This window comes from Eubacterium ramulus, from assembly GCF_045002895.1.
Classification (GTDB): domain Bacteria; phylum Bacillota; class Clostridia; order Lachnospirales; family Lachnospiraceae; genus Eubacterium_I; species Eubacterium_I ramulus.
Genome location: NZ_CP173382.1, coordinates 3,088,185 through 3,145,855, shown reverse-complemented (window position 1 = coordinate 3,145,855; position 57,671 = coordinate 3,088,185). Strand labels below are relative to the sequence as shown.

Below are 57,671 nucleotides of genomic sequence, written 5' to 3'. Positions count from 1 at the left end.
GTAATGGATCATGTTCAGGGTACCTACATAGAGATGAGCCAGCCAGTCCATCATTACATCATATTTTTTCATTACTTCATCATAATCAAGATACTCGGATGTGATTGGTGCATATTCCGGAGCTACCTGATCGTGAGTTTTCTCATCCATACCACCGTTGATTGCGTAAAGCAGGCATTTTGCAAGGTTTGCACGGGCACCGAAGAACTGGATCTCTTTTCCTGTCTCTGTGGCAGATACACAGCAGCAGATGGAGTAATCATCGCCCCATACCGGACGCATTACATCGTCGTTCTCATACTGGATGGAACTTGTCTCAACAGAAATATGAGCTGCATATTTCTTGAAGTTCTCCGGTAAGTGAGAAGAATATAATACCGTAAGGTTCGGTTCCGGAGCCGGTCCCATGTTTTCAAGTGTATGCAGGAAACGATAATCTGTCTTTGTAACCTGGTGGCGGCCATCCATGCCGATACCTGCTACTTCCAGTGTAGCCCAAACCGGATCACCGGAGAACAGCTGGTTGTAGGACTCGATTCTTGCAAATTTTACCATACGGAATTTCATTGTCATATGGTCAATGAGTTCCTGTGCTTCTTCCTCTGTCAGAATGCCGTTTTTCAGATCTCTCTCGATGTAAATATCAAGGAAGGTAGATACACGTCCAACACTCATGGCTGCACCATTCTGTGTCTTAACAGCTGCAAGGTATCCGAAGTATACCCACTGAACTGCCTCTTTCGCATTTTTAGCCGGCTGTGAAATATCATAGCCATAGATAGCAGCCATTTCTTTCATGCCTTTTAACGCACGGATCTGCTCTGCGATCTCTTCTCTTAACTGGAAGTCACCACGACGCATACCCTGACGGTTGGTTGCATCAAAATCTTTTTTCTTGAACTCGATCAGTTTGTCGATACCATACAGAGCTACCCTGCGGTAATCGCCAACGATACGTCCACGTCCATAAGTATCCGGAAGACCTGTTAAAATTTTGTTGTGTCTTGCAACTTTCATCTCCGGTGTATAAATATCAAATACTGCCTGATTGTGAGTTTTGTGGTATTTTGTAAAAATCTCATGAATTTTTTCACTTGGCTCATATCCGTACATTCTGCAGGATTCTTCAGCCATCTTAATTCCACCGTACGGCATGAATGCACGTTTCAGCGGTTTATCTGTCTGCAGACCAACAACCTGCTCCAGATCTTTTAATTCTTCATCAATGTATCCCGGACCATAAGCTGTCAGGGAAGTAACAATTTCTGTCTCCATGTCCAGAACGCCGTTTTTTGCACGCTCTGCTTTCTGCAACTCCTGCAGTTTGCCCCACAGACGGTTTGTTGCATCTGTCGGTTCAGCCAGAAACTCCTCATCTCCATCATACTGTGTGTAGTTGTTCTGGATAAAGTCGCGGACATTTACTTCTTCTTTCCACAAACGTCCTTCAAAACCATTCCACTGTTCAAATTCCTTCATGATCGTCCTCACTTTCTGGTTAGTAACTATTAATCAATTCCACGGCAGTAGAATAGCAGAATTGTATGCAGAACACAACACCTTTTTGTTAATTTTTTATCACTATCATCTTTTGTTTCAAGAAAAAAACAGCCCGAATCTACTTAAAAAAGTAAATTCAGGCTGAATTCCCTATATTTTCCTATCCCTATTGTGGTTCTACCAGTTTACCTTCTGGTTTTTCTTGTTATTTTTTTATCAATGCTTCAAAGTCGTCCTAAAAATTCTCGTCGATGTAGTCTGCGATTGCCTCACCAGCCATACGTCCGGAGTTAATAGCAAATCCCATGGTGTTTCCGCACAGTGTAAAGTTATAACTATCACCATAGATGGTATTTGCATCAGATCCTGCACTGTAAAGTCCCGGAATCGGTTTCAGATTTGCATCCATTACTTCGCCGTATTTATTGATTCTGACACCGCCGACTGTTCCATAAGCAGCAATGTAATATTTACCTACCAGGTAGCCTCCCTTACCTGTGATCGGATGGAGATACTCATGTTTTTTGTGGAACTGAGCATCGTATCCCTCATCACACATATCGTTGTAATCGTCCAGAGTCTCCTCCAGTTTGTCAGCGTCAATACCAAGTTTCTCAGCCAGCTCTTCGATGGAATCTGCGCGGATGAATCCGTCATATCCTTCTTCCTCCGCACGGTCAAACTCAGCATCAACTGCCAGGAATGCATCTTCCGGATGAACGATATCAAAGATATCCGGGCCATTTTTCTTGTAGTTTTTCAGGATTTTAGCATCCATGATGCAGTATCCGTAATTTCCAGGCTGAAGTGCAAGCGCATTACCTGTGTAAGTTGTGTTACCCATCATGCCCTCGTTCATGAAACGGTCACCGTTCTGGTTGATCAGAAGGTTTGGCTGACGAAGAACTGCGTCTAACAGGAACCAGTTCATATTGTCTTTTAACTGATAGATCATCTCGATATTTGCACCAAATTTCTGTGCACCGGCATCCCACATCATGTTCAGACCGTCACCGGTTGTACCCGGAACATTGAACGGGAAGTAGTTTTCCCAGAGGTCATAGCCAAAGTTTTCTTTGATCATCTCTTTGTTTGTACCAAATCCACCGGTTGCAACAACGACTGCTTTACCGCGAGCTTCAATCTCTTCACCGTTTTTATCAACTGCTTTTACACCAACGCATTTGCCGTCTTCCATGATCAGGCCGGTTGCCGGTGTCTCAAGGTAGATTTCAGCACCAAGTTCTTTTGCTTTCTCTGTCATTGCACGAACCATCGGTCCTGCTGCACGAGGTCCGATCACACCATTCTCCGGTTTTACAATATGCCATGTTGCCTCAGACTCTCTGAAGTAACGGAATGCGCCTGCGAACTCAACACCCATATCCTCCAGCCACTCGATGGTGTCTGCGGATTTATTGAAGTATGTCTGAACCAGATCGCTGTCTACACGGTAATGTGTATACTCCATATGTTTGTTCAGTGCTTCGTCTACTGTGATATCGCAGAATGCTTTTTTCTGGTATTTTGTACCGATACCAAGCGGTCCCATACCCATGTTTGCTGCTCCACCGGTTGTGTTGGATTTTTCAAATACGATTGCTTTCAGATCGTTCTCGCCTGCTGTGATTGCTGCCGCAAGGCCTGCAGGGCCGGCTGCTACTACAATTACATCTGCTTCCATTGTTTTCATAATGAAATACCTCCATAAAATTGTGTTATTGTGAATTCCTTAAAAGGAAAAGTTTCTCTTTGTCCGATGACAGCCTGAACGCTGTCTGTATAAAACATTCTGTGCTTAGTGACGTTTTTTAAATTTACCGCATTTTATCAGACGGGTCGGCAGCTTCGGCAGACGGCCATTTGTCTGGATAATTGCATCATTCTCACATGCGGAAATACATTTTCCGCACTTGGTACATTCAAATTCATCGATCATGTGGATATAGCCGCTCTTGCCCTCAATGGCATCAGCCGGACAGACATCCGCACATTCCTCACATCCTTCACAAAGATCCGGATCAATGTAAATGCTCATAAATGCGGAACATACATTGTTTGCACATTTTTTCTTCTTGATATGATCTTCATACTCACCTGCAAAATATTTCAGGGAACCCATTGCAAAATCAGATGCAGTCTGTCCCATGGTACACGGAGTAGAAAATGTCATGGCTTCTCCGATTTCTTCCATCATATCTGTAAATTCTTTTTTGCCCTGTCCTTCTGTAATTTCTTTTACCATAGTATGAAGCTGGATCAGACCCTCACGGCAAAACGTACATTTTCCACAGCTCTGTTTGCGCTCTGCCAAAAGCACCTCTTCAGTTTCATGGATCATACAGCATTTGGAACTGTAAACCGTGATCACACCGTTTCCGATCTGGGTATCTGCTTCAATCACCAGATCCATAGCGGATGCGTCGTACAGTTTTGTACCGATGGCGATGGCTTTCACATCTGCATCTCCTACCAGTTCAGCCACTTTTGTACCAAAGGATACTTTCTGAAGTTCACCCATTTTGCCGTCTTTGCACACTGCCATATAAGTACACGGCTCGTAGCTGTCTGTGAAAATATCAGCCAGTGCAGCCATAGTTAAAATGTGATGGAATGCACCGCCGCGGCTTGCTCTGCGATTGACGATCCCTGTCTGGATCCGGATGCCGTATCCGGCAGCCTCTGTCTCAAGTCCTTTTGCATACTCAACTTCTTTCTCCGGAAGGTACAGATACATTTCTTCTGCATTTACTGCCAGCGCTGCGATTGCCATACCTTCCATTACTTTTTCCGGATCAGCTTTCAATACTTCCAGCTGAACCCCTGCGATATCCGCATTATTTAAACCTGCAACCACACGGATCGGATTCGTCTGAAATTCTCGTTCTGCATTTACCTGATTCCATTTTTCTGTCACAACACTGCGCTCTACACCGAATTCCAGTAATCCGGAAGCCGCAGTTTTTGCCAGAATATCTTCAACACTCATGTTTTTTGCATTTTCTAAAGCACTCATCTGTCTTACGCCTCCTTCTGATTCGAATATTCGGTCCACAGTCTGGACGGATGGATCTGAAGTCTTAAGTCACACTGCAGACAGCGGCTTGCCTCGCCGCAGATATCCGCATCACAGATACCATGGTCTACCTCGCTGAAGTTGTCCTGTCTCTCTGCTGCCGGTGTTACCTGCGTCTTGGTACGTCCAAGGTAACCAAAACCTTCTATTTTGCCAATCTTCGGATCTGCATGCTGCTCCGGAGCAAGTGTCTCGCTGATGTCTCCGTCGCCACCAAGATATTTATCAATTTCAACCGCCGCATCCCGGCCGGATGCAATGGCAAGGATTACGGATTTTGTTCCATATACAACGTCGCCGGCTGCAAATACACCTTCGGTCTCAGTTGCAAGGGAGTTTTCTTTTACAACAATGCTATTTGCTCTGCCCAGGGCCAGACCTGCTTCTTCTGTCAGATCCGGGCGCTGACCGGTTGCAAAAATAACCGTGTCTGCATCAATGTGATGCTCGCTGCCTTCCTCTTTTTCGATGATGGCTCTGCGGTTCTCATCGAAGGTAAACGATTTTACATTCATAAAGTCTACGCCGGTAACAGCATCGGTTCCTGTGATACGCTCAAAAGTCTGCGCCGGATGCACGAATATGCCTTCTTCTTTTGCCTGCTCGATTTCTTCATCATCAGCAGTCATGGCTTCTCTTGCCTCCAGACAGGCCAGATGGATTTCCTCTGCGCCCAGACGTTTTGCGGTTCTCGCACAGTCGAAAGCTACGTTTCCACCTCCGAGAACAATGATACGCTTGCCCATTCCGGTCTCCTGACCAAGGCTTGCATTACGCAGGAAATCAATATTTAACAGAACACCCGGAAGCTCGCTGCCTTCCATCGGAAGACGGACACCTTTGTGTGCACCGATGGTCATTAAGACCGCATCGTACTCACTCAGTAATTCAACCGGTTTGTCTACTTTTGTATTTGTCTCGATGACTACGCCCTGCTCCTCGATTACGTTTGCTTCCTGTGCAACGATCTCACGCGGAAGCCGGTAGGACGGGATTCCATAAGACATCATACCACCAACGGTCGGAAGTGCTTCTTTTACGGTAACGGCGTGTCCCTGTTTTCTCAGGTAATATGCTGCGGTCAGACCTGCCGGTCCTCCACCTACGACGCATACTTTCTTGCCGGTATCGGGAAGCTGTTTTCCTTTTCCCTTCCAGTAACGGCCGGTGTCATGCTCTGCGGCATAACGTTTGATGTCACGGATGGACATTGCCTCACTGACTTCTTTTCGTTTGCACTCCAGCTCACATACATGACTGCAGACATGTCCCAGTGCGTTCGGGAACGGTACTTTCTCACGGATGACCGCTACGGCTGCATCATAATCGCCTTCTTTTACAAAACGGATGTAACGTGGGATATCCGTATGAGCCGGACAGGCGGTACGACACGGCACCAATGCCTCTTCTTTTTTCAGGTTCGTTGTCAGAAGCTGTAATTTATCACGGATGGAACCGGTCGGACAGACTTCTGCACAGGCCGTACAGAAACGACAGTCTTCATCTTTCAGCAATTTGCCATGTAAGGTTCCTACATATGTCTCAAGATCTTTTTTGTTGTACTGCAATACGCCTACGCCTCTCAGTTTGTTGCAGGCACGTACACAGCGTCCGCACAGTACGCAGCGGTTCATGTCATGAATGAGCAGCGGATTGCCCTCTTCCATCTTGATACCTTTGATACGGGTACGCATACGTGCGTTGTTTGCACCGATATACTGGATCAGTGTCTGAAGCTCGCAGTTACCGTATTTCGGACACGTGGAACAATCTTCCGGATGTCCGGCAAGCAGTAATTCCAGAGCCAGGGTACGCAGTTTGTTGATCCGCTCACTTGTGGTATGTACTACCATTCCGTCCTGTGCACGCAGGGTACAGGATGTGGTCACGCCTTCCTGACCTTCGACTTCTACAATACACATGCGGCAGGAACCATTCTCCGGCAGATCCGGATGGTGGCAGAGGTGCGGAATATAAATTCCGGCTTCCAGCGCACATTCCAATACATTTTTATTCTCCGGCACTTCCAGGCGGGTGCCGTCAATCGTAATGACTGCCATGTTTTTTCTCCCTTCTGTTCTTCATTCAACCTTTGTCGCTTTGATGTTCATCTCACATCCGATATATTTTTGACGTGCACGGTACTATTATGGTACACTGTCACTATAATCACTGATAAAATTATAACATGAGGATTTCAAAAAAGCTTCAAACAGCTGTTGAAAATCCTCACACCTTTTTGATTTATTTTCAACAAATGTCGAATGGGCAGACTGCCCTTTCTTTTTAGGGAGATTCTTATGATCACATTAAAAACACTACTTGACCAGCTGCAGGATATTTGTCGCTGTATGGTTAGAAATGACTATGATACAACACGTTTTATCAGCCGCATCGATATCCTTCGGCAGAATACGGTTCTGTGTCCGGACACCCTGTATCTGTGCCCGGATGACATTCCGGAAAATCTGCTAAAACCAGATGCTTTTTCGGCACCGGCTCCAGAGCAGTCACCGGTACTTCTGATAGACGCTGTCCTCTGGGAGACCTACGCAAAGACATCTGCTGCAGAGTATTTACCAACAACCGGAGATTTTTTGCATACAACGAATAAAGCCACCGCTTTGCAGGACAGATTTTCTGTCATCCCGGTAGAAAACATGCCTGCACCGGAAGATACTTTTCTGTTGTTGAACCAGCGGCTGACCTTTGAACTGCGATTGCAGCAGGAAATCAATGATCTGTATCATCTGCTTTACAGCGGTCATGGTCTGGACGATCTGATCCTCCGGGCAGAATCTTTTCTCCACCGTCCCATGTCTGTGCTGGACGCCAGTTACAGCATGATCGCGGTCTCCCCGCTGATGCACCAGCTTCCGTTTGGTATGGAAAAAAGTGAGGAAGGAAGCATATTTTTAAGTTCCCAGGAAGTGGAAAGTCTGCGCCGCCTGCAGATTGAACATCAGATTTACAAAAATAATCAGGCATTTTTTATCCAGACGGAAGACCACCCGGATACGAACTGGATTTTCTGTGGCATCCGCATCCAGCATGTCATGACCGGCTATGTAGCACTCTGTCTGCCGGATAAAGCGGAGGCCAGTGAACATGAGCTGCGACTGATCACCGCTTTTTCCGATATCTGTGCGATTGAAATGCAGAAGCATGAATTCTTCGTGCAGAAAACAGGCTTACAGTATGAAACGTTTCTCACGGAACTACTGGAAGGACGGTTCAACGATGTAAACATCATAGAAGCCCGGCTGAAACTGCTGAATCGCCGTTTCGGAAAATTCTTCTGTCTGGCGATCCTCTACTGTCCGGAACCGCACAACAGCGACCTGTTCAACAAACGTCAGATGGCGTCACTGCGGCAGGTTTATCCGAATGCCATGTCCGTGGTATACAAAAATAACATCATCCTGCTGATCAATCAGGATACGCCGGTACAGCTGAGTCCTGAACTGACGGATCCACTGGAGCAGTTTGCGGAGCGCAATCACCTGAAAGTCAGCTTAAGTCAGCCCTTTGCAGATATCCTGAAAATCCGGATTTTTTACCATCAGGCACTCCACACCCTGGAGCTGTCGGACCTGCAGGCACCGGATCAGACACTGTTTTACAGCACCGATGCCCTGCCGGAATATCTGTTTTCCAAATGTAATTACCAGGAGCTGGAAGTTGGGATCCATTATCATATTTTCCAGCTGCAGGATTATGATAAAACATACCATACGGATTTTGTAGAAACGCTGCGGGCCTATCTGGATCATGACCGGAATGCTGCAAAAACGGCAGAATATCTGCATATTCACCGGAGCACTTTCTTCTATCGGGTAAAAAAAATAGAAGAGCTGCTGGAAATTTCCATTTCTGACAGTCATCTTCTATTTCTGTATGAATTATCCTTCAAAATCTGGGATTATTTGTGCCGCTGACGGGTGTTACCACTCCAGCAGTTTGGAAAGCCGCAGTAACGTCAGACGGTTTCTGACGTATGGGCTGCTCTGCAGCGTCAGTTCTACTTTTTCTTTGTCGATTCCAAGGTTAGATATCTCATGTACGCAGCCTGCATCATGCAATTTTGCATACATATCGTCAGCATCCGGGAGGTCATCGATGAGATCTTCGATCTCCGGAAGCTGTTCTTCCAGTTCTTCCAGATCGATATCCTCCAGTGGATTCGGCGTATTCTCTGTCAGAATTCCTTCCAACAGACCTTTTTTACCAAATGTATGTTCCAACAGACTCATTTCAAGTCCTTTGGCTGTTTCCGATTTTACAGTTACATTTTTATGTCGGATGGCATATCCGAGCTTTTTATAATAATCCGTCACGATCAGAAGACCGAGGCCTACCTGCTCACCATGCAGCGCATTGGTTTTCTCATTCAGCACATTCAGATCCCACAGATGAGATACCATATGTTCTGCTCCTGATACCGGGCGCGGACTTTCCACCATCTGCATGCACAAACCTGACAGAAGCAGGGCATACATCAGCTTTTCGATGGCATCTTTGTCTCCAAAACGGATATCTTCCAGTACCCGGCTGACATCGCGCAGTGCCTTTTCCAACAGATCGCATACTTCCTCACAGATGTACTCACCGGTAACGAGATGTGCGATCTTCCAGTCAAGAATGGATATATACTTTCCCAGAAAATCGGATACACCGGAAGCGGTAAGCCGCGACGGTGCTGCACTGAAAATATCGGTATCTGCCAGGATCCAGCGCGGAGACACACCGGCAACGGTCCTCTTCAGCCCATCCCAGGTCAGTGCCGCCACATTGGCTGCATAACCGTCCACACTTGCTGCGGTTGGTATAGAAACAAACGGGATATCGTACTCGGTCGCCGCATAGCGGGTCAGATCATGGATCGTTCCACCGCCGATCGCCACCAGCACATCCACAGAGACACTGCTCAGTCCTCTGTCACAATAATCCAGCTGTTTCATCACTTTGTTTACACCACGGTTGTCTGCCTGAAGTCCTTCCGGATTCAGTTCAATGACCGGATAATCTTTAAATTCTTCCTCTAAAAACGGTTCCGCCGCCGTCCGCGTATTGCTGTCACATATAAATACCGGATTCTGAAACTCTTCCAGAATCTCTTCCAGTTGGCTTACTGCTCCGGACTCGATGACGATCTTCTCCACATCGATGTTATGTTCCATTCCGCAGGCGCACGGCTCTCTTAACTGCCCAAGGTCTACGTCCATCTATCTATCTCCTTCACTTTTCTGCACTGATAGTTTTCCCACAAAACAGTAGTTTGGGTGAACTATGTTTTTTCACAATTATCTCTTATTTTCTCACATCTTGCGTTAGAACACAATATCTATTTTTGATTTTTCAAAAATCCCATCAAATTGCAATCCATGTAATCAAGTTTTGGGTGTTTTGACACCAAAATCATATGAAACAAAAAATACCGACAAATCAATGTCGGCATTTCATGTTTATAATTGTATACTTGCAAAAAGGATATCCTCTTCCGTCAAAAGCCTCATTTCAGTTTCCCGACAGGTAAACAAAAAGATCTGATTTTCCTGTTCCGCCAGCCACCGCAGCGTCTGACGCAGCCGTTCTTCATCATAGTTTGCAAAGGTCTCGTCCAAAAGAAATGGCAGCGGTTCTTCCTTCATCAGCATATGCCCCGCCGCCATCCGATAAGAAAAATACGCCTGCTGCATCGTTCCCTGACTGTATGCCTCCGGGGTACGCTTCTGCAGCTGCTCTGCCAATACGATACCTTGTCCATCCGTCACCTGCAGCTGCTCATGTACATTTCCCGTAATCTGCGCCAGAATCTCTGACATTTCTTTATCTAATGTATGTTCCAACGTCTTTGACATCCGGGCGGCAAGGCTGGACATGGTTTCCGCTGCCAGTTCCAATGCGTCCCTGTCTTCACGGGCATGCTGCTCATCCAACGTCTCCTGCTGCAATTCAGCCACCTGTTCTGTCAGATTTTCCAGTTCCACTTCTTTCTCCTGTATCTGGCTTTGCAGCTGATCCCCGGAACCTTCCTGCCGGGCCGCCTGAAGCTGGAGTGATTTTTTCTGATCCTTCAGTTTCTGCAGCTGTTCTTCCAGAGTAGATTTCTGCTGACAAACACGCTGTAACTGCTGATCCGGGGCAGCTTTCCTTCCCTCCCGCTCCACGGACTGTAAATTCGCCCGGTCATTTGCCCGGCTATCTTGCTCCCTGTGATTCTGCACAGAGTCATTTACGCTTTGTCTGTGTTTCTGTCCAGAGTCAGCCGTTTTCTTCTCTCTGCTTTTACGATAGGCTGACACAAGCCCGGCCAGGATCAGAATGATACAGATAATATTCAAAGCCGGTGCTATCTTCTGAAATCCATCCATGGCAGACCTTAAAACAGGGGCCAGAATCAGACCCGCCACACCGATCAGCAAAAGCGGTGAAAATCCTGCGTTTTTACCGGATTTCTGCTGAAGTGCGTCCGTTTTCTCCTGCTCCCGTCGAAACTGCTCCCGCTTCCATTGTTCCCGTTCAGCCTGCTCCCGTTTCCATTGTTCCCGTTCAGCCTGCTCCCATTCCAACTGTTCCTGTGCTACCGCGCTCTTCAGCTCCTGTTCCCGCCGGCAGACCGTCTGATAAGCTGTCTGTACCGGTTCCATCTGCTGCTGTAGCGCTCTTACCTGCTCCTGCACCGTACCCTGCTGCGTACTCTGCTTTTCCTGCTGCGCTTTCAGCCCGGCGATATCACGTTCCAGCACCTGTTGGTTTACTTCCAGCTGATGGATATGCGACAGCCGTTGCTGTTCCAGTTCTTTCCGGGTCTTCTCCGCATTTTTTCGTTTCTGCTCCAGTTCCTGCAATGCCTTCGACAACTGAAAATCCCCACTTCCGGTCTGTGCCAGATTGCTGCGTTCATCCTCTAAAAGTACACCAAGTTCCCTCCCCGGAAGCAGCTGTTCCTGCCCGATACAGCAGGTATTTTCATAGGCTGCTGCACTGACATTACCAAGCAGCATGTCCAGATCTCCGTATTCCACAGAAAGTTCCTCACCGTCCCGGATGTTCACCAGCCGCGCACGTTTTTCCTTATAATAAAAATTCCGTTCCAGCAGAAACTGCTGCCCGGTCTCAAACATCATGGAACCGTAAAAATAGGCCGGAGTATCCCATGGTTCATACCGGTTATAAGTATCCAGCGTCTTTCTCACCCTTGTTTTTTCCAGGCCAAACAGCATCGCCTTCAGAAACTGCATCAGGGTGCTTTTGCCGGATTCATTGGCTCCGTAAATAACATTGATCTGTGGTGCAAACTGATACTTCTGATTTTCCAGTTTTCCAAACTTTCCTATGTTCGCCTCTCTGATAATCATCCTATGTCTCCTGTCCTTCCCCCATGGCATTCAGCATGGCCTGCACACCATAATACAATGCTTTCCTTCCGGATGCCGCATCCGGATACGCCTCCAGTGTCTCGATATACTGCGCCAGAAGTGTTCCATCGTATCGCTGTTTCAGCTGGTCAAACGGATAATCCGGCTCGGTCTCATCCACGACACGCACCACCCGGTTCAACTGCGCCAGTTCCTGCACCGGCAGGACAATATCCGCATCCCGGTATCCACGCAAAACCAGATGGGAAATCTGATAGGGCGCACGTTTTGCCAGCTCCTGCTGCGCCAGTCCCACCATCGCATAAGCGGACATCTCCGGTGTCACCGGAAGTTCCTGCCGGATATATTCACACTTTTTGATCGGATAAAAAGAAACCCGGCAGCCGGCCTCCGTCAATTCCCCTATCCAGAAACCGTGGGGGCCGAAATCATTACAGTCTGTCGGCTCCAGGGAACCAGCCATTACCACCCGGTTCGGGATCAGCTGCGCCGCCTTGTGGATATGTCCAAAAGCTGCATAATCATATCCTGCTGTCAGTTCATTTGCCCGGAACGGATGATGCCGGTCATCGCCGCCGTGTCCCAGCAGAATCTGAAACTCTGAATCCATCTGCCGCTGATGTTTTCCATACACCGCTCTGTCATCTTCCTTATCCCAGAAGCTGCAGCCCCATACCGTCGTATGGATCCGCTCCAGATGCACCGGTGTGAGATCTTTATTTAAAATAAAATGCACATTATCCGGCCACGCAAAGGTGCGGTAATAAGACTTCGGATGCAGATAATCATGGTTTCCCGCGATCAGTACAATCTCTGTGTCCGGTATCGCAGCAAATCCCGCTGCCACTTCTTTTAATTCACGCTTTAATGGCTGTCTGTGAAACAGATCACCGGCGATCAGCAGCAGATCTGCCTGTTGTCTGCGAGCCTCCTCCAGCACCATATGAAAACTGTTCCAGATATCCTTGCCCCGTTTCTCACTCCAGGGCATTCCCGCATCCGGGGTAACTCCCAAATGCACATCTGCAATATGTATGAACCTCATAATTTCCTCCATAATACAATCTTTTTTCTCACCGCCGGAAAAAGCGGGAGACCTCTCTTATCTGATATATTAACACAAGCACCAATAGGTACTCAAATACTTCTCTGTATTGTCGTAATGTCTTTACCCTCATTTTAATCAACTTTATAATGGCATTGAAGATTATCTACAATATCAACAATTGATTATCAAGCAATGTTCGCTAGCGAAACATAGAACTTTCTTAATTTGGTAAATCGGACATTCACAATCCGCTTTCGTTACTTTCGTATTCTGTGGTAAAGCGGACATTCGCAATCCGCGTTCGCTACTTGCTCCACCGGTTCTGATCCATAAATTCAAACTAGATAATCCGGAAAGCATCTCGCAGATATTTGAAATAAGCTATGAAGCTGCCAGTTATGCTCACGATTATTACAAAAAATGGCTAAGATTTGGTGGTAATGATTATACCGATTATGAATCTCAGCTTCTTCAACTCTTTGACCAGGCAAGTTAGATAACAGGGAGGTGGTTGCTTTGAATGTAAAAAATAAAACGTATTAAAAAGCTGTTGGCGCAGCAATCTAATACGTTTTATCAGTGGGTATGCTATTCGCATTTCTCAATCAAAATGAGTATAGAATATCCTTTCCGCAGGCGCAATTCGCAAATTATACAAAAAAGAATTGCTTAACACATGGTTCCTCCGATTGGAGGGGAAAGGATTTTTAACAAGAGCTAGCAAGAATTCTCCTCGTATTATATAGTAGTAGTTTTTATAGACCCTCTCCAAGGTCTTTACAACTATTAGGTCATAGTCCATTCTTTACCTCTTCTGTAGGTTCGGCTATGATATATAAGATGCTGTGGATTGGTTTATTTCTCCTACCACTTGATGGTTTTAGGAAGGCTCCAACCACAGTCTCTTTGTTCATTTGTTAATCAGTTAGATACCGCATGACGGTTTATTTAGAACGAGGTTACAATCGCAAGGAGCACCCTGTGGTTTTAAAACAGCATTCATACATTTAAAGGAGATTTATTATGATTTACATAGGAATTGATGTTGCAAAGGATAAGCATGATTGCTTTATCACAAACTCTGATAGCGAAGTGTTGTTTAAAGCATTTACCATCGCCAACAACTTAGATGGTTTTAATGATCTCTATCAAAAGATTGAATCCGTTATGGATGATGTGACAAAAGTAAAAGTAGGACTGGAAGCCACTGGACACTATAGTTACAATCTCCTTGGATATCTCATTGATAAAGGTCTGCCCACCTATGTTATCAATCCGTTACATACAAATCTGTACAGAAAAAGTCTAAGCCTTAGACAGACGAAAACGGATAAAGTAGATGCCCGCACGATTGCTTCCATGCTCATGTCTGATGTGAACTTAAAGTCCTACTCAGACACATTTTACCACAACGAAGAGTTAAAGTCATTAACTCGTTATCGTTTTGATAAAGTAAAAGAACGTGCCAAGCTGAAAACTTCCGTTTCAAGACTGGTCTGTATCTTATTCCCTGAATTAGAAAAACTTGTACCAACACTTCATATAGCATCTGTTTATGCATTGCTTTCTGAATTTCCCAGTGCTAAACATGTAGCCACTGCACACCTTACCAGACTTACAAATCTTCTTTCCGAATCTTCCAAAGGTCGATATGGTAAAGATACTGCTATTACTTTCAGAGATGCTGCAAGAGCTTCTATCGGCTCAAATATGCCAGCCAAATCCCTTGAATTGAAGCACACCATCAAACTTATTCAGGAACTTGATTCAGAGATTGATGAAATCGAAAATGAGATTAAAATCATCATGGATGAAATCAACTCTCCAATTCTTAGCATTCCCGGAATCAACTATCGCATGGGAGCTATGATTATTGCCGAGATCGGTGATTTCAATCGTTTTGATTCTCCTGATAAGATCTTAGCTTATGCCGGCTTTTCACCATCAACATATCAATCCGAACAACTGGATGGTGCCTACGCACATATGGAAAAACGTGGCTCCAGATACCTGCGATACGCTTTGTATAATGCCACCAAATATGTCTGCCACTGGGATCCAACATTTGCAGCCTATCTTGCTAAAAAACGAGCGGAAGGTAAGCATTACAATGTTGCCATATCACACGCTGTAAAAAAATTGGTTCGAGTGATTTATCATCTTGAAAAAACAAAGCAGCAATACATAAAAGTAGCTTAAATCTTTCTAATTCAATACTCTTTTTTTGAGCACCTATCACGATGCTCTTTTTGTCATGCAGTTTTCAAGGTTCAAGGAACTCTAATTGAGTTCCAAATATATCTAAAATACATTTCTGTACTTTATTCAAAAAATATCATTTTAAGGCTTGACTTTTAATAGTTAGTCTTCCTCTACAGGTGGGAGATGAATTGCAAAATAAATACAGCAAATACAGGCAGAACACTTGTTCTGTTTAAAGGGATATAGTATAATATAATCAGTCGAAACGATGGAAAGCGAGGCTGATCATATGGAAAAAATAACTCATAACATAGCTTACCGTTTTCGTATATATCCAAACCGAGAACAGGAAGTCCTGCTCGCAAAAACATTTGGCTGCTGTCGTTTTTTATATAATCAGATGTTGAATGATAAGATACGGGAATATGAAGCATCGAAAAAAATGCTGCGAAATACACCGGCGATGTATAAAAAAGCATATCCATTTTTGAAAGAAGTGGATTCCCTGGCACTTGCAAATGTGCAGCTGCATCTGGAAAAGGCATATAAGAATTTTTTCAGGGATCCGAAGATTGGCTTTCCAAAATTCAAATCAAAGCACAGAAGCAGAAAGAGCTATACGACAAATGTGGTCAATGGAAATATTCAGGTAGAAGATCATCGGATAAAACTTCCAAAATTGAAATGGATCCGTATGAAAAAACATCGGGACATTCCGGCAGAATATTGCCTGAAATCCGTAACAATAAGTATGGAACCGTCCGGAAAGTATTATGCAAGCCTTTTATATGAAAAAACTGACTGTGAAAACCAAGCAGAAGAATTTGATTATGAAAATGCAAAGATACTTGGGATTGACTATGCAATGCATGGGATGGCTGTGTTTTCTGAAGATATACAGAAGGAAAATGAAGGATATTTCAGAAAAAGTGAGGAGCGGCTGGCAAGAGAACAGAGAAAGTTATCCCATTGCGTGAAAGGAAGTAATAATTATTACCGACAGAAAAAACGTGTTGCATTATGTCATGAAAAAATCCGAAACCAGAGGAAAGATTTTCTGCATAAACTGAGTCATGAAATAGCAGAGGCATATGATGTTGTTGCAGTAGAAGATATTGACATGAAAGCAATGAGCCAGTGTATGCATTTTGGAAAAAATATCATGGATAACGGTTACGGAAAGTTTCGGGAATTGCTGGAATATAAGCTGACATGGAGAGGAAAGAAATTGGTACGTGTAGACCGTTTTTTCCCTTCCAGTAAAAAATGCTGTAAATGTGGCAATATAAAGAAAGAACTGAAACTTTCGGACAGAGTATATCTTTGTACATGTGGAAATCGGATAGACCGGGATCTGAATGCGGCAATCAATATACGTGAAGAAGCACGTCGTATGTTGTTAGCAGGATAGATGGGAAGTGTCTGTATCCAGACAATGAAAATATCCCATAACTGGGTAAAAATGAATCGCGGGGCACGCGAGGATAGCTTGTAGATACTTGGCTCAGTAGAGCCATTGAGCAAGAAGCCCCCACTTCAAAATCTGTGATTTAAGTGGTGGGAGCATGTCACTATGATTAGTAGCACAAGTAAATGTATGCGTAATGACCAGCTGTTCATGCGTAACGAGTACGATGGTCGTGGAAAATGGAATATTCCACTAGTAAAAAAAACAGGCACTCAATGTCAATAATCTGTCACTGATCGCTTGTTCAGACACTAAATCAAATGATTCCGCTGTAAATACACAGAATGGTGTTCATTTTTTCGTTGATGATTACAGATTTAACGGAATTTATAACAATCCTGAAAAATCTCTGGCAAAATACTCTCAATATGCTTTTCTTCTAACACCAGATTTTTCTACTTATGCAGATATGAGCTTATGGCGGCAGATGGAAAGCGTTGCAAAAAACAGATGGTGCGGTGCTTATTGGCAGAGTAAAGGATTAACCGTTATTCCTACAATCAGCTGGAGTACACCAAGCAGCTATGACTTCTGCTTCGATGGTGTTGAAGATAACTCTATTGTTGCTATTGGAATGATTGGTTGCAAGCAGAACCGGCTTAACTTCATGCGTGGATACTATGCCATGTTAGAAAAAATTCATCTAGAAACTATTATTTGTTTTGGAACACCCTTTCCAGAAATGCAAGGAAATATTGTCACTGTAGACTACCGTTCCTCTCGAAAGGTGGTGCGTTAATATGGGCGGACGTGGAACTTTCGCTGTGGGAAATAAAGTCCCTTATAGTTATGAAACAGTTGGAACAATTGATGGAGTTAAAGTATTACAGGGAACTTCCGGAAAACATGGATTACCTGAAGAAGCTCATTCGAGCGTTGCCTATATCAAGCTCAAGCCAGATGGAACATTCCATGAAATGCGTTTTTATAATGAACATCACTATTTAATTACGGAAATCGCATATCATCCTGAGCCAAATTTGAATAATGGTAATCGTACCGAAAATATTCTCCATGTTCATGAATATCCTCAACAGGATAATTTTCGGATACGCCCTGCTCATCGAATTACAAAGCAAGAATACGAAAAATACAAAAAATTCTTTAAGGGGGTGCCTAAAATTGAAAAATGGTGATGTTCGTGAATTTGTTGACCACATTCATTACGGTGATGAACTATGGTTTCTCTATGACGGAAAAAAATACTTTCTGGAAGGATGGACGAATAACGGCAATCTTGATCTTTGCTTATACGAAATGGCAGACAATGGAGAACAGCATACCTGGAAAGGGAATACAACACATTATCCAGTTGAAGCATTCTTAGAGGCTAAAATCTGGAACGGAAAATCTTTCTGGGATGTCGAGCAGGATATGGAATGGGCAGATGACTAAACAAAGGAAGTGCCGAGAGCGATTAAACTTTCAGCACTTCTTCTTTTTATTTTTATAGAGTCCCGTTTCATAATTTATGCCGGAACACACACAATCACACGGAAAATGTCTTACTGTTCCACCTGTTTCGCCAGGAACAGTGCCGCAGCTTGTGCCAGTTTTCCCTGCAGTTCCCCGACACTGTCCTTATCTGCGCCGTTGCACAATGCCACCGCGCCGATGGCATCCCCTTCACAGATGATGGTTGCCAGTGCCTGGGTCTGATATTGCATGGCATCGTCAAGGGTCAGTTTCTTGCAATTTTTCTCCTGTGCATCCGCCACCTGACAACCTCTTGCTTCAATAAACTGCTCCATTTCCGGGCTGATCGGTTTTCCATCATAATTCTTTTTGCCGTTTCCCTCCGCTGCGATGATGTGGTCACGGTCCATGACACATACAAGGCTCCCTGCTGCTTCCGCCATGCTTGTGGCATACTGAGCGGCAAATGTACTCAGCTCCCCGATGGGGGAATATTTTTTCAATACAATGGCTCCGTTCTGTTCCGTAAAAATCTCCAGCGGATCTCCCTCCCGGATGCGCAGCGTTCTGCGGATTTCCTTTGGCACTACCACGCGCCCCAGATCATCGATCCTGCGCACGATTCCTGTCGCTTTCATATCGTAAAAACCTCCTGTTTCCTCTTCTCAATTACCAGATTTTTGTTGTACATCTAGTATGTGGAAGCAAAAGGTTGATTATACCATAAATTTTTTCACATAATTCCGCTAAGATATCGCATTTTCTTTCATCCTGTTTATGGCACTATCTTACAGCACTTACCTTACGCCTGCTTATTGTAAAGCGGACATTCGCAATCCGCTTCGCTACTTGCTCATGAACGCAGTTCCGCATGGGTGCGGTGTACATGCCGCCGCACGAAGTAGAAGCAGATCACCTGCATCACGATCGTAAGGATCCAGGATGCCGGATAAGAGATAAACAAGATCGCCAATGACCTGTGCTGTGGGAAAATACCATAAATCCAGACAATACGGGTACCTACCGTTCCGATCACGGACAGAATCATCGGTACTGCTGAATGTCCCATTCCACGCAATGCTCCCGGAAACAGATCCATAAGACCACATAAAAAATAAGTAACTGTGGTATACAAAAGGATTTCCATCGCACACTGGATAACCGCAGGATCCGTAGTATAAATCTGCAGGATTTCCGGACCAAAAACATACACACCAACGCCCAGTGCCAGCGATACGCTGACGGACAAAATAATGCAGTCACGTAGCACCCTGTCCATCCGTTTCAGTTTTCCCACACCATAATTCTGACTCGTAAAGCTCATACATGCCTGTGTCACAGAGTTTACGGATACATATAAAAATCCAAACAGATTATTTGCGGCTGTATACCCGGCCATGGCTGTGGAGCCAAAAGAGTTCACCGAGGACTGCAGCAATACATTTGACAAGTTGATGACTGTACTCTGGATACCTGCCGGGATACCAACCTGAAAAATCTGTATCATGTATGCTTTTTTGATCTTCAATTTCGAAAAACGCAGCTGATAACTGCTGTCTGATTTGTACAGACAGCGCAGAACCAGCACACAGGAGATCATTTGGGAAATCACCGTTGCAATACCGACACCTGCCACACCAAGATCAAATTTAATGACCAGCACCAGATTCAACACTGCATTGGTGGAGCCTGAGATCAACAAAAAGATTAACGGCCGTTTCGTATCACCCACTGCGCGCAGGATCGCAGCACCATAATTGTACAGCATAAAAAATGGCATGCCGCAGAAGTAAATCCGCATGTACAGTGTGGATAACCGAATGACATCATCCGGTGTCCCCATCAGTTCCAACGCGCCTCTTGCAAAAAGCACTCCAATAAAAGCCATTGCAATACCACTGATCAGAGCCAGTGTAATGGCAGTATGTACGGTCTCTGACATCTCCTCATCACGGCCGGCAGCATAAAACCTTGCCCCCAGTACATTTGCTCCCAGAGAAATCCCGATAAATAAATTCGTAAACACTGCGATCAGCGCAGTGGTCGAGCCTACTGCTGCCAGTGCCTGGCTCCCACTGAACCGTCCAACAACAATAATGTCAACCGCATTGAACATCAACTGCAGGACGCCTGACAGCATCAGAGGCAGTGCAAAGGAAATCAGTTTGTCCATGATGGAACCATTGCACATATCAATCTCATATTTATTCTTCTTCAATTTTTATTCTCTTCTTTCTAAACCTTTATAAACCTTAATCATTATACTTCCAGATCTGACCGGATCGCCCAGCGCATTTTTGTGGAGCGGGCGCGTCCGTTCTGTGCACACTCCTGTGCGGACGGCCGGATAACATCTTTTGCATAATCTGTATAAATGCCGGACTTATATCCATCCTTCAAAGCTTTTTTCACCAGACGATCCTCTCCGGAATGAAAAGTCAGAATCGCCACTCTGCCGCCTGGTTTTAACGCACCCGGAAGTTTCTCCATGAATTCATACAACACTTCAAATTCACGGTTTACATCGATACGAAGTGCCTGGAACACACGCTGACAGGTCTTTTTCACGGTATCTTTCCGCTCCTTCTCCGGCAGAAATTCCAGCGTATTTTCAATCACCTGACGCAGTTTTGTCGTAGTATCGATCCGATTGCCCCGGCGGATTTCTTTCACAATAGCCTCCGCAATTTCCTCGCAATACGGTTCATCCGAATTCTCATCCAGCATTCCGGCCAGTTCTTCAACAGAAATAGTATCAAGACGTTCCGCTGCACTGATACCTTTCTCCTGGTTCAGACGCAGATCCAGTGGTCCATCCACTTTATAAGAGAATCCCCGTTTTGGATTGTCGATCTGCATGGAGGAAACGCCCAGGTCTGCCAGAATAAAATCAAAACCTCCCACTTCCTTTGCGATCTCGTCAATCGTACAGAAATTCTGCAGCTTTACTGTCAGCATATCTTCTCCGAATCCCTGTTCCGCCAGACGCTTTCTCGTCTTGGCAGACTCCTCCGGATCCACATCTGTGGCATACATATGTCCTTCACCCTGTAAGCATTGCAGCATAGCTTTTGTATGACCGCCATAACCTAATGTAGCATCAAATCCCACCTGTCCCGGTTTAATCTCCAGAAAATCCAGAATTTCTTTTACCATAATGGAGATGTGCATACCAGCCGGCGTATTCCCCTTACGGATCACATGTTCAACGGTGTCCTGATATTTTTCCGGCTGAAGTTCTTTATATTTTTCCTCGAATTTTTTCGGATATTTTCCTTTGTAACGCACACGCCGTTTGTGCGGTGTCTGTGCCCCATTTTCCGTATGTTCCATAGAAAACCTCCTCTTTCACTATTTTTTCTCCAGTATCTGTTAAGCAAGAATACCGAGGCATTCTTGAATTTGTGTCAATCATTTTTATTATACCCAAGACAAATCAGCAAATCAAGGGCAGCCTGTGCACTAAAAATGGCAGTAAAAGGATTTCACTTCCTTTCACTGCCATTTTTTTTTTCTGCATTTTAAGCAGAATGTAGACTTACAGAAGTTTTACTGTGCAAAAGTCTCCAGGATCACATCCGTTGCTGACGCACCGCCTGGTCTGATCACAGATTTTTCCGCTTTTTCTGTAATGTATGCTTCTACATCCTGCGCATTGGAATAATCCTTACTGTTTCCGATCATCTGATTCATCAGCTTCGTCTGCAGATTTGAATACCAGTAACTGTAATACTTGCTAATATCATATGCAGTCAGCCCGTAGCTGTCTGTGGTATCTGCGCTGTCTGACTGCGCATTATTTTTTTCTTCCATCTGCGCTTTCAGATCTTCAAAGGTATAATCCTCTGTCACCTTCCATTCAACCGCCAGATGCTTGATGGCATAATTTTCCGTCAGATCCTGCGAGATGATCGTCTCCAGCTGCTCTGCCGGCACCTTTCCGTCGATCTCCTGTTCCCAGAAATCCGGCTGGTTCACCTGTTCTGTGGTATAGCGCATCAGAATGTCATTTTTATGGTTTTCTGCCAGCAGGACATACTCTTCCACAGAAACTGCGTCGCCATCTATATAGCAGACAACATCGGTATCTGCCTGTGTATTCTCCGCCCCGGCTGAGACTTCCACCGAAACGTTTGTCTGATCATTCTGATCTGTGTTCTGTGTTCCACATCCTCCGACAAAAGCCATTGCGGCAATGAGAATCCCCATTGCCGCAAAGCCTGCCGGAATCATTTTCTTTCTTCCGAACATATAAAACTCCTGTTTGTTACTGCCAGATTTTTTTATTATGCGGTAATTACTTTTCCACCTTCTACACGGTAAGTTACTCCGTAATAAGCAGCATACCCGTTGTAATTGAAGTTGATCTTGCCGCCTTCTACATACCACCAGCCGTACTCGTTGAGTGCGAGTCCTGTGTAGTTGAAGTTGATCTTGCCACCTTCGACTCTCCACCAGCCATACTCATTTGCTGCGAGTCCTGTGTAGTTGAAGTTGATCTTGCCACCTTCTACATACCACCAGCCGTACTCGTTTGCTACAAGTCCTGTGTAGTTGAAGTTGATCTTGCCACCTTCTACATACCACCAGCCGTACTCGTTTGCTGCGAGTCCTGTGTAGTTGAAGTTGACCTGACCATTCTCTACATACCACCAGCCATACTCATTCTGTGCAAGTCCGGTTGCGTTAAAGTTGATCGCACCGTTCTCTACATACCACCAGCCGTATGCATTCTGTACCAGTCCTGTGTAATTAAAGTTAATCTGGCTGTTTTCTACATACCACCAGCCATAAGTACTGTCATTTACAAGACCTGTTACATTGAAGTTGATCTGACCGGCTTCTACATACCACCAGCCATATTCATTTGCTGCAAGTCCGGTATAAGCAGTATCTACTTTACCGTCTTTGTAGTAGAACCAGTTGCCGTCTTTGTCCATACCGAGACCATCTGCCGGTTTTGCATCTTCATCTGCTTTCTTAACAGTTTCGTTTGCTCCGATATCCGGTGTGCCGTCTGTCAGTGCATTTCCATAGTAGTCAACAGATGGGATTTCTGCTTTGTTTGCTGCCAGCTCGCCGCCAAGTGTATCGTCGGTGTAGGACGGAGCTTCCGGAATTGCCATACCTGCATCTACAGCCGGTGATGTCTTTGCAATGCGGAATCCTTCTGCGGTTCCCAGCGTTGTCTTGCCATCTGCCCAGCTTCCTGCTGTGTAATCTGTCACATCTGCAAACTGCGGATCTGCATAAACTGCATGTGCATCGTTTGCCAGAGCCTCGTATACTGCCTCAGCACTTCCGTCACTGCTGTATACCAGGTTGTTGGAGTAAGTGATACCCTCTTTTGTGCTCATGCTGTCTGCTTTTGCCGGTCCGTAGAAGATGTTGTTAAATACAGATACTTCTTTGATATTCGGACCTTCCCAGTAAGAATCCGGTGTCAGTGACATTGTATAGCCACCGTTATTCTCCCAGTAAATGGTATTGTTGTAAATCTGAACACCGAGAGAACCATATTTACCGGTACCCATACGGATCACCGGTGCACCGTCGTATTTACCATCATTTACGCTGACATTGTAGCGTGCGATGTTATTTACGGTTGCCCCCGGTCCCGGGCAGAGCATCAGGAATCCACCCAGGTTGTCATGGCTGTAATTGTACTCGTATACACAGTTCTGTACACCATAGTCAAAGTCAAATGCCATGCTGTCGTTTCCAACTGCGGATCCAACGGAATGTCTGGATGTGTTGGAAGCTTCGTTATAACGGAATGTTACATTGTTGCTGTCCCATGACCAGATTGCTGCATGGTTCGGGTTTGCACTGTAATTCCAGCTGCTGTCTGCAGAGTTGTCAACCAGGTTGTACTCTACCATTGCATCTGTGGTGTTGATCGGTACAATACCGTCACCTGCAACATCATGTACATAGTTGTTGCTGATCGTCACATTGCTGCTGCCGATCCATTTGCTGTTTCCTGCATTCTGATATCCGGTATCACTGCTTGTTCCACCTACCAGTTTGCGGCTTGCCCATACGCTCTCCATGTAGATTGCTTCGTGGCATACATTGTATACTTCATTTCCTTCAATGGCAAGTCCTGTGTAGTAAGACTCTACGGTACCGGTATGATTGCTGCCGTTTCCTGTCACAAGAACGATCAGTCCGCCTGCGCCTTTGTCTGCGCCACCGGCCATCTTACCATTGACATCATGGATCTTATTGTTACGGATGGTTACGTTTGTCAGTTCACCGCCGTCACGGTTCTCTACTACGAGACCGGATAACAGTTTGCTGCTCTGTTTGTAGCTTCCGATTTCTCCTGCGGAGAGATCCCAGTTTGTGATCTCAAGGTTTTCAATCACGATATTCTGGCTGTTTCTGATATGAACAGCTGCCAGATCTTCCTTGGTAGAAGCGGACCAGTTTGCTCCGTTTCCGTTGATGACAGGTTTTGCACCCTCACCGTAGCTTCCGATCACGATCGGAGCGTCTGCGCTGCCGATGGCATTGTCGATGAACAGCTGCTCACCATTCCATACACAGCCTGCTTTCAGTAAGATGCTGCCGCCTGCTTTCAGCTGACGGATGGAGGACGCTTTTGTCAGTGTCTTCCATGCTGTCTCCGGTGTGGTACCATCGTTTGCATCATCACCGTTTACAGCGTCTACGTAGTACGTTACATCACCCGTTGGCTCATGAATGGAGATCAGTTCGCCTTCAGCTGCGTTTACTTTTGCGATCATCTCGCGGATATCGCGCTGTTTTGTTTCATTTGTTGCATTTGCTTTGAAGTCTTTTGCTTCTTTTACAACTGCCTGGAATGCACTCCAGGAGTCTGCTGTCCAGTCAGCCTCATTCAGCTGGTCTTTCTTAGCGATAACTGCATCGAAATCTGTCCAGTCAAGTTCACCGCTCTGTACATCATTTGAAATGATACCGATCCAGCTTAATACCGGATCACTTCCGGATGCTTTGCTGATAGTTACAAGGATATGATCAGAACCTTCCGGAACGGTTACATCCACACTGCTTCTGTCCTCTGTCTTACCGGAGGAAAGGCTTGCGCTGCCTGTGCCGAGCTCTGTCTTTTTGCCATCAGCATCTACAGAAGAAACTGTGATCTTGATACCTCTGGAGCTGCTCCACCACTCATGGAATCCGGTTGCTACCGTATAAGTACCCGGTGTCAGTTCAAAACCGTACTCGATCTTGCCGCCGCTGGTTGCCCACCAGCCGGTATCGAAGAAGTCGCCGGATCCTTTGGATCCCATATCCTGGGAACTGCTTCCGCCGGATGCACCCGGTGTACTTGTGTAACCCCATGTTACGCCATTGTCATCACCGTATGCCTGATCGGATACCATGTTCTTCAGGTCAGTTGCTGCTGCTGCAAATTTTTCATAAATAGAAGATGTATTATCTCCGTTTGTGTAACAGTCTGCGAAGTATACCAACGATTTCGGACAGCAGAATACCTGAATGGTAAATTCTCTGTTCAGATCTTTCAGTGTACCTGTTACTGTTACATAGCCAAGTGCCGTCTCACCTGCGGACTCGTCTACGGTCCAGGTTACTTTTGCATCTTTTACTACTTTTGTACCGATTGTTACATCAATGGTTTTCGGTAATGCTGCTTTGAGTGCAGTCATATTTTCAACGGTCTCCGGAAGCGCTGTATTGATAGAGATCGCACCTTTATCTTCCAGTTCATCCAACGTCCAGTCTTTGTAATTCTTGATCGCGATGGTATTGTTGGCACCGAATTCAATCGGAAGCCATACATATCTGGAATCGCTCAGATCTTTTCCGTTATCCGGATTGTACCAACGGTCACCCATGTAGATGAATTTGCCGTTCTCAGCATCTACCGGAATCACGCATGTACTCTGTGTCTCAAATGTATTGTTGGCGGTATCTCCGACACACGGATTACCCATGTTGGTCCACGGTCCCAGCGGGCTGTCTGCGACTGCATAACGTGCCTGGTTCGGAGCCCATCCGGTACAACCGGATGTGATCAGGTAATATTTACCCTGATATTTGAACATTGCCGGAGCCTCTCTGGAATCGGTACTACTGATACAGAAGTCTTCTCCCAGAACCATCTCATCTGCGTCTTTTGCAAGACCTGTGTAAGTGTCATTCAGTTTTGCGATGTACATTACCGCATTACCCTCGGAAGAGTACATTACATATGCGGTTCCGTCATCATCCTGGAACAGGTTCATGTCTCGTACATGTCCGCCCACGGAATCAAATCCATGATTGCCGTAATCACTCGCCAGCATATAGCTGCCTACCAGTTTGTACGGTCCGTTGATGTTGTCTGCAATTGCGATACCTGCTTTTGCTTTTGCGTAGTTGGAACCGCTGTCATCAGAATACGGACTTGTTCCGTCTGCATGGAACCAGATCACATATTTGCCTGTTTTTTCATTATAAAGCATCTTCGGGCGTTCCATAACGCATCCCTCTGCCCAGAGATCTACATAAATGTCTTTCTTCTCATCATCGCTGAGATCACCGTACAGATTCTTGAAGTAATTGTCTGTCTCGAACTGGTCATAATTGTCCATTGTTCTTAAAACAACGCCTTCGTCTTTCCAGTTGTACAGATCTTTGGAGGAGTACATATGTACACCCGGCATCGGTCTGTAACCGTTGGTTCTGTCTTCACCGATCCAGTAGTAAGTATCACCGATCTTCTGGATCTGTCCGCCATGAGCCTGAACCTTTGCACCGTTGTTATCGTAGATTCTTGCTGCATTGGTACCTGTGATGGAATCATAGGTCTCAAAATGAGCTTCTACCAGACTGCTGTATGCTTTCTCAATGGCTTTCTTTGCTGCTGCAATTGCATCTGTGTCCGCAGAATTTTCATCAATGAGTTTCTGTGCATCTGCAATTGCCTGATCAAATGCTGCTTTTGTTGTAGTGGTATAATCTTTACCCGCTACTTTTTCAAGATATTTCTGAACGGTTACTTTCAGAACTGCCAGTGCATCTGCCTCACTGCCCGGAATCGCTTTTACAATGATGTAGTTTACGATCGGGTCATCACCGGCTTTGGAACGACTGGTTGCCTGAACAAATACATTCAGTTCACCGTCTGTTACGGTCACCTTATAAGTGCCTTCAAAATCTTTGGCTGTCAGTCCGGATTCTACTTTTTCACCTTCCAGAAGGATGTCTTCTGTCTTGGTTCCCCACTGATGCCATGGATTGTCGATACCTACGGTTACTTCATAATTGCCTTCCGGCAGCTCGAAACGATAATCAATACCGGATTTTCCTGCTTCGTAAGTGATTTTATCTGACTGATAACGGTAAGAGCCTTTTAATGTAGTGTCACCGCCTCTTGCTGTTGCAGTATAAGCAGCATCCTCCACATAACCCCAGCTATATCCTGTGTCAGAATCTTCTGCATAAGCCTGATCCAGACTGCCCTGGTATAATCCCATGTTGGAATCAGCCGGAACAGAGGTCACATCAGAAGTACCTGCGTTTGCCAGATACAGCACATAATTGTTTGCTGCGATCTCAGCATCGCTGAATTTCTTTCCGCCGGACTTGCCGCATACGGTAATCCAGTTTACGATTGCCTCGTTTCCTGTTACTTTCTTAACAGTGATGGTTACTTCTTTTTCTTCATCCAGAGTAATCTCACCGGATGCAACACCTTTTGCACCTGTCAGATTCAGATCTGCGAGTTTCTGTTCTTCACCATCTACAGTGTAGTATACCGCACTCTGTCTGGTTGCATTCCACTGTGCCCACAGTTCGTTGGAACCTACCATGATGGTATGTGTACCTGCCGGAAGTGTCACAGTGTACTGTACACTTGCCTGATACCATGCAGCTGCATAGGAATCAGATGCATTTTCACTGTTATAAGCATTATAGCTTCCCAGGTAACCCCAGGTATTGTCGTCTGTCTTCTTCTGATCTGCAACCGTATTTACCATGGATTTGATACCTGCTGCCTGCAGATTCTTGAATGTCTGTGAATCGTTATTGTTACAATCGATCATATACTCGATGTATTTCGGCACTACCTGAACAGTTGCGTTTGCCTGTACATCGCTGTATCCCTCTACGGTACCAGTCAGATTCAGGTAAGTATATGGAGTTACGCCAAAGTCAACACCCTCCGTGTTCCATGTAACGTTTGCTTCTTTGGCTGCTTCTCCGCCTTTCTCTGTCAGTGTCAGAGTCTTAGGAAGAGATAATGTTCCATCCGGATAAGCGAGACCGGATACCGGCTCTACCGTATAGTCAGATGCCGGCTTGTATACTTTCAGTTCGGAAAGGTTGCAGGATCCGTTTGCATCTACTGCGTATTTGATATAGCGGTAGGAAACCGGTTCTGCGCCTTCTTTGTAAGTATTGAACTCGCTGTAATATACCATGGTGTCTTTGTTTGCAGCCGGTGTGGACTCAATGGTATATAACTCTGTCCAGTTTTTACCGTCTGCGGATCCATAGATTACAGCTTCCTCGCAGCGGCTCTCATAGCCTGCACGCGGTGCGTAGCTTACAGCTGCGATCGGCATCTCTGTCTTGAGATCCAACGTAACATATCCGTTTGCAACACCATCAAAGAATGTGGAAAAATTATTGTCAACAACGTTTGTTCCCACATTTGTGGTTCCGTTGTTCCATGCTGCACTGGATGTAACCTGATCTTTGTTTACGATAATCTGCTCAACATCGATCGGCTGTACTTCCGGCACTTTTTTGATTCCATCCACACCTTCAATTGTGTATGTTGTGATAGAATTTGCTTTCATAGTGGCAGTAAAATACATGTTCTGTGTATCAACTGCAATGTTGTCGGAATCTGTTACATCTGCCCAGTGTTCACCGTCTGCCAGTGTTCCGCTGGTACGGATGGCTGTAATCTTACTGCCCATAGTCTCGAACCTGGACAGATCAAATTTCCATGTCTTGTCAGAATCAGATGTATTGGATGCAACAACGACTACTTTCTTACCTGCCTTATCATATGCAGCAAGTGTCGTACCTGTCTTGTTGGTGCCGATAATGGTATATCCCGGACGGATATATCTGGAAAGCTGTCCGTATGCATAATATTTCATACTTACAGTGATGGTTTCATCATCATGATTTGCTGCTGCAAGTCCCCAATATCCGTTGGATGTCGTGGATTTCCATGATTTCTCCAGGGCTTCCATAGAAAGGAAATCATTCGCACTTCCTTTGTTTACCCAGGACTGACCATATTCACTGCTGTCTGCATGCATATCGATGGCATTCCACAGAATCCATGCGGAGCATTTCAGACCGTTTACTTCTGTCATCATTGCACCGGCCAGACCAAGTGCTGCGCTCATCTCGCCAGCCTTTGTACCTGCGGTATAAGATCCGTCAACCTCGGACATCCACAGGTTTTTACCCTCAGACTGTGCCAGTGCACTCAGATCTGATAAGGAACTTCTTGTGTATGTATGGGTATCGATTCTTCCCAGAACGGCTTTTGCTTCATCGCTGAGCTTGTTGTAGGAATCGATCTGTCCACCCTGTCCGCCATTATATCCGCTGTTTGTCTCGTCTGTACCGGAAATAATGATGTTGATGCCTTTGTTCTTTAACTCCTCATTCAGTGCAACCAGGATCTTGGACTGAGATTCGCCCTGGCTGAAGTGACAGCCTTCCTGTTTGTTGCTGTTTGCACCCCAATAGTTGGTTGCCGGCTCATTCATCGGATCAGTACTCTGGAATGTGATCACACCTTCCTTGTTCCAGTGCTCGATAACGTCTGCCATATAAGCTGCAAATGCATGGTAGGAATCCGCACGTAAGTTGTCTGTGTTAGAATTTGTATTTCCTGATGAACAGCCGCTGACTGTCATAAAGTATGGCGGCGAATTGGAAAATGCTTCCGCAAGGAAATCCTCTCCACTGGCTTTTGCAGCTGCTTTCAGAACGTTCATCTGATTCTTGTCTGCATCCCAGTCATAGTTCCATGCATAGCCGCATTCTGCATCTGCACGGTCAAAGTTTTCTGTATACCATGTAAGGTCATGTTTGCTCTCATCAATCTTTGTTACGTCTACTGCGTATCCCGGAACTCCGCTGTCTGAGCGGATAATATGTGCAGCATGTTTAAATGGATCTGTCTCCGGAAGAACACCTTCCTCACCGGATTTGATCACTGCCATTTTTACAAAATCAAGTGTCCAGTCTGCCTGACCTGCAATATTGATGGTGTTTTCCCCCGCATTTAATGCAACATCAGAAAGTGTTACACAGAACAGCATGCAGTGGCTGGAATTGTTGGTACCCTCAGCGATGATACTGCTGTTGATAGTATCTTTATCTGCCACGTAATCTGCCTGGCTGTCTGTTCCGGCATTCACACGGATAGCCACATCACGAGTATTTGTACCTTCCAAAGTAAGAAGCAGTTTTACGGTATAGTTTCCTGCTTCGTTTGCATTTACCTTATACTGCAGATTATCTCCGCTGCCGGGAGTATCACCCAATTTGTTGATCCATCCAAGTTTGGAGAATTCTCCAACTGCGGTACCTTTTGTAATACCAAAATCTGCGTCGGATGCAGAATAGGTCATACCTGCCATTTTACTGTAAGTCTCAACCTTTCCGCTGGTTCCTGCATAGGTATAAGTGCCTTCTGTCAGATCATAAAAGCTTGCTTTTTCATTGACTTTTACTTCTTCGGAAGTTGTGTCTCCGATATCGTCACCGCCACCTACATTGTAGCGTCCGATATTCATGTTTAATCCGTCTTCGCTGAAGAAAAGCTTTGCTGCTTCATTCGTCAGTTTTTCACTGTAACCAATGCGGTTTGCCCACCAGCAAAGCGATGTACCCCAGCCCTGAAACTCGCCAAGTCTGTCACTATTTGTGTCGTTAAATGTCGATGCCTCAGAAGGCTTCAGTCTTACTGTGGAATCCACTGCAACGGTCTGTGCTTCTTCTGCATGTACATCCAATGCGCTGATCGGAACACTAGTCACAACCATTGCGGCTGCTGCAATAAGACTAATGAATTTCTTCATTTTCCTCATGATTCTCTCCTCCTCTTTTCCTCATGCTGTGATGCAGATGTCTTCCGGGATATTCAGACAAACATCACGTTATGGTATTAGTATAAAATAAAAAACAGCTAAGGTATATCAAATAACTTAGCTGTTTTTTATTTTTCTTAGATTATTTTTGTAAAATTCTGTCTATTTCTGATGTCAAATCATAACTTTTCCATTTACGACCGGGCACATAACACCGAGAATCTTCACCAGTCCTGTGTAACCAAAATCAATCTTTCCTCCGGTCACATACCACCAGCCGTACTCATTGCGAGCCACACCGTTGTAGGTAAAATCTACTTTACCGTTCGTCACTTTCCACCAGCCATATTCGTTGGCCTGAAGTCCGTTGTAGTTAAAGTCGATCTTTCCGTTGATGACCATCCACCAGCCATACTCATTGGCTTCCAATCCGGTGTAGGTGAAGTCTACCTGTCCGCCGGTTACTTTCCACCAGCCATACTCGTTGGCTTCCAGTCCGTTGCAGTTAAAGTCAACCACACCGCCGACGATCTTCCACCAACCATATGCATTCTGTGCAAGTCCGGTGTAGGAGAAATCTACTTTACCATGATTGATATAAAACCAGCCATATGCATTCTGTGCCACAGTTGTAACACCCTCTGCTACCTTGCCATCCAGATAATAATACCAGCTGCCATCTGCTTCCGGGCTGTTTGCAAGACCGTCTGCATGGGCCGGTTCCGGTGTCGGATCCGGATCTGGGGTTGGAGTCGGATCTGGGTCTGGGGTTGGATCCGGGTCTGGAGTCGGATCTGGGTCTGGGGTTGGATCCGGTGCCTTTGTCACATCGGAAATACTGATCCAGCTCAGGATCGGATCGTCACCGGCTGCTTTTTTCACAGTCAGGGTCACAACTGCTTCCTCTGGCAGCTCAATAGTTCCCTCTGCATAAGTCTCGCTGGATTTTACTGCGTCAAAATCACACAATTTGGACTCCGCGCCGCCATTTACGGAATAGTATACATCCATCTCACGGCCCATGCTCCACCAGCCGGTGCATCCCAGCATGATCTGATGCTCACCTGCCGGAAGTGTTACCTGATATGTGATGTTCTTGCTGCCACGGGCCCACCAGCCACCTGCATACGGATTGGTCGAGCTGACCTCGCTGTAACCTTTCATATCTCCGGAGTCACCCACAACACTTGTGTAACCCCAGCTGTTCTCCTCTGTCTTTGCCTGATCTGCTGCCTCTGTATTCAGCAGTTTATCGCTGACTGCTTTTACATTTTCCCATGTCTGGGAACCGATGTTGTTGCTGTCGATCATGTATTCCACATTTTCCGGGATCAGCTGTACCTGTGCAGTTGCCGCTACGATGCTTCCCTCCACGGAACCGGTTACAGTTACATAGCTGTATGGATTACCGGCAAAGGAAACACCTTCCAGGTTCCATGTAACTGCTTTTTCTGCACCATTTACGGTCACAGTTTCCGGAAGCTGCGGCTCCTGTCCCATGATGGTGGTTGTTGTCACGGTCTCCGGGGAACTGTAAGCTGCCATGATCTTCTGATATTCTTCAGAGGTCACACGGATCGGTGTACCATGTCTTGCGCGGCTCGGCATCTTGTATGTACCACTCTCCGGTTTTGTGAATACACCGCTCTCCAGATCGGTTGTTACCAGCGGGTAATATCCGCCGCCGCCAAAATCATCCACCAGCAGACACCATTTGTCTGTTCCGTCGGTGTCATCCTGATTCAGCTTGAAAATGGTCGGCCCCTCTACATACTGATTGCTGTTCAGGGAATCGGAAGCAATCTGTGTAAAGTTGCCAAGTACGCTGTCACTCTTCTCCAGGAAAATGGTCTTTGTCTTTGCGCCAAGGCTGTTTGTGCTGTCGCCTTCATTTTTTGTAAAACGATAATACGTTCCATTATGTTCGATCATCGTCGTATCAATACTGGACTGATCTTTTTCAATGTACAGTTTCGGTTCTGTAAATGTATAGAAATCTCTGGTTTTTACATAGTACAGACGCTGTTTCGTATCTACACTCGGTGTTCTGGATGCCCAGTATATCACATATTCGCCGGTCTTCTCATCATAGGTTGCTTCCGGCGCCCAGGTGCAGCCTGCACCGATGGCTGCGGATACTTCCACCATACGTTCATCGGACCAGTTTACAAGATCTGTAGATTCCCAGATCATCAGACTCTGACTTCCGTTGTTCTGCGCTGCATCCCATCCGTTTCCACCGTTGATCTTCAGGTCTGTCGCGATCAGATAGAATTTGTCGCCTTCCGGAGAACGAATGATAAACGGATCACGCACACCTTTTTCACCTAATGTAGATGTAAGAATCGGATGGTTGTTGTTCAGATCATCCCAGTTCATACCATCCTGGCTGGATGCAAAATAGATCTGCTCGCCGTCAGAATAACCTTCTCCTGCAAAATATGCAAAGAAGTAATCAGTGTACTCAGCATCTTCGATCTGTTTCGGTGCTGCTTTTACGGTAAACGTAAAATCTTTGGTCGTGCTGAGTCCTTTCCATGTGATCGTAGCGGTCAGTGTAACATCGGTATCTTTCTCCGGTCTGGTCACAGCCCCCGCCGGCATTGCATCATAGCCTTCTACCTCATGCGAAGCGACATCCACGATATCACTCTGTTCTGTGGACCAGGTCACTTCTGCTGCCCCGATGGTCTCCGGCAATGTAATATTGCCATATACCTCAGAACCACGCTCGGTAGAGTATGGTAACGTCAGCTGATCTGCCAGTTCTTTCAGCATCGCATTCTGATCCAATACGGTTACTTTATACGTTTTTTCCCCAACTATTTTCTCTCCGTCTTTCATGGTAGCTGTCAGTGTCACTTCCTTATTACCGTCGGTAGGGATCGTAACTGTTCCATCTTCTTTCACAATATTGACATTGTCGGAAGTCCATGTGATGGAAAGTCCGTCGGAAGAAGTCCGGAGCAGATTCAGATTACCGATAATATGATCCATATCTCCCAGCGCAGTCTCAAGTTCAGAAGCTGCTGCTGTCACGCGGTCGTTGTCATACAGGCGGGTTCCGGCAACAATTTTCAGATTGTCCAGCTGCATGCTGGAATATTCTCCGCCACCCCAGGCTGCTTTTCCGATCCAGAAGATGCCGTTATCACCCAGGATATCTGTCAGACTGTAACTGCTTGCCATTTTGCTGACACGCACACCGTTGAGGTAAGCAACCGTCGCATCTTTTGTGTATACAATGTCCACATGCTGCCATTGGGAAGCTGCCATTTTGATGGTCGGATTTGCAGGTCTGGATCCCGTGTTGTTATAACGCTCAATCTCTGTGGTTCCGTTTTTTACCAGAACGCCGAGATAACGCTCTTTATTTCCATTATCATTCCAATTCAGGGAATTACCATTCTCCGCTGCATAAAATACCCAGTGTGAATTACTCATCTCCGGCAGAATATCATAGGAAATCGTCACTTCATCATGGCCCTTTAACAGACTGCTGCCGTCTGCTGCACGCACCTGCATCCAGTCCTTGTCGGATGCCACGAATTTTGCAGCTTTTCCTCCATCATGATCTACCAGTTCAATGCTGCCGCCCCCCACGGTTGCAATGGCATTACCGCCGCTGAAGCTGCCATCATCCCCAGCCTCATTAAAGTCGAAATCCGCCAGAACCACTTCATCGGAAGTTTCTTTCGCATCCTGCAAGGCAATCGCTGTCTGAGTACCGGTGCCGGCAAAAGCCGTAGTCATCGGGGTAACTGCCATGGACACTGCCAATACGCCGGCCAAAAGTGCTTTTCGGTTACACCATTGTCTGTACTTCTGATTTTTCATAAATCCCTTTTCCTCCTTTTATCAAACGCTTTTCACATATTAATAACTATAAACGAAAAAACAGCTAAGATATATCAAATTTCTTAGCTGTTTTGTATAATTCTTAGTTTTATTTTACTGAATCTTCCATTTCTTCCGATTGGTAAACTGCCTCTTATAATGCCCCGGTGTCTCCCCTGTGATCTCCTGAAACACCTTACAGAAATGGCTCTGAGAGCTGAAGCCCAGATAGAAACTGATTTCCTGAATACTGTAATCCGAATACTGTAACAGATTCCGGCTTCGGCGGATTTTTTCCTGCAAAATATAGCGTTTGATGGTAATATGTTCCTGCTCCTTGAAAAGATGGGACAGATAATCCGGATTAACCTTCAGATATTTCGCAATATCTGTAATCTGGATACTGTCATGGAAATGCTGAAATATATAATCCTTCACGGCAGCAATCAACGGATTCTTATAACCGCCCTCATTCGCCTGCAATTCTTCCGCCACGACATCTGCGTACATCCGCTGTGCCATCCGCTTGAATGCTTCCACTTCGGTAACATTGTCAATTTCTTCAATCTGCTGGATCATACTGTCCGCCATAGTAAAAGATTTTTCCACGCTGACTCCCGCCTCCACTGCGGTCCGCGATGCCAGTGTGATATTTCCGATTGCCACATTTTTGTGATGGCGCAGAGGATTCTTTGCAAGCTGTCCGATCTTTCCCTCATAGGTCTCAGAAATACTCCTATTCAATGCCGCCACATCGCCATGTCGGATTGCATCCTGCTCTCTGCGCTCCTGTTCATAAGGATTATGAATCCCTGCCTGCTCCTGATGTGCAAACAAATCCCTGCCCAACTGTTCATGAATCTTCTGAACGCTTGGAAATTCTTCCTTATTGTATTCGAGAAACTCTGCCAGGGACAGTTCTTTTCCCGTCAGGTATCCATAATACAGGATCATACCGGCTACCAGTGTATTCAGTTCACAGATCTGAAGATGCAGCCCTATATCTTCCAACTTGCCGAATTTCCTGCCTGCGTGCTGAAACCGCGCTGCATTCGCCGGTGCCAGAAGGATCGGTCCGAACAGGATCCAGCTATCCTCCTGTGCCGGATCCCGTATTTCACCGGCAAGAATATCCGGCTCCAGAGCATAAATTCCAGGATACTTCCTTTGTTTCAGTTCAAATATATTCTTCAGAAACGATGTCTCCGCCTCCGAAAGTATCTTACTACCTGCTGATTCTCCAAAGCTTTGACACTGTGCGCCAGCCCCGTCATATCTGCACACAGAAATATGCATCAGATTTACCAGCATTGTCCCCAAAAATATCTCCTGCATCGAATGACTGCCCGCTCTTATTTCTTATCCAGTGAATACTGCACGAGACGCTCCAGCAGATCTACCGTTCCATCGATACCGTAGCATGCGCTGTTAATGCAGATATCAAAATCTGCCGGATTACCCCATTTCTTACCGGTATAATAATCATAAGATGTCTTTCTGCGCTTATCTGTCTTACGGATAAACTCTTCTGCTTCCCGACGATCCTGATTGTTGAGCAGCATTTTTCTGCGGACACGGTTCTCATATGGTGCACCGATAAATACACTGAGACGCGGAATACCGCCCGTCATCAGCACATGACCGCAGCTTCTTCCGACAATGACGCTGTCACCTGCTTTTGCAATCTCTTTGATCACATGGCTCTGTTTGATAAAATGCAAATCTTTTCCACCGATTCCCGGCATCTTTTCATCCAGTTCATCAATCATCAGATCCAGAACCGAATCATCATAAAAAGAGAATCCAAGCCGTCCTGCCAGACGGGAACCAATCTCATGACCACCGGCGCCGGTCTCACGGGCAATGCAGATTACAACATGATCTTTTTCGGTCTTATACATCAGCCCATGACGATCCTTTGTAAAATCTTTTGAAATCTGATCCCGGAATCCATCATCTTCCATCACAGCCATCATATCGTTGCACAGATGCTCATAACGGATAAAAAGTTCCTCATATCTGCCACCGTTTTCCTCAATGATCTTAATCATATTTCCGATCAGAATCAACTCATCTTTCAGCTTTTCTGTATCCTCACGCTCGAAATCCTTCAAAATCTGCTTTACAGAAATATGCTTTGGTCCAGGAAACACTTTTCCCAGTTCACTTCCGGATGCTTCATATACTTCTGTATCCAATGTGTAAAAACGTTCTGCCAATTCCTGATAGTTTACCTTGCTTCCCTCTGGTTTCATAAATCAATTCTCCTTTCGCTGCAACTTCATAACTGTCTGTCCATCTGAATTTTTCAGTATCAGTGAATCCTGATTCTCATCTGCCTCATAAGTATATACCGATGAGCTGCTGCCTCCGATCAGCTCAAAATTATCTTTATCTGCTGCATATTTCATATGTGCCCCAAACACAAACGAGCCATCCTCATGCAGTTCAATATAAGATCCGCCATCTGCTGTATAGGAAGCTTCCAGTGCTGTATCTGTAAAGATTGTGTCTGATCCGCTCTCGAACTTCATCTGTGTCCCGCCGGCAAAATCTGGTTCCTCACCTTCTGTGAGTTTGCACCGCGTATAAGTGCCGTCTTCATTTTGCTGAATCGCATAGGAATCATAAGCCAGCTGCGTCTGGGCATCATCCTCCCCTTCCTGACCATAGTAGATCAGGTTCAGTACCCGGTAACCTGCTTCACTGGTGCTCAGCTGATAAATCCCGGTATAACCGTAATCACAATTACCGTCTTTATCCAGTGTCATCTGTATCTTCAGAGTATCCCCTGCTGTATAGACTCCGTCAAATTTCACTTTTGATTTTACAGAATCCAGCTTTGTCTCGGCAGCTGCACTGCCTCCATCTGTGGTTCCCGCATTCTTTGTTCCGCATCCTGCCAGAGCGACCATAACAAGCAACAGTACTCCCAGTAGTTTTCCGGTGTGTTTCTTCATAATAAATGTTCCTCCAATAACTGTCTCTCCAGAGATTTTCCCATACTCTGAGTATTTCTATTTTACCACTTTACGACACTTCTCACAAGTGTTACAGTAAGTTTGTAACACTATGGAAGGAGTGCCTTATTATGAGCAAAAAACAACCACGCAACACCAAGGGTAAAATTATTTCCGCTGCCTGGAAACTCTTTTATGAACAGGGATACGATGACACCACCATCGATGAGATCATTGCGGAATCCGCTACCTCAAAAGGCTCCTTTTATCATTATTTTGAAGGAAAAGATGCTCTGCTCGGATCTCTTTCCTTTCTGTTTGACGAAAAATATATGGAACTGGAAGCACAGCTTTCCGACTTTGCGACACGCTATGAACAGCTGATTTATCTGAACCAGGAGCTTTTTTCCATGATTGAAAACAGCATTTCACTGGATCTGCTGGCACGGCTGCTGTCCACACAGCTCATTACCAAAGGAGAAAAACATCTGCTGGACCGCAACCGCTATTACTATAAACTGCTGCGCCGTATCATCCGGGAAGGGCAGGACGGCGGGGAATTCCGCACAGATCTCTCCGTAAATGAAATGGTGAAGCTGTATGCGATTGCGGAACGCGCCCTGCTCTATGACTGGTGCATCTGTAATGGAGAATATTCTTTAAAAACGTACGGCTCTACAGCGATGCCCATCTATCTGGCACAGATCCGGATCAGGGATATCTGATTGATTTATTTTTATTCTATATTTCATTCCATATCTTAGTCTATTTCTATTTTTCCTTTATTTCAGCAGGTTTATATCACCTTTTATGCTTATTTTCTGTACTTTAGTCTATACTCCGTTCTGTATTGCAGTCTGTTTTTATTCATGGTATACTGGCAGAAATTTGTTGAAGTAACGTAATAAAGGAGATTGATTTTTATGAATGCAAACACAATTGGAATGCTGATCATCATGATCATCTATCTGGGTGCCATGGTCCTGATCGGTATTCTCTTTTCCAGAAAAAACAACGACACCAGTGATTTTTATCTGGGTGGACGAAAGCTTGGTCCGATCGTGACTGCTATGAGTGCCGAAGCCTCTGACATGAGCAGCTGGCTTCTGATGGGTCTGCCGGGTGTCGCATATCTGTCCGGTTGCGCCGAAGCAGGATGGACTGCCATCGGACTTGCTATCGGAACTTATCTGAACTGGCTCATCGTCGCAAAACGTCTGCGCCGCTATTCCCACAAAGCAAATAATTCCATTACGATCCCATCTTTTTTTGCAAACCGCTACCGGGATAAAAGCAATTCCCTGCTGGCAATTTCTGCCATCATGATCGTAATTTTCTTTGTACCGTACACTGCGTCCGGATTCGCTGCCTGCGGCAAACTCTTTGCCACACTCTTCGGTGTTCCGTATATGCCTGCCATGATCGTAAGTGCCATCATTATCGTTGCTTACACTTCTCTGGGCGGATTTCTGGCCGCAAGTACCACTGATCTGATCCAGAGTATTATCATGACCGGTGCCCTGGTCGTCGTACTGATCTACGGCGTACATATGGCTGGTGGCATGGATGCTGTTATCACAAATGCACAGTCACTGAAAGGCTACTTAAGCATGACAATGTCTCATGATGCAGCAACCGGCGGAAGCACACCGTACAACGGGCTGACCATCGCCTCCACTCTGGCATGGGGACTGGGCTATTTTGGAATGCCGCATATCCTGCTGCGTTTCATGGGTATTGAAGATGAAAACAAATTAAAAACATCCCGCCGCATCGCCTCTGTATGGGTCGTTATTTCCATGTTTATCGCCATCTTTATCGGTATTATCGGAAATGCCATGACAAAAGCAGGTGCTATGGATGTTCTGGAGAACTCTTCCCAGTCTGAAACACTGATCGTCAGAACCGCCGTACTGCTGAGCAATCACGGATTCCTTGCCGTGCTGATGGCAGGACTGATCCTTGCCGGAATCCTGGCAAGCACCATGTCCACCTCCGATTCCCAGCTGTTGGCAGCATCTTCCAGTATTTCAGAAAATTTGCTGCAGGACTGCTTCGGAATCAAATGTACAAAAAAACAGTCCATGCTGATGGCTCGTATCACTGTTCTGGTCATTGCCGCCATCAGTGTATTCCTTGCCCGTAATCCGGACAGTTCTGTCTTCCGTATCGTATCCTTCGCATGGGCAGGATTCGGTGCCACTTTCGGTGCTGTTATGCTCTTTGCACTGTTCTGGAAACGTTCCAACCGAAACGGTGCTCTGGCAGGAATGATCGTAGGTGGAGCCATGGTATTTATCTGGAAATTCCTGATCGCACCACACGGCGGACTCCTTGGTATTTACGAACTGCTGCCTGCATTCCTGTGCTCCGCAGCTGCCATCGTAATCGTCAGCCTGCTGACCGCTCCGCCGTCACAGGAGATCATCGATGAATTCGAAAGTATATAGACTTTTTGTAAAAAACTATGTCTGTCCAGCATGATTTTTTATTTCCTTTCAGGCTGATTTCATGTATACTGAAAAATAATTACAGTAGCTTACATATCTAATCATTGAAAGGATCACCATATATCATGAGTTCAAAACTTCAACTTCCCGCACTTGCAATTTTTGACATGGACGGCCTGATTTTTGACACCGAACGCCTTTTTATGACGACCAAAGATGGTGTCATGAAAGAATACGGCTATACGCAGCAAAAAGACGATTACATCCATACCATTGGAACCTGCGGTCAACAATTACTGGATATTCTGCACAGACTTTACGGGGACGATTACCCGGCAGAAGAGATCAGTCAGAAATGCCGTACACTGGTCACTGAAAAGATCCACCGTGACGGTCCTCCCACAAAGCCGGGAATCCCGGAACTTCTCGCATGGTTCACAGATAATCATATTCCATGCTGCGTGGCATCTTCCACAAAGCATGACCTTGTCATGGAATATCTGCGTCTGGCAAACCTCGACAACTATTTTGCATTTGTTATTGGCGGTGATCAGGTACCGCGTTCCAAACCAAACCCGGATATTTTTCTGGCAGCATGTCAGCGGGCGGGCATTAGACCGGAAGCTGCACTTGTGCTGGAAGACTCCGAAAACGGTATTTTAGCCGCATCGAATGGAAATATTCCCGTAGTCTGTATCCCGGATTTGAAAATGCCATCCGAAGAAACAGCAAAAAAAACTGCGGCAATCGTGTCGACCGCCGCAGATGTAATTTCGCTATTCCGTTAAGTTTTCTGTGAAGAAACTCTGGCAGAATAAACATTCCCCCTGCTTTATTGCTTTGTGCAATGGAAGCAGGGGGATTTTCTATCTTTTATTTCACTATCTTATTTAGATGTTTTTCATCAGATTTACCATTTCAATTGCGGAGCAGGCTACATCATATCCCTTGTTTCCGGCCTTTGTACCTGCACGCTCGATAGCCTGCTCAATATTGTCAGTAGTCAGGATACCAAAGAGTGTCGGTACGCCGGTCTCAAGACCAACCATAGCAGTTCCTTTGCTTACCTCAGCACATACATAATCATAGTGGCTTGTGGATCCTTTGATTACAGCACCCAGGCAAAGCACTGCATCATATTTTCCGGAAGCTGCCATTTTCTTTGCAACGATCGGAATCTCAAATGCACCCGGAACCCATGCCAGATCGATATCCTCATCTTTTACACCGTGACGTACACAGGCATCCTGTGCACCGCCAACCAGTTTTGATACGATAAACTCGTTAAAACGCGCTGCTACAATACCGATTTTAATGCCCTCTGCTACTACATTTCCTTCTAAAATTCTCATTTTCTTATCCTCCTGATTTTTTAATTTCATTGCAACTGTTCTGAAGCGTTACATTTTATTTATAGTTTGTCATATGATCCATTTTTTCCTGTTTTGTTTTCAGGTAAAAATAGTCAAATTTCTGTGCTTTGATCTGGATCGGCACACGCTCTTCAATGGTAATACCATATCCTGAAAGTCCTGTGATCTTGGTTGGATTGTTTGTCAGCAGACGCAGACGTTTTGCTCCGATATCCCGCAGAATCTGTGCACCTACGCCATACTCACGCATATCTGCCGGGAAACCAAGTTTGATATTTGCTTCTACGGTATCGTAACCCTGCTCCTGCAGTTCGTATGCTTTCAATTTATTGATCAGGCCGATGCCGCGTCCTTCCTGACGCAGATACAGCAACACTCCTCTGCCCTCTTCTGCAATCGCTTTCATGGCCGCATCTAACTGTTCTCCACAGTCACAACGGCTGGATCCAAACACATCACCGGTCAGGCACTCGGAATGTACCCGGCAGAGCACCGGCTCACCGTCTGTTACATCGCCCATCACAAGCGCTACATGATGATCTCCGTTTAAAATATTTTCATATCCGTAAATTTCAAAGTTACCGTATTTTGTCGGCAGTTTTGCATCCGCTTCTCTGCGGATCAGGCTCTCATGCTGCAAACGATATTCAATGATATCTGCAATCGTAATAACGGTCAGATCATGTTTTTCCGCAAACTGTAACAGTTCTGTGGTACGCATCATCGTTCCGTCCTCACGCATGATCTCACAGCAGAGTCCGCATGGTTTCAGTCCGGCAAGTTTTACCAGATCCACTGTCGCCTCTGTGTGACCGTCACGCACCAGCACACCGCCCTCTTTTGCACGCAGCGGGAACATATGGCCAGGTCTGCGGAAGTCCGCCGGTCTTGCTCCATCTTCTACGCATTTCAGTGCAGTATAAGAACGCTCTGCTGCGGAAATACCGGTTGTGGTGTCTACATGGTCAATGGATACGGTAAATGCCGTACAATGATTATCGGTATTTACATTTACCATCTGATCCAGTCCCAGTTTGTCGCAGAGCTCACCGCTCATCGGCATACAGATCAACCCCTTCGCTTCACATGCCATAAAGTTTACATTTTCCTGTGTTGCAAATTCAGCTGCACAGATCAGATCTCCTTCATTCTCTCTGTCCGGATCATCAATGACCAGAATTACTTTCCCATCTCTCAAATCCTGTAATGCTTCTTCTACTGTTCCGATTTTCTTTGCCATTTTTTTATCCTCCAAAAATTTTCCTGTACGGTTCACACGCGCCATTCCTCACTATGCATTTAGATAACTCCTCATGCAAGCGTGATCATGATCTGAATGTATGTGACGAGTGAACTTAAAATCCATATTTTTTTAAAAAGTCTTCGGTTATTCCACTTTCTTTTTTTGTTTCCTGCTCTTCTGCCGCTGGCGCCGGACGCATCAGTTTTTCTACATATTTTCCAATGATATCGCATTCCAGATTCACGATATCTCCCACCTTCCGGTCATGCAGCGCCGTCACCTGCTGTGTATGCGGGATGATGGACACTTTAAAACAATGATCATCTACATAAGCCACCGTCAGGCTGATGCCATCAATGGTGATAGAACCTTTTTCCACAATATAACGCAGTAAATCCGCTTTCGCCGCAATGGTATACCACACGGCATTATCATCCGGTTCAATGCTCTGAACGGTTCCTGTCCCATCGATATGACCTGATACGATATGTCCCCCAAATCTGCCATTTGCAGGCATCGCCCGTTCCAGATTAACCTTCGCCCCGGTGCTTAACTGTCCCAGAGAACTGCGGTTCATCGTCTCTGCCATAACATCTGCGGTATAGTAACTGCCACCCATACTTGTCACCGTCAGACACACACCGTTCACTGCGATACTGTCTCCGATCTGGCTGCCTTCCAACACCGTCCTGCATCCGATCGTCAGCACACAGGACCGGGCACCATGCCGTACACTCTGAATGGTTCCTACCTCTTCAATCAATCCTGTAAACATGTTTCATTCCTTCTTTTCACTTTATCTCTGCCTTTTTATTATTTCACATATCCCACGATGCAGAAGTCATCGCCCAGCTTCTCAATCTCCACATTTTGCAATGTGATCGCATCTGCCATCCGGTCAATTCCCATTCCTTCCACCGGAGAACGGGCATCCATACCGCCGATCAGCTTTCCGGCGATATAGGCATATACTTTATTCACAATACCATCTTCCAGTGCAGAAGCATTCAGGGTTCCGCCGCCCTCCAGCAGAATGCTGTCAATGTTCTGCCCGCCAAGCTTCTTCATCAATTCCACCAGATTGACTCCGTGTGCACCTTCCGTTCCAATGATCTGAATCCCGGCTTCTTTTAATCTTCTGATTTTTTCCTGCTTTCGTTCCGATTCCAAGGCTTCCTGACTGCAGGCTACTATCGTCTCAATATCTGATGCAGTTTTTACAATCTGGCTTTCTGTCGGAATGTGCAGGTTCGAATCACAAATGATCCGCACCGGATCCACACCGCCTTCCACACGACAGTTCAACATTGGATCATCCGCCAGCACCGTTCCGATTCCTACCATGATGCCACGGTAACGTCCCCGCATCCGATGTACCTGCGTTCTGGCAATTTCCCCGGTAACCCATTTAGAGTCTCCGGTGGCACAGGCGATTTTTCCATCCAGTGTCATGGCATATTTCATCACCACGAAAGGGGTCTTTGTCGCAATGTAATGATAAAATACTTCATTTAACTTCCGGCATTCTGCGTCCAGGATCCCGGTCTCTACATAAATGCCATGATCCCGCAGGATCTGTACACCTTTTCCTGCCACCAGTGGATTGGAATCCATGCTTCCCACAAATACTCTGGCGATTTTTTTCTCAATGATGATATCCGTACACGGTGGTGTCTTGCCCTGATGGCAGCACGGCTCCAAAGTTACATACAGATCCGCACCGGCAGTATCTTCCGTGCAGCGGGTCAGTGCATTGCGCTCCGCATGGAACTCTCCGTATTTCTCATGATACCCCTCACTGATGATCCGTCCGTCTTTGACTACTACACAGCCGACCATAGGATTTGGTGATGTATGGCCTTCCCCTTTTCGCGCCAGCTCCAGCGCCCGTCTCATATATTCTTCTTTTTTTTGCATAAAAAAATCACTCCCTCCAAGCTTCCAGGGATTTTCCTCTTCCATAAATCTTTGCGCTTCCTGAATTTTTTGCTTTTCTTTGCCTGATGCTTATGTTAGCTTTATATAACATTAACATCCCGGCTTCGATAAATTCTTTCGGATCAAAAATTTATGGTAAAAGAAAATCCCTGAGACATAAATCTCAGGGAGTGAAAATCTTTTATTAAAGGAATCTCAAAATCTGTTTTCCATTGAACTGGTTAAGTTTCTCTGCCAAACATCATTTTCTGATTCTGTTTAACTTTTATTTTCGCTTGTTCTTCTTTCATCCAGACTATACTGTCGGCTTTGGAATCTTCTGCTGATCAGAATCACCAAATCAACGCTTTCACGCTCGCGGGCTTTACCGCCGGTCGGGACTCTCTGACTCGAAGTTCATTCTGTTCAGATCACCCTGCCCTGAAGATTTCTTTGCTTTTTCTGCACATATGATAGCACAGACTTTTTGTAAATGCAATCTTTTTTTACGAGCATCCCGCTTCGAATTGCAATCCCAGACGTTACTCCTACAGCCAACTCATCCCAGGCACCCTCACGGCACACAAGAGATCCTACTTAGGGCTGCTCCATTCCTGACCTGACCCGGTTCGTAAGTTCCTGTTGCGTGAGACCCAAAAATCTACGCCGCTTATAAGAGGCAGCTCTACAATTAACAACCCTCTGCGGGATATCACCCCAACTCTAGCGGATTGATGGTACAAGGTACCGCTACCACCCCGGCTGCTCGAGTTTTAAGTATATCATTGAATCTCGGTAACTGTCAATAAATTTTCGCTCATTTCTCTCCAACCTGCTCCGGTGCATGTTTCTTCCGCTTTTTCTTTTCCCGCAACTCTTTAAAAAAATCACTCAGCATCACGGAACATTCTTCCTGGCAGACGCCCTGCACGATCTTCACCTGATGGTTAAATCCTGCGATCTGAAGCAGATTCAATACCGATCCGGCACAGCCGGCTTTCGGGTTCATGCTCCCGATCACCACGCGGTCGATCCGTGACTGCACCAGGGCACCGGCGCACATCTGACAAGGTTCCAGCGTCACATACATCGTGCAGCCTTCCAGCCGCCAGTCACCCAGTTTTTTGCTTGCCTTGCGAATTGCATTCAGCTCCGCATGGGACAGTGTATTTTTATCCGTATTCCGGCGGTTATATCCACGGGCAATCACCTTGCCATCCTCGTCCCGCACAATGATACAGCCGATGGGGACTTCATCGATGGCATATGCTTTTTTTGCCTGTTTTATCGCTTGTTTCATATATTTTTCATCTGTCGTCATTACTGTTATATCCTTTACCAGTTGATATTTTGTAAAGCGGACATATTCTCTTCAGAACCACTGCACGCTACCCTTTGTTTCAGTCAGCGCCAAACCATAGTCTGCCGGAAAATGCCACATGGGGCAATTCATAAAACGTACATTTTGCCGGACAGATGGGCTTGTACAACGGATCTGCCACAATGATTTTTGCATCTCTCAGAGCTTCCTCCATCGCTTCCTCTCCGAGTACAATAGCATCTTTCTCTCCGACCAGATTTTCACATTCTTTCAATGGGCAAAACACGCGTACAGAATGTCCGTATTTTTTCTCAATACCTGCTGCCAGAGATCCCATAGTTACAGGTTCCCCGATCAGGGTAATTTCCGCTTCTTTCTGCATGCGATTCTGCAGATATACCATTTTCCGATCAGATTTTCCGGATTCCAGCTTCGTATTCTCTGTGCTGCCGCATTTTTGTATTACCTGTGTCCCGGATGCTGTGCCCGTGAATTTCACATCTGATAATTGCTCCGTTTGTTGTTCTGCCGCCTCTTCCAGTGCTTCTGAAATAGTCTCTGCCAGCCATTCATTCGGTGTTCCAATCACATACGGCGTTCCGAATTTTTCCTGAAGCACCTTTGCTGCCCGCAGCCCCACTGCCGATACCACCAGATTGACATCCGCCGTTCCTGCCTGCTGCAGCGTTTCCAACGTATCTCCCATCGCCCAGGCAGAAAGAACATTCCAACCATAGTTATACAGATTTTCTTTCATAATTTCCACGTTTTTCTGCGGGCCAAAGTCTAACGGCGTCACACCCAGCAGATTTACACTGCGGCCAGATCGCTTTTCCTTTTTCTTTGGATTCACGTTCACCACCGAATCCGGAAACCTGCTATCATCTGTCGTTTCTGTTTCAGCACTTTTATTTGCAGATGTTTGCTTCTGCGTATCATTCTCTATCTCTGTTTTTCCGGCAAACCGTTCCGCAATTTTCTCCAATGCGATGCCCGCACCATACACATAATCATGCATGCCATTGGTAGGCACGGAAAATGTCGGGATTCCGGTTTCTGCCTCAATGACCCGGGCGATCGCTGGAAAATCTGTTCCATTCATAAAAGGAATCGGAGAACCCGCCAGAGCAATAAATTTCGGCCGCAGTTCCCGGGCTGCATGTTCAATATCATCAATAAATTTGCGGTCATTTCCCATGATTGCATCAATCTCTGTCAGACCGGAAATAAAGATCAGACTGTCCTGATCGTACCAGCGGATCTCGTCGTGAGTATTGTAAGTAGAATTGCAACCGGAAGGATCATGCATGACGGTCATTCCGCCCAGCTCGTACAATGCAGAGCAGACTCCGGACACATCTGCCGTATAAATCGGTATGATTCGATAGGATTGTCTCATAGGCAGCACTCACACCCCCATCCCTTTTGTATCACAAGTTTTTCAGTATCTTTTTCTTCCCGGTATGCATCCATCATCAGTTCCGCAGTTCTGCGGATTCCGTCAAATCCGTACAGGCCTTCCCCCTGCACCAGATTAACAAAATGGCGGCTGCGGCAAAAATAGGCTGCCTTTTGTCCGATGGCAAGCACTTCCTCTTCACCACCCCTTGGCAACACCCGCATTTTCACCTGGATCGTTGCGATCAGTTCCAGTTCCGGTGCATGCTCCCGCAGCCAGTCAAATGTTTCCTTTTCCTCCGGGCTGATACCGTCAAGATACACTGCTTTTACTTTAAATCCATGCATCAAAAGTATTTTTGCCAGCCCTAATGGTCTCGGATGATACAGATAGTCCAATGTGACCGGCATATCTCCAATCAGTTTCTTTGCCTTTGCCAAAGCTGCTTCGCAGGCAGACCGTTCCGCATCCAGTGTTTCTCTGCTTAATTCCGGAAGTCCTAGAGCAGTTGTCAGCTGCCGCATCTGCTGCTCAATCTCATCATAATCAAAACTGCCCGGCAGATACAGATGCTCCCGGCCTAACCGCCGCGCCTGCGTCTCCATCCCGTATTTTCCGGCCGGATAAATATCGAGAAACAGCCGTCCCCGACTCATAGCCAACAGATCCTGCCAGTTCTCACAGGTGGGAAGCTCCCGCACCGTATAGTGATATCGTTTCAATAACCGTTTGATATCGCTGCTCTCATCTAATGCAAAGTCACTGCCGAATATCGACACCGTTTTCGCATCCGGCTCACACTCCGACAACGGATCATACATGGCTTTCCGCAACTTCTGATCCGGCGTCAGACCATGTTTTTGCATAATCGGATCCATATAGCAGCGTATAAAACAGATATCCGGGAAACGATGTTCCAGCTCTTCATAAATATAATTCAGATTACTTCCCACAAAATGATGCAGACACACGGTAAACAGCAATACCGCTTTCGGATGGTCGCTGCGCTTATTCAGTATATCTGTCACACCTTCAATGGTGATGTCCTCCAAATTGCCATTTAAAACATGCTGTTCCTCCACAATGACAAAAGAAAAACGATCTGCCGCATTCATCTCCGCTGCTGTCAGTACAACGCCGCGCATACAATTATCCGCACAGACATAGATCTGAATTGCCTCCGGAACCAACATTCCCGTATGCACGATATTCCAGTTGCCATGCACCGGAGAATTATATTCCAGCTCGGATGCAAAAGGTGCCGGAAAAGATGCATTTTTTATTTTTACCACTGCATCTTGTGGATCTACTGTTTCACCTACACGCTGCAACATCTAGTTTTCCTCCTGCACAACCGTATCGACTGTGTTTTCGCTCTGATTTTTCTGTGACACCGCTTCGTTTTTTTCATACCCACTCTGTACTTCTGCAGTATCTTTCTTCTTCGTCATATCAGACTTTGCATTTTCCGGCAAAATGCCACCACATGTCGTATACATCTGTTTCGCAAGGGCACGGTATTCCCCTGCCATAGCACTGTCCGGATAACATTCCATCAATGTCATACCCTGTTCTTCTGCCAGCGCCACCTGTTCACTGTGGGATAATGTACCAATGACAGCGGTATGAAAATCATCTGCCAGTTCCGCAACTTTTTCCGCTTCCCGCGGAACATCCCTGCGGTTTAAAATGATGCCGCCAAGTTCCGCATAACCACGGTTTTTAAAATTTTCCACTGCCATGGCAATGTTTGCCGCTGCATGGATCGCCATGTTTTCTCCGGAAGTGATGATAAATACTTTGTCCGCATAGCCGTTTCGCATCGGCATGGAAAATCCACCGCAGACTACGTCTCCAAGAACATCATACAGAATCACATCCGGCTTATATACTTCATATGCGCCGGTTTCCTTCAGTTTTTCCAGTGCTGTGATAATACCACGGCCGGCACAGCCAAGCCCCGGTGTCGGTCCGCCGGCCTCCACACAGATGACATGGTGGTAACCGATACGGATCATATCATCCAGCCGCAGCGCCTGTTTTTTTTCATTATATAAACTCAGCACGGTAGGAACCGCCTCTCCGTGACGCAGCTGTATGGTGGAATCTGCTTTCGGATCACAGCCGATCTGCATCACCGTCAGACCCATCTCTGCCAGAGCCACTGCCACATTGGAAACCGTGGTGGATTTTCCGATTCCACCTTTTCCGTAAACTGCTATCTTGATCACTATTTTGTTCCTCCCTCTGCCGGAGTAATAACATTCGAGTATGCCGTTTTTGCAGATACGCCTTTTAAACGCCCAATTTTTCCGGAAAGTGCACTGATGACATCCTGCGGTGCATCAATGGCAATACTGATAATGCTGATTCCCTTCGGTCGATACGGGATGCCCATCCTGCCGACAATGTACTGTCGTGCCTCGTGAAGCAGGGTATTCAGTTCTTCGATAGCGTCTTCCTGTTCCACAATAATTGAAATAACCGCCACTCTGGTATCCATGTCCGGTCTCCTCCTTTTCTAGCAAATACGCGGGAGCAGTTCACCACCTGGCTGCGGGAGCAATGCCTGCGTACCGATCTCTGTTTCCATTACGACTCTGCCCGGTTCTTCTGCAATGACTTCACCAATGATGGCTGCATCTGCGGAATACGGACATTTATGCAGTGTTTCCACGATAGCATCTGCCTCTTCCTTCGGTGCCATAATGACCAGTCGGCCCTCACAGGCAAGGTACAGCGGCTCCAGTCCCAGCATACCGCAGACGCCTTTTACTTCCGGCTGCACCGGAACGGCTGCTGCATTCAGACGGATACCTACATTACTCTGTCCGGCGATCTCATATAAAACCGTTCCGACACCGCCTCTTGTGGCGTCACGGATCACATGCAGATTGTATGTCGTGTCCATGACTGCTTTTACGGTTCCCCATAATGGTGCACAGTCACTGGTTACATTTGCATCAATACCGAAATCTTCTCTTTCCAGAAGGATCGTGCAGCCGTGGCGGCCGATATCACCGGTCACGATAATGGCATCTCCCGGTTTTGCCAGTTCACCGCCGACAGTGACCCCTTCCTGAATCTCACCCATTCCGGTGGTGGTGATAAATACTCCGTCTACCTGACCTTTTCCGGCTACTTTTGTATCACCGGACACGATATGTACACCGGCTTCTTTTGCCGTTTTTTCCATTGCAGCGGCAATTTCTTCCAGTTTTTCCATCGGAAATCCTTCTTCGATGACAAAGGCGCAGGTCAGGTACAATGGTTTTGCTCCCATGCATGCAAGGTCATTGACCGTACCGCAGATAGACAGTTTTCCGATATTTCCACCCGGGAAAAATGCTGGCGATACGATAAATCCATCGGTAGATACAGCCATTCTTCCTGCCGGCGGAACCAGCACTGCCGCATCATCTGCTGTCAGATCGGAATTTGCAAAATGTGCCTTAAACACCTGATCAATTAATTCGGATGTCTGTTTTCCTCCGGCACCATGTGCCATTGTGACTGTTTTATTTTCCATTATGTTTTCCTTCTTTCTGTTTCATTTAAATTTATGGTAACGATTCATGAATACTGATAGTATGCGGAGCAGGCTCCCTCCCCGGATACCATGCATGCCCCAATTGGATGCTGCGGTGTACAGCCTTTGCCGAACACTTTGCAGTCGGACGGTTTGCATTTTCCCTGAAGCACATCTCCGCAGCGACAGGCCGGATTTGGTCTGCCTTCCATCTTTGGCATCTGATATTTGATGCGGGCATCAAACTCCTGCCACTCCGGTCTCAATTTCATGCCGGATGCCGGAATCACGCCCAGACCGCGCCATTCAGAATCGCAGGCTTCCATCATTTCATCCACCAGCACCTGTGCTTCTCTGCTTCCGTCCTGTGTCACCACACGTGGATAACAGTTTACAAAAAATGGTTTGCCCTCCTGAAACTTCACCAGGGAAACTGCCAGCGCTGTCATCAGTTCTTTTGCGGTAAATCCTGCCACAACACCGCTGACACCTTCCTCGGTCAGTGCCTCGCACAAACGTGTTCCGGTGATGGCGTTGACATGGCCCGGATACAAAAACACATCCGCACTGCCCTTTAATGCCTCATAAGCCTGCGGCATGGTTTTGTTCGCAACCAGCAGGGAATAATTATCCAGGCCGTCCTCTTTTGCCGATTTTACGGACAGACAACCGGCCGGTGTCGTTGTCTCAAATCCCACCGACAGAAAGGTTACCTGCTCCTTTGGATGTTCTTTCGCATATTTTTCAGCATCTGCCGGAGAATAAACAATGTGGATCTTTCCTCCCTGTTCTCTGGCTCCCGCAAGGCTCATCTTTGTACCCGGCACGCGCACCAGATCACCAAACGTACAGATCGTCACTCCTTTTTCCAATGCCAGATAAATCGCTTCATCGATAAAGCTGACCGGCGTCACGCAGACCGGACATCCCGGACCGGAGATCAACTCCACCTGTTCCGGCAGCAATTTGCGGATTCCCAGACGAAAAATCTCATGGGTATGCGTACCGCACACTTCCATGATCCGCACCTTCGGACCGTTATAGTTCTCAATGATTTCCCGGGCCGTTTTCTTTTTATTATCGCCGTTTGTCTCTCCCATTACAAAAATTCCTCCATAAGCTGATCTGTCTCGCTGTCATCTTCATCGGTAATCTTTGCAATTGCCACACCGGCATGAACCATGACGTAATCTCCCGGCTCCAGATCTTCCAGAAGCTGGGAAGAAACTTCTCTTTTTGCTCCGCCTGCATCAATGACAGCTGTGCCGTTACTGATTTTTACTACCTTTGCTGATAAACCTACACACATTTCTTTTCCCTCCTGAAAATGCAGTTATTTGTTATTGCGTGCAGAACACACGTTTGTTATAATATCTTTGGGTGCTACCTTAAACGGTAGGCGGTTAGTCCTTCAACAGAGGGACTGAACTCTCTGATTACATAGAAATCCTGTTATCAGGAAATTTAATGAAAGAGGGTTTTCTTTATGAGTGATTTCGAACTGCTTTCCCTTATTATGATGATATTAAATATTATCGTAATGATATTGATTGCATATATAAATCAAACAAAAAAGTAACCGCCCACAGTCTGCAAAACTAAGCGATTACTTTTTGTAATAGTATATTTTGTGACTAACCGTCTATCGGTAGCACCTTTTTCTTTCAAATTTATACTATCATTTCGCTTAATTTATGTCAAATGTTAAATCTCTTTTTTCACATTCTGTAAATAATACAATCCATAAGCCGCCTGTCCAATGGCAATTCCACCGTCGTTTGGCGGAATCATATGATGCCGCAGCACTTCAAAACCTTCCTGCTCCAGACCTTCTTCTGTCAGACGCAGAAGTAATCGGTTCTGAAATACACCGCCACTCAAAGCCACTTTCGCTCTGCCTGAATGCTCACGTGCCGCCTTGCAGGCTGCCACGATCTGTTCCGCCAGCGTCCGGTGAAACAGATAAGCCAATGCTCCGCTGTCAGTGCCTTGCAGTTTTGCTGTCACAATCTGCTGAACCAGTGCCTCTGTATTCAAAATACACGATACATCCGATACAGATAAATTCTCCGTTGTCTGCTTCCGGTAAAGCATACATTCGAAATCCGCTTCCGCTGCCTGCTCATGAATGCAGTCGCTTTGCAACCTGCGTTCAAATGTTTCTGCCGCAAACTGCAGTGCTGTGGATGCCTCACCTTCAAAACTCGACTGCCGCCGGATTCCGAGAATCGCACTGACTGCATCGAAAAGCCGGCCTGCACTGGTAGACATCACTGCATTGATCTTACGGTCTGCCATTGTAAACTGCACCTTGCTTTCCTTTTCACTGCATAGTCCCAGTTTCTCAATGATCTCCCACGCTTTTTCCCGGTCTTTGGTATATCCGTAGATCATGGATACGGCAATACGCCATCCCTCTTTTGCAGAGGCGTCTCCGCCGATCTGTAAAAATGGGGTAATGCTGCCAAATCTTGTAAAATCCTGATAATCCGCCAGCAGAATCTCTCCGCCCCAGATCGTACCGTCCGTACCGTATCCGGTTCCGTCAAAGGAAACACCAATCACCGGTTCCTGACAGTCATTTTCTGTCATACAGGATAAAACATGTGCATAATGATGCTGCACCTGAAGCATCGGATAACCCAGGCTTTCCGCGACAACCGTGGAATTATATTTCGGATGCAGATCACAGACCACCACCTGCGGTTCCACTTCCAGTAACGTCCGGAACCGATGAATTGTCTCCTGCAAAGCTTTTACTGTCCGAAGATCTTCCAGATCCCCCACATATGGAGACGGATAAAACCGGCTGTCCACGCCGATGCAGAATGTATTTTTCAATTCACCGCCCACAGCAAGCACCTGCCCTTTCCAGTCCGCAGATGTCATAAAAGGCAGTGGTGCATAACCTCTGGAACGCCGGATCATATACGGCTCATTTTTATAAAAATCCATGACCGTGTCGTCTGCACGGATCCGGATTTTCCGATCATGTGATAAAATAGCATCACATAAATGAGACAATTCGGCAACCGCTTCCTCATCATCACGGCAGATTGGTGCTCCTGATGTATTTCCGCTTGTCATTACCAGCAGATCCGGCATTTCGATCCCATCATCATACTGAAAAATCAGCAGCTGCACCGGTGCATACGGAAGCATCACACCGACTTTTGGATTTCCAGGTGCCACAGAAGGTGCCAGCCGTGTTTCAGATATATTTTCCGACTGTGGTTGGCTTTCTTTTCTATGTTCCTTTGATCGTCTGTCCAATAGTAAAATTGGTTTCTGATGCCCGGTCAGGATCACTTCCTGCTCCGGTGTCACGATGCATTCCCGTTTTACCACCGTTTCATCCTTTGCCATGATTGCAAAAGGTTTCGCCGGACGGCATTTTAATGTGCGCAGACGGCTGACTGCTTCTTCGTTTGTCGCATCACAGCACAAATGAAAACCGCCGATTCCTTTGATCGCCACAATTCCGCCGTCGTGGATCACCTGCCGTGTATAAGTGATGGCATCCCTGCCCCGTTCGCTTCTGCCGATCAGATACACTTCCGGTCCGCAATCGTTGCAGCACACCGGCTGTGCATCATACCGCCGCGTCTCCGGATCATAATATTCTTTCGCACAATCCGGACACATAGGAAATTCTTTCATGCTGGTGCGCTCCCGGTCATAGGGCAGCGCATCCAGTATGGTCAGCCGGGGACCGCAGCAGGTACAGTTGATAAACGGATGCAGATACCGCCGGTTCTTCGGATCATACAGTTCCTCTTTACACTCATCACAGATCGCAATATCCGGCGAAACAAAGATCTCCCCCTTTGTTTTTTCGCTTTCTATAATGTCAAAATCCGAAAACTGCGGTACCTCCTCTGCCGGAACCTCTTCCGTATTTATTTTTAAAATCGCCGCACGTTTCGGTGGATGTTCCTCCAGATCTTTCAAGAAACCATCCACCTGCTCTACTGCTCCCTGTGCATAAATCTCCACATACGGCCCTTTATTACAGACATTTCCACGAATCCCGTTTGCTGTGGCATGGCGGCTCACCGTCGGGCGGAAACCAACGCCCTGAACGATACCATACACCCGGATCCGCTTCGTAATCTCGCTCATATCTCTCTTCTTCTCCTAATTTGCTTTTCTCACATATCCCTGATACACAGCATTTTGTTACGCCAGACGCCCTGACACTGCAAAATGCACCGTATCTACAAAGATTCCCGCAAACTTCGGTGTCATCCGCTCCATGCAGTGATCCGCATAGATCACGTCAAAACCGCCCTTTTCCACCAGTTCGACATAATCATCCTCATCCCGTAAATGCAGATCGCCCTCCTGTCTCAGCTCCGGTTTCATCATAAACCAGCTTGCCACCGTCACTTGTGCATCCGGCGCCTGTTTCAAAATTTCTTCCCGGATGGCGGTTCCCATCACCTGCTGCTGTACAACCAGCACTTTTTTACCGTTGTAATCCAGATCAGAAACCAGTTCGTCCACCAGCGGATAACCGATCTCATACGGAGTTCCGTAAGTCCGCTCCAGATATTTCGCCGCTTCCAGTGCCGCCGGTGCCACCACGATGTGTTTTTCCACATTGGAAACAGATTTCACATCGTCCAATCCATTTCCCATACCATAGCAAATAGCAGTTTTCCCTTCTGCTGCAAAATGCTCCCGGATACGGTCAGCCGCGCGCAGATCACTGATATCCTGCGGTGTCATGCCCAAAATTCCGATATTTCCCGGAATCACATCTTCTTTTTCACCGGCAAACACCCGGAACAGCTCCTGCCATGCTTTTTCTTCGCCTTTGTCATATAATTCCATGCCATCGGTGTCCACCGTCAGAATCGGCAGATCCACTTTTTTCTCCGTCATACGCTTTAAGGCATGATAATCCGTCCCGATAACGGCCGGAACCGGTGTTCCGATGATCGCTGCAAACTTTGCATCCAGTTTTGTCACTGCATCTGCAAGTTTTGCCACCAGACGGTCATCCCGTCCAAGGATCGCATCCATATCGCGAAGACCCGCACTGAACAGTGCACTTTTACTCTCAAACCAGCGCGGCTCATCAAATCCACAGATGTTTCCGGTACAGCCACCGGCATCACAGATGACGATGATCCCGCCAAATTCATATAATACAGATACTGCGCCGGACTGATCCGGTGCAAATGGTGTCAGATATTTTCTCAGTCCTCTCATTGCCCTATACCTCCGCCAGTGCCTCAAACAGTCTGCGCACGCCGGCGTAGCCGTACGGCTGCCGTTCCCCGTTCCAGAGCACGTTTGGACAGTTTTTATGATAATAACCGGCATCTTTTCCGATGGTCAGAGTTACCCCGGAATCTGTTCCGTCGTAATACAGCATCGTCGGTTCCAGATTGGAAAACACTTTCGTCTCCGGACTCAATGCTGCCAGTTGTTTCACATAGATAAAATTTTCACCGGATAACGTACCATATATCTCCGGCACCCGGAAACCGTAACGCACCAATGCGAGTGCCAGTTCAAACGGATCTCCGTTCATCCACTCACCCACGGCAAAGGATGCCTCCGGATGTTTTTCCTTAAATTTTACGACCGCATTTTCCGCTGCTCTCCGTGGTTTTTCGTCATCAAACGTTACTCCCAGAGCTGCACCAAAAGCACGATACTGACTGGCAATCTTATCAATCTGATACAGTCTGCGCAGTTCGATGTACGGGATTTTCAGTCTGTCGTGAAAGTCCTCTGCCGCAAACCTTGCCTCCGGATGAAGCACCAGATTAAAATTTGCCTCAGACATGGTCTGATATTCCGCATAATCCTTACATCTTGATATTTCATGGATCGTTTTCACACCGGCATCATGAAGCAGATCATATAATTCACAGTCATCCACCAATGGGGAAAAATATCCTAATAAATTCACCACATTTCCTTTTTTCTTCTTTGGCTCCAGCAAAGAATAAATCGACTGTCGCACATGCACCATCGGCGGCTTGCGTCCCTCTCTCGTTAATGCATACATATAACATGGTTTTACCGGAAGTCCTGCAACTTCCTCCGCCTTACGGCAGACACGCTCCATATCCGTTCCCAGCAGTGCATCCACACAGGTGATACAGATCATCACAACGGATGGTTTTTTCTCCAGTCCCTCACAGATCTCCGCTACCGCCTTTGGGATTTTTTTCAAATGACGGCCGGTTACGATATCCGTCTCATCCATCAGCAGATAATAAAAACGGTCATGGTACGCTCGCATAGAACTCAGAACCGATGTATTTCGGCCGCAGCATCCCGGAGCCACGATCAGCATAATAGAACCCGGAACCGCCAGACCTGCACGTTTAACGCCAAATCCTTCCGCTCCCGGGGAGTTGAATGCCAGCGTTGCCGGGGAACTGTAGATCAGATGCGTATGAGAAATGAGCTGCTGCGGAATATTCTCTTTTCCAAGGCTGTTCAGTTCTTCTATCGTACAAAAATATG

Annotated in this window: 39 protein-coding genes, 1 other RNA gene, 1 pseudogene and 1 riboswitch (2 of these 42 cut by a window edge); of the genes and pseudogenes, 9 read left to right on the top strand and 32 right to left on the bottom strand. The window is 46.2% G+C overall.

Features of this window, described 5'->3' with window-relative positions:
• From pflB to ACIRUQ_RS14540, 4 genes are all read right to left on the bottom strand, one after another.
• Positions 1-1,479, bottom strand: partial view of a formate C-acetyltransferase gene (gene pflB / locus ACIRUQ_RS14555; RefSeq protein WP_055290719.1) — the 5' portion only. 774 nt of this gene lie to the left of the window's left edge; the window shows 1,479 of its 2,253 coding nt (coding positions 1-1,479); it begins with the start codon at positions 1,477-1,479; its stop codon lies beyond the left edge, outside the window.
• 256 nt (positions 1,480-1,735) lie between these two features.
• Complete coding sequence (locus ACIRUQ_RS14550) at positions 1,736-3,193, bottom strand: FAD-dependent oxidoreductase (protein WP_021738017.1); 1,458 nt, start codon at positions 3,191-3,193, stop codon at positions 1,736-1,738.
• A 105-nt stretch (positions 3,194-3,298) separates the two neighbouring features.
• Positions 3,299-4,516, bottom strand: coding sequence for an NADH-ubiquinone oxidoreductase-F iron-sulfur binding region domain-containing protein (locus ACIRUQ_RS14545; RefSeq protein ID WP_055290721.1), 1,218 nt, complete (start codon positions 4,514-4,516; stop codon positions 3,299-3,301).
• A gap of 5 nt (positions 4,517-4,521) precedes the next feature.
• A complete protein-coding gene (locus ACIRUQ_RS14540; RefSeq protein WP_055290723.1) occupies positions 4,522-6,636 on the bottom strand; it encodes an FAD-dependent oxidoreductase in 2,115 nt (704 codons plus the stop codon).
• A gap of 240 nt (positions 6,637-6,876) precedes the next feature.
• Between ACIRUQ_RS14540 and ACIRUQ_RS14535 the strand changes: the two genes are divergently transcribed.
• Positions 6,877-8,514 (top strand): CdaR family transcriptional regulator, encoded by a 1,638-nt coding sequence (locus ACIRUQ_RS14535; RefSeq protein ID WP_055290725.1) that lies wholly within the window; start codon positions 6,877-6,879, stop codon positions 8,512-8,514.
• 6 nt (positions 8,515-8,520) lie between these two features.
• Here ACIRUQ_RS14535 and ACIRUQ_RS14530 read toward each other — a convergent pair whose 3' ends face one another.
• The 3 genes from ACIRUQ_RS14530 to ACIRUQ_RS14520 form a co-directional block, all read right to left on the bottom strand.
• Entirely contained in the window at positions 8,521-9,801 is a 1,281-nt protein-coding gene (locus ACIRUQ_RS14530) for a sn-glycerol-1-phosphate dehydrogenase (RefSeq protein ID WP_021738021.1), read from the bottom strand.
• Positions 9,802-10,041: 240 nt separating this feature from the next.
• Positions 10,042-11,937, bottom strand: coding sequence for an ATP-binding protein (locus ACIRUQ_RS14525; RefSeq protein WP_055290727.1), 1,896 nt, complete (start codon positions 11,935-11,937; stop codon positions 10,042-10,044).
• A gap of 1 nt (position 11,938) precedes the next feature.
• Positions 11,939-13,003, bottom strand: a complete 1,065-nt coding sequence (locus tag ACIRUQ_RS14520) for a DNA repair exonuclease (RefSeq protein ID WP_055290730.1) — start codon at positions 13,001-13,003, stop codon at positions 11,939-11,941.
• A gap of 1,026 nt (positions 13,004-14,029) precedes the next feature.
• Between ACIRUQ_RS14520 and ACIRUQ_RS14515 the strand changes: the two genes are divergently transcribed.
• The 5 genes from ACIRUQ_RS14515 (at position 14,030) to ACIRUQ_RS14495 (ending at position 18,071) form a co-directional block, all read left to right on the top strand.
• Complete coding sequence (locus ACIRUQ_RS14515) at positions 14,030-15,205, top strand: IS110 family transposase (RefSeq protein WP_055290734.1); 1,176 nt, start codon at positions 14,030-14,032, stop codon at positions 15,203-15,205.
• A gap of 292 nt (positions 15,206-15,497) precedes the next feature.
• On the top strand, positions 15,498-16,619 hold the full coding sequence (locus tag ACIRUQ_RS14510; protein ID WP_404856504.1) for an RNA-guided endonuclease TnpB family protein: 1,122 nt from the start codon (positions 15,498-15,500) through the stop codon (positions 16,617-16,619).
• Positions 16,620-16,902: 283 nt separating this feature from the next.
• A complete protein-coding gene (locus tag ACIRUQ_RS14505) occupies positions 16,903-17,415 on the top strand; it encodes a DUF4417 domain-containing protein (protein ID WP_341437617.1) in 513 nt (170 codons plus the stop codon).
• Between the two features lies 1 nt (position 17,416).
• Positions 17,417-17,812, top strand: coding sequence for a hypothetical protein (locus ACIRUQ_RS14500; RefSeq protein ID WP_055289942.1), 396 nt, complete (start codon positions 17,417-17,419; stop codon positions 17,810-17,812).
• Positions 17,799-18,071, top strand: coding sequence for a hypothetical protein (locus tag ACIRUQ_RS14495; protein WP_055289940.1), 273 nt, complete (start codon positions 17,799-17,801; stop codon positions 18,069-18,071). The genes ACIRUQ_RS14500 and ACIRUQ_RS14495 overlap by 14 nt, the downstream gene beginning before the upstream one ends.
• A 110-nt stretch (positions 18,072-18,181) precedes the next feature.
• Here the strand turns inward: ACIRUQ_RS14495 and ACIRUQ_RS14490 are convergent, their stop codons facing one another.
• The 9 genes from ACIRUQ_RS14490 to ACIRUQ_RS14450 form a co-directional block, all read right to left on the bottom strand.
• Complete coding sequence (locus tag ACIRUQ_RS14490) at positions 18,182-18,730, bottom strand: stage V sporulation T C-terminal domain-containing protein (protein ID WP_022035943.1); 549 nt, start codon at positions 18,728-18,730, stop codon at positions 18,182-18,184.
• Between the two features lie 215 nt (positions 18,731-18,945).
• Positions 18,946-20,310: an MATE family efflux transporter gene (locus ACIRUQ_RS14485; protein ID WP_341437608.1), complete on the bottom strand. Its 1,365-nt coding sequence runs from the start codon at positions 20,308-20,310 to the stop codon at positions 18,946-18,948.
• 41 nt (positions 20,311-20,351) lie between these two features.
• On the bottom strand, positions 20,352-21,425 hold the full coding sequence (gene rsmH / locus ACIRUQ_RS14480) for a 16S rRNA (cytosine(1402)-N(4))-methyltransferase RsmH (protein ID WP_021738026.1): 1,074 nt from the start codon (positions 21,423-21,425) through the stop codon (positions 20,352-20,354).
• Positions 21,426-21,641: 216 nt separating this feature from the next.
• On the bottom strand, positions 21,642-22,343 hold the full coding sequence (locus ACIRUQ_RS14475; protein WP_055289938.1) for a hypothetical protein: 702 nt from the start codon (positions 22,341-22,343) through the stop codon (positions 21,642-21,644).
• A gap of 35 nt (positions 22,344-22,378) precedes the next feature.
• Complete coding sequence (locus tag ACIRUQ_RS14470) at positions 22,379-31,153, bottom strand: family 43 glycosylhydrolase (protein ID WP_055289937.1); 8,775 nt, start codon at positions 31,151-31,153, stop codon at positions 22,379-22,381.
• A gap of 174 nt (positions 31,154-31,327) precedes the next feature.
• Positions 31,328-34,990, bottom strand: a complete 3,663-nt coding sequence (locus ACIRUQ_RS14465) for an immunoglobulin-like domain-containing protein (protein WP_055289935.1) — start codon at positions 34,988-34,990, stop codon at positions 31,328-31,330.
• Positions 34,991-35,104: 114 nt separating this feature from the next.
• Positions 35,105-36,301 carry an AraC family transcriptional regulator gene (locus ACIRUQ_RS14460; protein WP_055289933.1) on the bottom strand — a complete coding sequence of 399 codons (1,197 nt, stop codon included), beginning with the start codon at positions 36,299-36,301 and terminating at the stop codon, positions 35,105-35,107.
• 41 nt (positions 36,302-36,342) lie between these two features.
• Positions 36,343-37,245, bottom strand: coding sequence for an AAA family ATPase (locus ACIRUQ_RS14455; RefSeq protein ID WP_021738031.1), 903 nt, complete (start codon positions 37,243-37,245; stop codon positions 36,343-36,345).
• Positions 37,246-37,248: 3 nt separating this feature from the next.
• Positions 37,249-37,950, bottom strand: a complete 702-nt coding sequence (locus tag ACIRUQ_RS14450; RefSeq protein ID WP_022036385.1) for a hypothetical protein — start codon at positions 37,948-37,950, stop codon at positions 37,249-37,251.
• 131 nt (positions 37,951-38,081) lie between these two features.
• Here ACIRUQ_RS14450 and ACIRUQ_RS14445 point away from each other — a divergent pair, with 131 nt between their 5' ends.
• From ACIRUQ_RS14445 to ACIRUQ_RS14435, 3 genes are all read left to right on the top strand, one after another.
• A complete protein-coding gene (locus tag ACIRUQ_RS14445) occupies positions 38,082-38,675 on the top strand; it encodes a TetR/AcrR family transcriptional regulator (protein WP_055289931.1) in 594 nt (197 codons plus the stop codon).
• A gap of 198 nt (positions 38,676-38,873) precedes the next feature.
• The gene (locus ACIRUQ_RS14440) at positions 38,874-40,400 is read left to right on the top strand and encodes a sodium/proline symporter (RefSeq protein WP_055289930.1); all 1,527 of its coding nucleotides are present in this window, start codon (positions 38,874-38,876) and stop codon (positions 40,398-40,400) included.
• 125 nt (positions 40,401-40,525) lie between these two features.
• Positions 40,526-41,188, top strand: a complete 663-nt coding sequence (locus tag ACIRUQ_RS14435; protein ID WP_055289928.1) for an HAD family phosphatase — start codon at positions 40,526-40,528, stop codon at positions 41,186-41,188.
• A 102-nt stretch (positions 41,189-41,290) separates the two neighbouring features.
• Here the strand turns inward: ACIRUQ_RS14435 and ribE are convergent, their stop codons facing one another.
• The 16 genes and pseudogenes from ribE to ACIRUQ_RS14355 all read right to left on the bottom strand — a co-directional run.
• Positions 41,291-41,752 (bottom strand): 6,7-dimethyl-8-ribityllumazine synthase, encoded by a 462-nt coding sequence (gene ribE, locus ACIRUQ_RS14430; protein WP_022036382.1) that lies wholly within the window; start codon positions 41,750-41,752, stop codon positions 41,291-41,293.
• Positions 41,753-41,807: 55 nt separating this feature from the next.
• Complete coding sequence (locus ACIRUQ_RS14425; protein WP_022036381.1) at positions 41,808-43,013, bottom strand: bifunctional 3,4-dihydroxy-2-butanone-4-phosphate synthase/GTP cyclohydrolase II; 1,206 nt, start codon at positions 43,011-43,013, stop codon at positions 41,808-41,810.
• A gap of 115 nt (positions 43,014-43,128) precedes the next feature.
• Positions 43,129-43,791, bottom strand: a complete 663-nt coding sequence (locus tag ACIRUQ_RS14420; protein WP_021738042.1) for a riboflavin synthase — start codon at positions 43,789-43,791, stop codon at positions 43,129-43,131.
• 38 nt (positions 43,792-43,829) lie between these two features.
• A complete protein-coding gene (ribD, locus tag ACIRUQ_RS14415; RefSeq protein ID WP_081695189.1) occupies positions 43,830-44,933 on the bottom strand; it encodes a bifunctional diaminohydroxyphosphoribosylaminopyrimidine deaminase/5-amino-6-(5-phosphoribosylamino)uracil reductase RibD in 1,104 nt (367 codons plus the stop codon).
• A 295-nt stretch (positions 44,934-45,228) separates the two neighbouring features.
• A riboswitch (FMN riboswitch) is annotated at positions 45,229-45,386 on the bottom strand.
• Between the two features lie 55 nt (positions 45,387-45,441).
• Positions 45,442-45,703, bottom strand: an RNA gene (ffs, locus tag ACIRUQ_RS14410) — signal recognition particle sRNA large type.
• A gap of 47 nt (positions 45,704-45,750) precedes the next feature.
• Positions 45,751-46,254, bottom strand: a complete 504-nt coding sequence (gene tadA / locus ACIRUQ_RS14405) for a tRNA adenosine(34) deaminase TadA (RefSeq protein WP_021738044.1) — start codon at positions 46,252-46,254, stop codon at positions 45,751-45,753.
• A 79-nt stretch (positions 46,255-46,333) separates the two neighbouring features.
• On the bottom strand, positions 46,334-47,653 hold the full coding sequence (locus ACIRUQ_RS14400; RefSeq protein WP_021738045.1) for a nitrogenase component 1: 1,320 nt from the start codon (positions 47,651-47,653) through the stop codon (positions 46,334-46,336).
• Positions 47,650-48,987, bottom strand: a complete 1,338-nt coding sequence (locus tag ACIRUQ_RS14395; protein WP_021738046.1) for a nitrogenase component 1 — start codon at positions 48,985-48,987, stop codon at positions 47,650-47,652. The genes ACIRUQ_RS14400 and ACIRUQ_RS14395 overlap by 4 nt, the downstream gene beginning before the upstream one ends.
• Positions 48,988-49,134: 147 nt before the next feature.
• Positions 49,135-49,884: pseudogene (locus ACIRUQ_RS14390) on the bottom strand (nitrogenase iron protein NifH); the annotation flags it as partial.
• Positions 49,884-50,156 carry a TM1266 family iron-only hydrogenase system putative regulator gene (locus tag ACIRUQ_RS14385; RefSeq protein ID WP_021738048.1) on the bottom strand — a complete coding sequence of 91 codons (273 nt, stop codon included), beginning with the start codon at positions 50,154-50,156 and terminating at the stop codon, positions 49,884-49,886. The pseudogene ACIRUQ_RS14390 and the gene ACIRUQ_RS14385, both read right to left, overlap by 1 nt.
• Before the next feature lie 18 nt (positions 50,157-50,174).
• Positions 50,175-51,182, bottom strand: a complete 1,008-nt coding sequence (gene hypE / locus ACIRUQ_RS14380) for a hydrogenase expression/formation protein HypE (RefSeq protein ID WP_055289926.1) — start codon at positions 51,180-51,182, stop codon at positions 50,175-50,177.
• Between the two features lie 44 nt (positions 51,183-51,226).
• On the bottom strand, positions 51,227-52,282 hold the full coding sequence (gene hypD, locus ACIRUQ_RS14375) for a hydrogenase formation protein HypD (protein WP_022036373.1): 1,056 nt from the start codon (positions 52,280-52,282) through the stop codon (positions 51,227-51,229).
• A complete protein-coding gene (locus ACIRUQ_RS14370; protein WP_021738051.1) occupies positions 52,282-52,491 on the bottom strand; it encodes a HypC/HybG/HupF family hydrogenase formation chaperone in 210 nt (69 codons plus the stop codon). The genes hypD and ACIRUQ_RS14370 overlap by 1 nt, the downstream gene beginning before the upstream one ends.
• A gap of 395 nt (positions 52,492-52,886) precedes the next feature.
• Positions 52,887-55,304 (bottom strand): carbamoyltransferase HypF, encoded by a 2,418-nt coding sequence (gene hypF, locus ACIRUQ_RS14365; protein WP_055289924.1) that lies wholly within the window; start codon positions 55,302-55,304, stop codon positions 52,887-52,889.
• Between the two features lie 57 nt (positions 55,305-55,361).
• Positions 55,362-56,399 (bottom strand): nitrogenase component 1, encoded by a 1,038-nt coding sequence (locus ACIRUQ_RS14360; RefSeq protein WP_055289922.1) that lies wholly within the window; start codon positions 56,397-56,399, stop codon positions 55,362-55,364.
• Between the two features lie 4 nt (positions 56,400-56,403).
• Positions 56,404-57,671, bottom strand: the 3' portion of a protein-coding gene (locus ACIRUQ_RS14355) for a nitrogenase component 1 (RefSeq protein ID WP_341437596.1). 34 nt of this gene lie beyond the right edge of the window; 1,268 of the gene's 1,302 nt are visible here — the last part of the coding sequence; its start codon lies off the right edge, out of view — the gene reads right to left on this strand; it ends in the stop codon at positions 56,404-56,406.

What these genes read in the sequence shown, in the direction of transcription:
- ACIRUQ_RS14550 (WP_021738017.1), bottom strand. Translation starts at nt 3,193, where the DNA reads ATGAAAACAATGGAAGCAGATGTAATTGTAGTAGCAGCCGGCCCTGCA.
- ACIRUQ_RS14545 (WP_055290721.1), bottom strand. Translation starts at nt 4,516, where the DNA reads ATGAGTGCTTTAGAAAATGCAAAAAACATGAGTGTTGAAGATATTCTG.
- ACIRUQ_RS14540 (WP_055290723.1), bottom strand. Translation starts at nt 6,636, where the DNA reads ATGGCAGTCATTACGATTGACGGCACCCGCCTGGAAGTGCCGGAGAAT.
- ACIRUQ_RS14535 (WP_055290725.1), top strand. Translation starts at nt 6,877, where the DNA reads ATGATCACATTAAAAACACTACTTGACCAGCTGCAGGATATTTGTCGC.
- ACIRUQ_RS14530 (WP_021738021.1), bottom strand. Translation starts at nt 9,801, where the DNA reads ATGGACGTAGACCTTGGGCAGTTAAGAGAGCCGTGCGCCTGCGGAATG.
- ACIRUQ_RS14525 (WP_055290727.1), bottom strand. Translation starts at nt 11,937, where the DNA reads ATGATTATCAGAGAGGCGAACATAGGAAAGTTTGGAAAACTGGAAAAT.
- ACIRUQ_RS14520 (WP_055290730.1), bottom strand. Translation starts at nt 13,003, where the DNA reads ATGAGGTTCATACATATTGCAGATGTGCATTTGGGAGTTACCCCGGAT.
- ACIRUQ_RS14515 (WP_055290734.1), top strand. Translation starts at nt 14,030, where the DNA reads ATGATTTACATAGGAATTGATGTTGCAAAGGATAAGCATGATTGCTTT.
- ACIRUQ_RS14510 (WP_404856504.1), top strand. Translation starts at nt 15,498, where the DNA reads ATGGAAAAAATAACTCATAACATAGCTTACCGTTTTCGTATATATCCA.
- ACIRUQ_RS14500 (WP_055289942.1), top strand. Translation starts at nt 17,417, where the DNA reads ATGGGCGGACGTGGAACTTTCGCTGTGGGAAATAAAGTCCCTTATAGT.
- ACIRUQ_RS14490 (WP_022035943.1), bottom strand. Translation starts at nt 18,730, where the DNA reads ATGAAAGCGACAGGAATCGTGCGCAGGATCGATGATCTGGGGCGCGTG.
- rsmH (WP_021738026.1), bottom strand. Translation starts at nt 21,425, where the DNA reads ATGGAACATACGGAAAATGGGGCACAGACACCGCACAAACGGCGTGTG.
- ACIRUQ_RS14475 (WP_055289938.1), bottom strand. Translation starts at nt 22,343, where the DNA reads ATGTTCGGAAGAAAGAAAATGATTCCGGCAGGCTTTGCGGCAATGGGG.
- ACIRUQ_RS14470 (WP_055289937.1), bottom strand. Translation starts at nt 31,153, where the DNA reads ATGAGGAAAATGAAGAAATTCATTAGTCTTATTGCAGCAGCCGCAATG.
- ACIRUQ_RS14465 (WP_055289935.1), bottom strand. Translation starts at nt 34,990, where the DNA reads ATGAAAAATCAGAAGTACAGACAATGGTGTAACCGAAAAGCACTTTTG.
- ACIRUQ_RS14460 (WP_055289933.1), bottom strand. Translation starts at nt 36,301, where the DNA reads ATGCTGGTAAATCTGATGCATATTTCTGTGTGCAGATATGACGGGGCT.
- ACIRUQ_RS14455 (WP_021738031.1), bottom strand. Translation starts at nt 37,245, where the DNA reads ATGAAACCAGAGGGAAGCAAGGTAAACTATCAGGAATTGGCAGAACGT.
- ACIRUQ_RS14450 (WP_022036385.1), bottom strand. Translation starts at nt 37,950, where the DNA reads ATGAAGAAACACACCGGAAAACTACTGGGAGTACTGTTGCTTGTTATG.
- ACIRUQ_RS14445 (WP_055289931.1), top strand. Translation starts at nt 38,082, where the DNA reads ATGAGCAAAAAACAACCACGCAACACCAAGGGTAAAATTATTTCCGCT.
- ACIRUQ_RS14440 (WP_055289930.1), top strand. Translation starts at nt 38,874, where the DNA reads ATGAATGCAAACACAATTGGAATGCTGATCATCATGATCATCTATCTG.
- ACIRUQ_RS14435 (WP_055289928.1), top strand. Translation starts at nt 40,526, where the DNA reads ATGAGTTCAAAACTTCAACTTCCCGCACTTGCAATTTTTGACATGGAC.
- ribE (WP_022036382.1), bottom strand. Translation starts at nt 41,752, where the DNA reads ATGAGAATTTTAGAAGGAAATGTAGTAGCAGAGGGCATTAAAATCGGT.
- ACIRUQ_RS14425 (WP_022036381.1), bottom strand. Translation starts at nt 43,013, where the DNA reads ATGGCAAAGAAAATCGGAACAGTAGAAGAAGCATTACAGGATTTGAGA.
- ACIRUQ_RS14420 (WP_021738042.1), bottom strand. Translation starts at nt 43,791, where the DNA reads ATGTTTACAGGATTGATTGAAGAGGTAGGAACCATTCAGAGTGTACGG.
- ribD (WP_081695189.1), bottom strand. Translation starts at nt 44,933, where the DNA reads ATGCAAAAAAAAGAAGAATATATGAGACGGGCGCTGGAGCTGGCGCGA.
- tadA (WP_021738044.1), bottom strand. Translation starts at nt 46,254, where the DNA reads ATGACGACAGATGAAAAATATATGAAACAAGCGATAAAACAGGCAAAA.
- ACIRUQ_RS14400 (WP_021738045.1), bottom strand. Translation starts at nt 47,653, where the DNA reads ATGAGACAATCCTATCGAATCATACCGATTTATACGGCAGATGTGTCC.
- ACIRUQ_RS14395 (WP_021738046.1), bottom strand. Translation starts at nt 48,987, where the DNA reads ATGTTGCAGCGTGTAGGTGAAACAGTAGATCCACAAGATGCAGTGGTA.
- ACIRUQ_RS14385 (WP_021738048.1), bottom strand. Translation starts at nt 50,156, where the DNA reads ATGGATACCAGAGTGGCGGTTATTTCAATTATTGTGGAACAGGAAGAC.
- hypE (WP_055289926.1), bottom strand. Translation starts at nt 51,182, where the DNA reads ATGGAAAATAAAACAGTCACAATGGCACATGGTGCCGGAGGAAAACAG.
- hypD (WP_022036373.1), bottom strand. Translation starts at nt 52,282, where the DNA reads ATGGGAGAGACAAACGGCGATAATAAAAAGAAAACGGCCCGGGAAATC.
- ACIRUQ_RS14370 (WP_021738051.1), bottom strand. Translation starts at nt 52,491, where the DNA reads ATGTGTGTAGGTTTATCAGCAAAGGTAGTAAAAATCAGTAACGGCACA.
- hypF (WP_055289924.1), bottom strand. Translation starts at nt 55,304, where the DNA reads ATGAGCGAGATTACGAAGCGGATCCGGGTGTATGGTATCGTTCAGGGC.
- ACIRUQ_RS14360 (WP_055289922.1), bottom strand. Translation starts at nt 56,399, where the DNA reads ATGAGAGGACTGAGAAAATATCTGACACCATTTGCACCGGATCAGTCC.